The 49,321-nt window shown below is 58.9% G+C and carries 42 protein-coding genes, 2 tRNA genes, 1 pseudogene and 1 riboswitch; of the genes and pseudogenes, 12 read left to right on the forward strand and 33 right to left on the reverse strand.

Annotated elements, in window-relative coordinates; genetic code table 11:
- The coding region (locus ACQZ48_RS22755; RefSeq protein ID WP_448729512.1) for a tyrosine-type recombinase/integrase at window positions 1–708 on the forward strand (708 nt) is incomplete at its 5' end.
- Window positions 709–750: 42 nt separating this feature from the next.
- Here the strand turns inward: ACQZ48_RS22755 and ACQZ48_RS22760 are convergent.
- Window positions 751–824 (reverse strand) — tRNA-Gly (locus ACQZ48_RS22760).
- Between the two features lie 56 nt (window positions 825–880).
- Entirely contained in the window at window positions 881–1,978 is a 1,098-nt protein-coding gene (locus ACQZ48_RS22765) for a 2'-deoxycytidine 5'-triphosphate deaminase (protein ID WP_191217392.1), read from the reverse strand.
- A gap of 73 nt (window positions 1,979–2,051) precedes the next feature.
- Window positions 2,052–2,130: riboswitch (SAM riboswitch) on the forward strand.
- Between the two features lie 43 nt (window positions 2,131–2,173).
- Between ACQZ48_RS22765 and ACQZ48_RS22770 the strand changes: the two genes are divergently transcribed.
- Window positions 2,174–3,358, forward strand: a complete 1,185-nt coding sequence (locus tag ACQZ48_RS22770; RefSeq protein WP_077985373.1) for an O-succinylhomoserine sulfhydrylase — start codon at window positions 2,174–2,176, stop codon at window positions 3,356–3,358.
- A gap of 232 nt (window positions 3,359–3,590) precedes the next feature.
- Window positions 3,591–3,983 carry a Co2+/Mg2+ efflux protein ApaG gene (gene apaG / locus ACQZ48_RS22775; RefSeq protein ID WP_003503545.1) on the forward strand — a complete coding sequence of 131 codons (393 nt, stop codon included), beginning with the start codon at window positions 3,591–3,593 and terminating at the stop codon, window positions 3,981–3,983.
- 54 nt (window positions 3,984–4,037) lie between these two features.
- On the opposite strand, the gene ACQZ48_RS22780 is transcribed toward apaG, so the two are convergent.
- From ACQZ48_RS22780 to ACQZ48_RS22790, 3 genes are all read right to left on the reverse strand, one after another.
- A complete protein-coding gene (locus ACQZ48_RS22780; RefSeq protein WP_191217391.1) occupies window positions 4,038–5,027 on the reverse strand; it encodes an Hsp33 family molecular chaperone in 990 nt (329 codons plus the stop codon).
- A 242-nt stretch (window positions 5,028–5,269) separates the two neighbouring features.
- The gene (argF, locus tag ACQZ48_RS22785) at window positions 5,270–6,187 is read right to left on the reverse strand and encodes an ornithine carbamoyltransferase (protein WP_003519982.1); all 918 of its coding nucleotides are present in this window, start codon (window positions 6,185–6,187) and stop codon (window positions 5,270–5,272) included.
- A 57-nt stretch (window positions 6,188–6,244) separates the two neighbouring features.
- Window positions 6,245–7,444: an aspartate aminotransferase family protein gene (locus tag ACQZ48_RS22790; RefSeq protein ID WP_191217390.1), complete on the reverse strand. Its 1,200-nt coding sequence runs from the start codon at window positions 7,442–7,444 to the stop codon at window positions 6,245–6,247.
- Window positions 7,445–7,875: 431 nt separating this feature from the next.
- On the opposite strand from ACQZ48_RS22790, the gene ACQZ48_RS22795 reads away from it, so the two are divergent.
- Window positions 7,876–8,409 carry a GcrA family cell cycle regulator gene (locus ACQZ48_RS22795; protein ID WP_077985369.1) on the forward strand — a complete coding sequence of 178 codons (534 nt, stop codon included), beginning with the start codon at window positions 7,876–7,878 and terminating at the stop codon, window positions 8,407–8,409.
- Between the two features lie 379 nt (window positions 8,410–8,788).
- On the opposite strand, the gene phoB is transcribed toward ACQZ48_RS22795, so the two are convergent.
- The 7 genes from phoB to phoR all read right to left on the reverse strand — a co-directional run bounded on the left by phoB (window position 8,789) and on the right by phoR (window position 16,723).
- Entirely contained in the window at window positions 8,789–9,472 is a 684-nt protein-coding gene (gene phoB, locus ACQZ48_RS22800) for a phosphate regulon transcriptional regulator PhoB (RefSeq protein WP_003493692.1), read from the reverse strand.
- Window positions 9,473–9,502: 30 nt separating this feature from the next.
- On the reverse strand, window positions 9,503–10,228 hold the full coding sequence (gene phoU / locus ACQZ48_RS22805) for a phosphate signaling complex protein PhoU (protein WP_077985368.1): 726 nt from the start codon (window positions 10,226–10,228) through the stop codon (window positions 9,503–9,505).
- A 96-nt stretch (window positions 10,229–10,324) separates the two neighbouring features.
- Window positions 10,325–11,140, reverse strand: coding sequence for a phosphate ABC transporter ATP-binding protein PstB (pstB, locus tag ACQZ48_RS22810; RefSeq protein ID WP_077985367.1), 816 nt, complete (start codon window positions 11,138–11,140; stop codon window positions 10,325–10,327).
- A gap of 14 nt (window positions 11,141–11,154) precedes the next feature.
- Window positions 11,155–12,477 carry a phosphate ABC transporter permease PstA gene (pstA, locus tag ACQZ48_RS22815; protein WP_077985366.1) on the reverse strand — a complete coding sequence of 441 codons (1,323 nt, stop codon included), beginning with the start codon at window positions 12,475–12,477 and terminating at the stop codon, window positions 11,155–11,157.
- Window positions 12,474–13,958 (reverse strand): phosphate ABC transporter permease subunit PstC, encoded by a 1,485-nt coding sequence (gene pstC, locus ACQZ48_RS22820; protein ID WP_077985365.1) that lies wholly within the window; start codon window positions 13,956–13,958, stop codon window positions 12,474–12,476. The genes pstA and pstC overlap by 4 nt, the downstream gene beginning before the upstream one ends.
- Window positions 13,959–14,221: 263 nt before the next feature.
- A complete protein-coding gene (locus tag ACQZ48_RS22825; protein ID WP_448729513.1) occupies window positions 14,222–15,256 on the reverse strand; it encodes a substrate-binding domain-containing protein in 1,035 nt (344 codons plus the stop codon).
- A gap of 195 nt (window positions 15,257–15,451) precedes the next feature.
- On the reverse strand, window positions 15,452–16,723 hold the full coding sequence (gene phoR / locus ACQZ48_RS22830; RefSeq protein ID WP_077985363.1) for a phosphate regulon sensor histidine kinase PhoR: 1,272 nt from the start codon (window positions 16,721–16,723) through the stop codon (window positions 15,452–15,454).
- 233 nt (window positions 16,724–16,956) lie between these two features.
- Between phoR and ppk2 the strand changes: the two genes are divergently transcribed.
- On the forward strand, window positions 16,957–17,838 hold the full coding sequence (gene ppk2 / locus ACQZ48_RS22835) for a polyphosphate kinase 2 (protein ID WP_173988031.1): 882 nt from the start codon (window positions 16,957–16,959) through the stop codon (window positions 17,836–17,838).
- A gap of 48 nt (window positions 17,839–17,886) precedes the next feature.
- Here ppk2 and ACQZ48_RS22840 read toward each other — a convergent pair whose 3' ends face one another.
- Entirely contained in the window at window positions 17,887–19,032 is a 1,146-nt protein-coding gene (locus ACQZ48_RS22840; protein WP_162520450.1) for a hypothetical protein, read from the reverse strand.
- A gap of 254 nt (window positions 19,033–19,286) precedes the next feature.
- Here ACQZ48_RS22840 and ACQZ48_RS22845 point away from each other — a divergent pair, with 254 nt between their 5' ends.
- The 4 genes from ACQZ48_RS22845 (at window position 19,287) to ACQZ48_RS22860 (ending at window position 21,336) form a co-directional block, all read left to right on the forward strand.
- Window positions 19,287–20,249, forward strand: a complete 963-nt coding sequence (locus ACQZ48_RS22845) for an NAD(P)H-dependent flavin oxidoreductase (RefSeq protein ID WP_137409728.1) — start codon at window positions 19,287–19,289, stop codon at window positions 20,247–20,249.
- Window positions 20,250–20,385: 136 nt separating this feature from the next.
- Window positions 20,386–20,461: transfer RNA gene (locus ACQZ48_RS22850), tRNA-Thr, on the forward strand.
- 156 nt (window positions 20,462–20,617) lie between these two features.
- Window positions 20,618–20,776 (forward strand): YqaE/Pmp3 family membrane protein, encoded by a 159-nt coding sequence (locus ACQZ48_RS22855; protein ID WP_077224834.1) that lies wholly within the window; start codon window positions 20,618–20,620, stop codon window positions 20,774–20,776.
- A gap of 317 nt (window positions 20,777–21,093) precedes the next feature.
- A complete protein-coding gene (locus ACQZ48_RS22860) occupies window positions 21,094–21,336 on the forward strand; it encodes a DUF982 domain-containing protein (protein ID WP_137409720.1) in 243 nt (80 codons plus the stop codon).
- Between the two features lie 95 nt (window positions 21,337–21,431).
- Here the strand turns inward: ACQZ48_RS22860 and ACQZ48_RS22865 are convergent, their stop codons facing one another.
- The 6 genes from ACQZ48_RS22865 to ACQZ48_RS22890 form a co-directional block, all read right to left on the reverse strand.
- Window positions 21,432–21,824, reverse strand: coding sequence for a PRC-barrel domain-containing protein (locus tag ACQZ48_RS22865; RefSeq protein ID WP_170985438.1), 393 nt, complete (start codon window positions 21,822–21,824; stop codon window positions 21,432–21,434).
- A gap of 128 nt (window positions 21,825–21,952) precedes the next feature.
- The gene (locus ACQZ48_RS22870) at window positions 21,953–22,834 is read right to left on the reverse strand and encodes a helix-turn-helix transcriptional regulator (RefSeq protein WP_448729514.1); all 882 of its coding nucleotides are present in this window, start codon (window positions 22,832–22,834) and stop codon (window positions 21,953–21,955) included.
- 109 nt (window positions 22,835–22,943) lie between these two features.
- Window positions 22,944–25,133 carry a TonB-dependent siderophore receptor gene (locus tag ACQZ48_RS22875; RefSeq protein ID WP_448729515.1) on the reverse strand — a complete coding sequence of 730 codons (2,190 nt, stop codon included), beginning with the start codon at window positions 25,131–25,133 and terminating at the stop codon, window positions 22,944–22,946.
- A gap of 178 nt (window positions 25,134–25,311) precedes the next feature.
- Window positions 25,312–26,988 carry an ABC transporter permease gene (locus ACQZ48_RS22880; protein WP_448729516.1) on the reverse strand — a complete coding sequence of 559 codons (1,677 nt, stop codon included), beginning with the start codon at window positions 26,986–26,988 and terminating at the stop codon, window positions 25,312–25,314.
- Between the two features lie 72 nt (window positions 26,989–27,060).
- Window positions 27,061–28,077 (reverse strand): extracellular solute-binding protein, encoded by a 1,017-nt coding sequence (locus ACQZ48_RS22885; protein WP_443387408.1) that lies wholly within the window; start codon window positions 28,075–28,077, stop codon window positions 27,061–27,063.
- A gap of 148 nt (window positions 28,078–28,225) precedes the next feature.
- On the reverse strand, window positions 28,226–29,281 hold the full coding sequence (locus tag ACQZ48_RS22890) for an ABC transporter ATP-binding protein (protein ID WP_448729517.1): 1,056 nt from the start codon (window positions 29,279–29,281) through the stop codon (window positions 28,226–28,228).
- 358 nt (window positions 29,282–29,639) lie between these two features.
- Between ACQZ48_RS22890 and ACQZ48_RS22895 the strand changes: the two genes are divergently transcribed.
- Together ACQZ48_RS22895 and pgi are read left to right on the forward strand one after the other, a co-directional pair.
- Window positions 29,640–31,352 (forward strand): long-chain fatty acid--CoA ligase, encoded by a 1,713-nt coding sequence (locus ACQZ48_RS22895; RefSeq protein WP_191217385.1) that lies wholly within the window; start codon window positions 29,640–29,642, stop codon window positions 31,350–31,352.
- A 139-nt stretch (window positions 31,353–31,491) separates the two neighbouring features.
- Complete coding sequence (gene pgi, locus ACQZ48_RS22900; protein ID WP_137409713.1) at window positions 31,492–33,117, forward strand: glucose-6-phosphate isomerase; 1,626 nt, start codon at window positions 31,492–31,494, stop codon at window positions 33,115–33,117.
- A gap of 62 nt (window positions 33,118–33,179) precedes the next feature.
- Here the strand turns inward: pgi and ACQZ48_RS22905 are convergent, their stop codons facing one another.
- The 13 genes from ACQZ48_RS22905 to ACQZ48_RS22965 all read right to left on the reverse strand — a co-directional run bounded on the left by ACQZ48_RS22905 (window position 33,180) and on the right by ACQZ48_RS22965 (window position 47,569).
- Window positions 33,180–33,908: an esterase family protein gene (locus ACQZ48_RS22905; protein ID WP_191217384.1), complete on the reverse strand. Its 729-nt coding sequence runs from the start codon at window positions 33,906–33,908 to the stop codon at window positions 33,180–33,182.
- On the reverse strand, window positions 33,905–34,870 hold the full coding sequence (locus tag ACQZ48_RS22910) for an acetylxylan esterase (protein WP_077984479.1): 966 nt from the start codon (window positions 34,868–34,870) through the stop codon (window positions 33,905–33,907). Before ACQZ48_RS22910 ends, ACQZ48_RS22905 begins: the two co-directional genes overlap by 4 nt.
- 124 nt (window positions 34,871–34,994) lie before the next feature.
- Window positions 34,995–35,921 carry a carbohydrate kinase family protein gene (locus ACQZ48_RS22915; RefSeq protein ID WP_137409710.1) on the reverse strand — a complete coding sequence of 309 codons (927 nt, stop codon included), beginning with the start codon at window positions 35,919–35,921 and terminating at the stop codon, window positions 34,995–34,997.
- A gap of 99 nt (window positions 35,922–36,020) precedes the next feature.
- A complete protein-coding gene (locus ACQZ48_RS22920) occupies window positions 36,021–36,719 on the reverse strand; it encodes an orotate phosphoribosyltransferase (RefSeq protein WP_077984455.1) in 699 nt (232 codons plus the stop codon).
- A 146-nt stretch (window positions 36,720–36,865) separates the two neighbouring features.
- Complete coding sequence (gene pyrC, locus ACQZ48_RS22925; RefSeq protein ID WP_137409709.1) at window positions 36,866–37,903, reverse strand: dihydroorotase; 1,038 nt, start codon at window positions 37,901–37,903, stop codon at window positions 36,866–36,868.
- 113 nt (window positions 37,904–38,016) lie between these two features.
- Entirely contained in the window at window positions 38,017–39,054 is a 1,038-nt protein-coding gene (locus ACQZ48_RS22930) for a 4-hydroxyproline epimerase (protein ID WP_191217383.1), read from the reverse strand.
- 127 nt (window positions 39,055–39,181) lie between these two features.
- Window positions 39,182–40,504, reverse strand: a complete 1,323-nt coding sequence (locus ACQZ48_RS22935; RefSeq protein WP_077984452.1) for an alpha/beta hydrolase — start codon at window positions 40,502–40,504, stop codon at window positions 39,182–39,184.
- A gap of 183 nt (window positions 40,505–40,687) precedes the next feature.
- Window positions 40,688–42,184: an acetyl-CoA hydrolase/transferase family protein gene (locus tag ACQZ48_RS22940; RefSeq protein ID WP_173988015.1), complete on the reverse strand. Its 1,497-nt coding sequence runs from the start codon at window positions 42,182–42,184 to the stop codon at window positions 40,688–40,690.
- Window positions 42,185–42,477: 293 nt separating this feature from the next.
- Window positions 42,478–43,278, reverse strand: coding sequence for a phosphodiesterase (locus ACQZ48_RS22945; protein ID WP_191217382.1), 801 nt, complete (start codon window positions 43,276–43,278; stop codon window positions 42,478–42,480).
- A 66-nt stretch (window positions 43,279–43,344) separates the two neighbouring features.
- Window positions 43,345–44,637 (reverse strand): ABC transporter substrate-binding protein, encoded by a 1,293-nt coding sequence (locus ACQZ48_RS22950; protein WP_077984449.1) that lies wholly within the window; start codon window positions 44,635–44,637, stop codon window positions 43,345–43,347.
- A 42-nt stretch (window positions 44,638–44,679) separates the two neighbouring features.
- The gene (locus ACQZ48_RS22955) at window positions 44,680–45,501 is read right to left on the reverse strand and encodes a carbohydrate ABC transporter permease (protein ID WP_077984448.1); all 822 of its coding nucleotides are present in this window, start codon (window positions 45,499–45,501) and stop codon (window positions 44,680–44,682) included.
- On the reverse strand, window positions 45,501–46,427 hold the full coding sequence (locus tag ACQZ48_RS22960) for a carbohydrate ABC transporter permease (protein WP_191217381.1): 927 nt from the start codon (window positions 46,425–46,427) through the stop codon (window positions 45,501–45,503). Before ACQZ48_RS22960 ends, ACQZ48_RS22955 begins: the two co-directional genes overlap by 1 nt.
- Window positions 46,424–47,569, reverse strand: a complete 1,146-nt coding sequence (locus tag ACQZ48_RS22965) for an ABC transporter ATP-binding protein (protein ID WP_191217380.1) — start codon at window positions 47,567–47,569, stop codon at window positions 46,424–46,426. Before ACQZ48_RS22965 ends, ACQZ48_RS22960 begins: the two co-directional genes overlap by 4 nt.
- 623 nt (window positions 47,570–48,192) lie before the next feature.
- Between ACQZ48_RS22965 and ACQZ48_RS22970 the strand changes: the two genes are divergently transcribed.
- Complete coding sequence (locus ACQZ48_RS22970; RefSeq protein WP_191217379.1) at window positions 48,193–48,792, forward strand: hypothetical protein; 600 nt, start codon at window positions 48,193–48,195, stop codon at window positions 48,790–48,792.
- A 446-nt stretch (window positions 48,793–49,238) separates the two neighbouring features.
- Here ACQZ48_RS22970 and ACQZ48_RS22975 read toward each other — a convergent pair.
- Window positions 49,239–49,321: pseudogene (locus ACQZ48_RS22975) on the reverse strand (IS5/IS1182 family transposase); the annotation flags it as partial.

Below are 49,321 nucleotides of genomic sequence, written 5' to 3' on the forward strand. Positions count from 1 at the left end.
CGGGCGCGGACTTCAGGGGAGAATTTGTTCGTCGTCTTGCTTGTCATAGACCCTACTTCTCACGAGTTGGGGTCTCCGGTAAATCCGGTGCGGTTCAAGGGCATCAAGAGCCTGTACAAGAACAACCGCAGCGCCATTATCTGGACTGAGGCCGATTTAAAGACTTTCAGGGAAGCACGAGACGATAAAGGCAAACTTGCCTGCTCCACAGACATGGCCTTTGCTATCGACCTAGCCATTCATACCGGCCTGCGTGTAGGCGATCTGGTCAAGGTGTGCTGGTCGCATGTCGGCACGGATGCAATCGTTATTGCTACAGGCAAGAGCAACGGCAAGCGCGAGGCGTTTATACCGCTGTATGATGGCTTGCGTGAATTACTTGACCGCATACCCCATCGCAACAAAACTATCCTAACGAACAGCCGAGGTGCAGTGTGGACAAAGGACGGCCTTGCATCGTCATTCCATACAGCCAAAAAGCTAGCCGGATTGAGCGACCGAAACCTACATTTTCACGACCTACGAGGAACAGCAGCCACCAAGTTCTACACGCTTGGACTGCCGAACCGCGTCATTGCTGAGATCATGGGATGGTCTGAGAACGAGGTCGAAAACATCATCCGCAGGTACGTTGACAGGACCGCAGCGACGCGTGCCATCATCGATCAAATCAACGGTGGTGTAAAACTGGCTGTAAAACCGGAGTAAAATCCGCTCGACAAACGCCTACTAACTGCTTGAAAACGTTGATGGAGCGGGTGACGGGGATCGAACCCGCTTCTTTAGCTTGGGAAGCTGCTGCTCTACCATTGAGCTACACCCGCACCGCGCATAAGACATCGGATAGTTCGCAGCGGGTGTCAAGCACCCGCCGGGTTCGTTATTCGGCGCGGAAATGCTTGGAGAGCTTCAGTCCTTGGGCCTGATAGTTGGAGCCGAGGCCGGCTCCGTAGAGGCCTTCCGGTTTTTCCAGCATATGCTCGTAAACAAGCCGACCGACGATCTGCCCGTGTTCGAGGATGAAGGGCACTTCGTGGCTGCGCACTTCGAGCACGGCGCGGCTGCCGGTGCCGCCCGCCTGCGCATGGCCGAAGCCCGGATCGAAGAAGCCGGCGTAGTGCACACGGAATTCGCCTACCAGCGGGTCGAAGGGCGTCATTTCAGCCGCATAGAGCGGCGGAACGTGGACAGCTTCGCGCGAGACGAGGATATAGAATTCATCCGGGTCGAGGATCAGTTCGGCGCGGCCGCGCGCGTAGAGCGGCTCCCAGAAATCGAGAACGTCATGCTGGGCCTTCTTGTCGACATCCACCACCGCCGTGTGATGTTTGCCGCGATAACCGATCAGTCCGTTTTCGCCGAAACCCTTGAGGTCGATCGAAAGCGCGATGCCGCCGCCGGTCACATTGGGCGTGTCGCTGGCGACCAGCATTTCCGTCTCGTGCAGCTTCAGCAGTTCACTTTCGTTGAGCAGCGAATGGCCGATGCGGAAGCGGATCTGTGACAGGCGCGAGCCGCGTCGCACGACGATCGGGAAGGTGCGCGGGCTGATTTCCAGATAGAGCGGGCCGGCATAACCCGCCGGTATCTTGTCGAATTCCTGCGCGCCGTCAGTCATGACGCGGGTGAAGATATCGAGGCGGCCGGTCGAGCTTTTCGGATTGGCCGACGCCGACATGTCCGCCGGCAGCGCGAGGCTTTCCATCAAGGGGACGATATAAACGCAGCCGGTTTCCAGCACCGCGCCCTGGGTGAGATCGATCTCGTGCAGGCTCAGACGATTGAGCTTGTCGATCACCTGGGTTCCCGGACCGGGCATGAAGCTGGCGCGCACGCGATAGGCCTTCGAGCCGAGCCTGAGATCGAGGCTGGCGGGCTGGACCTGATCAGCATCGAGATCGGCCTCGCTCTTCAGCTTGCCGCCCGCAAACAGCGCCCGGATTGCGCCATCCGCCAAAATGCCCGTGGTTCTGGTCATGGTTGTCATTCCTTTTTACGGCGACAAAACCAAAAGGAAAGCATTGACGCAAGCCGATAACAGCAGTATGGCAAGCTTATCCCGTGGTGATTTGGCCGGTCGGCTTGCAGCCACGTTAAACAAGTGGCTAAAAAGACCGGGTGCTAGGAACCGGTCTGCTTGTGCGGCCGGTTTTTTTGTTTTGAAGGGGATCACATGAGCAATAAATGGCGCCCGGCAACCCAGCTGGTTCACGGCGGTACGCTACGCTCACCGTATGGTGAAACGTCGGAAGCAATCTATCTGACCCAGGGTTTCGTCTACGAAAACTCCGAGGCCGCCGAAGCGCGCTTCAAGGGCGAAACAGACGGTTTCATTTACGCCCGCTATGCGAGCCCCACCAATGACATGTTCGAAAAGCGCATGTGCCTGCTGGAAGGCGCTGAAGACGCCCGCGCGCTTGCCTCGGGCATGGCCGCCGTCACCGCCGCCATCATGTGCCAGCTACGCGCCGGCGATCACATCGTTGCCGCACGCGCCCTCTTCGGCTCCTGCCGCTGGGTGGTCGAGACGCTTGCGCCGAAATACGGCATCGAATGCACACTGATCGACGGACGCGATCTCGGCAACTGGGAAAAGGCGATCCAGCCGAACACCAAGCTGTTCTTCCTCGAAAGCCCAACCAACCCGACGCTCGAAGTGGTTGATATTGCCGGTGTGGCGAAACTCGCCAACCAGATCGGCGCGAAAGTGGTGGTCGACAACGTCTTTGCGACGCCGCTTTTCCAGAAGCCGCTCGAACTCGGCGCGCATATCGTCGTGTATTCGGCAACCAAGCATATTGACGGTCAGGGTCGCTGCCTTGGCGGCGTGATCCTTTCCGACAAGAAATGGATCGAGGAAGAACTGCAGGATTATTTCCGCCATACCGGCCCGGCCATGTCGCCTTTCAATGCCTGGACGCTTCTGAAAGGTATCGAGACGCTGCCGCTGCGCGTCAAACAGCAGACGGCCAATGCTGGCAAAATCGCCGATTTTCTCGCGGAGAACGACAAGGTCGCCAAGGTCATCTATCCCGGCCGCGCCGATCACCCGCAGGCGGACATTATTGCCCGGCAGATGTCGGGCGGTTCGACGCTTGTGGCTTTCGAACTGAAGGGCGGCAAGGAAGCGGCCTTCAAGCTGCAGAACGCGCTTGAGATCGTGAAGATTTCAAACAATCTCGGCGACGCCAAGAGCCTCATCACCCACCCCGGCACGACGACGCACAAGAACCTCACTGACGAGGCGCGCGCCGAGCTCGGCATTTCCGGCGGCACCCTGCGCCTTTCCTGCGGCATCGAGGATACCGACGATCTGCTGGAGGATCTGGCAAAGGGTCTTGCGGCCGTTTCGGCCTGAGAATTCAATCGGCAAGTCGCCATGGCCTGACCGCGTGTCGGGCCATGGTTCGCCTGTCCAGCCCGAAAGACCGCATCAGGCAACCAATATTTACCTTTACCGTTATCCCTAACGGTGGAAAAAAGCGCATCAGGAGACGCCTCCTGCCCGTCAAGTCATTCATTTTCTTGACGATAGCCAGAGCCTATAGTGTAGGATACGGCGGCAGGCATAATATCGAGGTGTGGCGCGTATGTATCGTGCTCTGACAAGGGATATCGAGGTAACGGTCGATCCGTATTATCTCGAGGAACAATCCGACCCGGATGACGATCGTTACGTCTGGGGCTACAAAGTCGTGATCGCGAACAATTCCGATATTCCGGTCACCCTCGTCAATCGCTACTGGCACATCACCGATCAGAACGGTCAGGTGGATGAGGTCTATGGACCGGGCGTCGTGGGTGAGAAGCCGCATCTGAAACCGGGCGACAGCTACGAATATTCCTCCGGCTGCCCGCTGGATACACCTTCCGGCCTCATGTTCGGCCATTATGAAATGGAAACGGAAAATGGCGAGGTGTTCAACGTCACCATACCCGCCTTTTCGCTGGATTCACCGGGTCTGATGCGGGTTCTGAACTGACCACGCGCCCGGCAAATGAAAAAGCCGCACTCTTTATAGGGCGCGGCTTTCTATTCAGGCATTTTCAAATTCGCTGACATCGTAGCGATAGGTGGTGGAGCAGAACTCGCAGGTCACGGCGATAGCGCCGTCTTCCTCGCTTGCCTTGATCTCCTCGGCGGTGAAGCCTGACAGCACACCCTTGATCTTGTCCCGCGAGCAGCTGCAACGGTCGAAAACCGCCTGCGGATCATAGATGCGCACGCCGCTCTCATGGAAAAGCCTGTAAAGCAGGCGTTCCACCGGCACCTGCGGATCGGTCAGTTCGTCGGTATCCACCGTGTTCAACAGCGTGACGGCTTCCGTCCAGGCATCGTCCTCCTGCACCTCGTGACCGCTTTCATCGCCGTCACCGCCATGCAGGTCACGCATACGCAGCCGTTCGGGCGCCTGCGGCAGGAACTGCGCGATAACGCCGCCCGCACGCCAGCCATGACGCGGCTTGCCTTCGCCATCACGGTCGAAAAACTCGGCAACGCCCAGCCGCACGCGGGTGGGAAGCTGTTCCGACTGGCGGAAATAGACGCCGGCAATGTCTTCCAGCGAGGAGCCATCGAGCGGCACAATGCCCTGATAGGGCTGCATGCCCGCACCCTGATCGATCGTGAAGGCCAGAATGCCGTTGCCGAGCAATTGCTCCGGCGAGGTTGCACCTTCCGCAACCGCCGCCGCCAGCCGTTCCTCATCGAAACGGGCATAAGCGCGCATGCTTTCCGGCGCGGTGAAATCCGCGACCAGAAGATCAACCGGACCATCGCCCTTGGTCTGAAGCGTGAGCTTGCCGGAAAATTTGAGCGAGGTGCCGATCAGCGCCGTCAGAACGGTCGCTTCCGCCAGCAGGCGGGCGACCGTCGGGGGATAGTCATGCCGCTCGAGAATGGCGTTCAACAGCGGACCCACCTGCACGGCGCGACCGCGCACATCCAGACCTTCGACCTGAAAGGGCACTACCTTATCGTCGCCAGCAAAATCGAGATCTTCCAGTTCAACCGTTACATCTGCCATGTCATACTCCTTGGCGCAGCCGTGGCGCCGCTACCGTCCAAAAGTCCGGCTTTCGAAATGTGCTTTTTTCGCTTGTCGCACAGAGACCCGGGAAGAGAAACCGCTTCCGGGGAAAAACGTGCAAATCGTGATGATGGCCCGCCAGCAAAACCGACGAGCCTCTTCGAAGTCCCACAGATGGTAATCTATACGGTCAAGTTCAAGCACCCGGCGTGACGCGTGTCAGACCGGGCGACTGCTCATCAAATGACGCCCATGCACCATGCGATGATGGACTTCTGCGCGTGGAGGCGGTTTTCCGCCTCGTCGAAGACGACGGATTGCGGACCGTCGATCACGGCATCCGTTACTTCCTCTCCGCGATGGGCCGGCAGGCAATGCATGAACAGCGCATCTTTTTCCGCCTTGGCCATCAGAGCTTCATTGACTTGATAGGGCTGGAAAATGTTGTGGCCGCGCGCCTTGTGTTCCTGGTTCATGGACACCCAGGTATCGGTGACGACACAGTCCGCACCCGCAACGGCCTTGTCGGCGTCGTGGCACAGCATGATCTCGCCGCCATTATTGCGCGCCCAGTTCAGGAACTTGTCATGCGGTTCGGAGCCCATCGGTACGGCCATCGTCATGCGGTAACCGAAACGGGCCGAGCCTTCCACAAAGGAATGCAGGACGTTGTTGCCGTCACCTGTCCAGGCAATGGTCTTGCCTTTGACTGGGCCGCGATGTTCTTCGAAGGTCATGATATCCGCCATGATCTGACAGGGGTGCGTGTCATCCGTCAGGGCGTTGATGACCGGCACCGTCGCATGTTCGGCAAGCTCCAGCAGGCGCGAATGATCCGTCGTGCGGATCATGATGGCGTCGACGTAGCGCGACAGCACCTTGGCCGTGTCACCGATCGTTTCGGCGCGACCGAGCTGCATTTCCGTACCAGAGAGGAAAAGCGTCTCGCCGCCGAGCTGGCGCATACCGACATCGAAGGAGACGCGCGTGCGGGTGGACGGCTTTTCGAAGATCATTGCCAGCATCTTGCCAGCTAGCGGCTTTTCCGCCGTTCCGGCCTTGGTGGCGGCCTTGCGTGCGCGGGCATCGTCAAGAATTGCCCGCAGATCCTGCGAGCTGACGGCCGACAGGTCGAGAAAATGTTTAGGTGAAGCCATTTCAAACTGTCCCATGCTCGCGAGCCTCGGGGAAGAGGCCCGCTATTTATTGTTTCCTCAGGCGATCTTTGCCTGTTTCACTGTCAGTGAAGCGGCGGCCGCTTCCACGCGCGCCAAGCCCTCGCGGGCCTCTTCCGCCGTGGTGACGAGCGGCGGCAAAAGACGGATGACGTTGTCGCCCGCCGGCACACCCAGCAGATGCTCGGCGCGCATGGCCTGCAACAGCTCACCCGAGGGAACCTTCGCCTTGATGCCGAGAAGCAGGCCTTCGCCGCGAATCTCCTCGATGACATCGGGATAACGATCTTTCAGCGAAGCAAGGCCCTGACGGAAAACCAGCGCGACATCACGAACCTTTTCCAGGAAGCCCTCGGAGAGGACGACATCAAGTACGGCGTTACCAACAGCCATGGCCAGCGGGTTGCCGCCATAGGTGGTGCCATGCACGCCTGCCGTCATGCCGGAAGCGGCATCCGCCGTCGCAAGGCAGGCGCCGAGCGGGAAGCCGCCGCCGATACCCTTGGCAACCGCCATAATATCCGGCGCAACACCTGTCTGCTCATAGGCAAAGAGCTTGCCCGTGCGGCCGACACCAGTCTGGACCTCGTCGAAAATCAGCAGCATGCCATGCTCATCGCAGAGCGACCGCAGCAGCTGCAGGAATTCCTTGGCTGGTGCGCGAATACCCCCCTCGCCCTGAATGGGTTCGATCAGCAGCGCGGCCGTCTCGTCCGTGATAGCGGCTTTCAGCGCATCAACGTCACCGAAGGGCACCTGGTCGAAACCCTCGACCTTGGGACCGAAACCTTCGAGATATTTCTGCTGGCCGCCGGCGGCGATCGTTGCGAGCGTGCGGCCGTGGAAGGCGCCTTCGAAGGTGATGATGCGGAATTTTTCCGGATGCCCCTTGGAATAATGATAACGGCGCGCCGTCTTGATCGCGCATTCCAGCGCTTCCGCGCCGGAATTGGTGAAGAAGACCTTGTCTGCGAATGTCGCTTCCGTCAGGCGCTTTGCAAGCTTTTCCTGGCCCGGCACTTCATAAAGATTAGAGACGTGCCAGACCTTCTCGGCCTGGGTCTTGATCGCCTCCACGAGGTGCGGGTGGGCGTGACCCAGTGAATTGACCGCAACGCCGGCCGCAAAATCCAGATATCGTTCGCCGCTTTCCGTGAACAGCCAGACGCCCTCGCCTCGCTCGAAGCGCAGGGGGGCTCTTGCAAACGTATCGAACAATGGCGCGGCGGCTTCGGCCATGGCTGTATCACTCCTTGCGCGGTTGCGCTGTCAGACAGTTGTCAATAGGCTTTCGGGGTTATCCCTCGCCTGAAAATCAAAAATGCCGCCTCGCGGCGGCAGGGGCACTATTGTCACTTCGCCTGCCGATGTCAACAAAAGTCCGCGTTTCTCGGGCTTCTCAAGCCCTAGTAGGTGGCGGCGGATGAGGCCCAAGGTGTTGCCTTTCAGACTCAACTCGCCAGCAAGTTGGGGAAAACCGGAAAATCGATTCGAGATGATTCCCACGACTCTTGCCACGGAGTCTGCGTGGCACTAGGTTAATCGCTAATTACTAGACTGCATTGCGGCGGAACTAGTCACCGAAAATCAGGCAGAAACCACGCTCGCGGCACGCCCGCGAGGCGGAGATGGATTCTGCCGACATTATACGCGACGAGCGGAGAAGCGGCATGAACTGGACAGACGAACGGGTCGAAAAACTCAAGAAATTGTGGTCCGAGGGACTTAGCGCCAGCCAGATAGCAGCGCAGCTGGGCGGTGTCAGCCGTAATGCCGTCATCGGCAAGGTCCACCGCCTCAACCTGCCGGGTCGCGTCAAGGCCGGCGGCCCGGTCACTTCGGCGCGTTCCGCGCCCAAGCGCGCCGCCGCTCCTGCCCCGCGCGCGACGAATTTCGCGGGCCGTGTCGGCACAGCGCCTGCTCGGGTTCTGACCCGTTCCAACGCAGCAACGGCTCTTCAGGAAGAGATCGGCATCGAGACCGCGGAAGTCCTCGATTACGTTCCTTCCAGAAACGTCGTCACCCCGATTTCCCGTCGCCTGACGTTGACGGAACTGACGGAGCGCACCTGCAAATGGCCGGTCGGCGATCCCTTGAAAGACGATTTCCATTTCTGCGGTTGTGAAGCGCTGGAATCTTCACCCTATTGCAAGTTCCATGCGAAACTCGCCTACCAGCCGGTAAGCGAACGTCGCAAAGCTTGAGTGTTGCGGCACGCATTCGACACTCAAAAACTACGGGCCTTCGGGCCCGTTTTTTTATGGCAAAACTCAAGGCGGTCCCGGAATGGGCGCACGCTGTTTGAGAGGCGCTCCCAATTCCTCTTCTTCCGCCTTCTGCGGATGTAAAATCGCGACGCGCCCTTGCGGCAAATACTTTGAGTTCGTCGGCGACGTGCCGCGCCATCCCTCCTGTCTGGTTTCACCGCGCAATCCGACTCTTAGCAGACCGTCTGTTGCCTTCAAAAACAACAAGGACACGCGTTGGGCAAGGTTCGAATTCAGAAGGCCCGCCACCATCCCGGCTGCGGGCCTTCTGAATTTTGGGAATTTTTCCCGAGTGAAACCATCGGTTTCGGTTTCCTCAGGCTTCCATTGAATATCCGGCGCCGCGCACGGTGCGGATGACATCTTGCATATGCGAAAAATTGAGCGCCTTGCGCAGACGTCCGACATGCACGTCGACGGTGCGTTCGTCCACATAGATATCGTGACCCCAGACGCCATCCAGCAATTGTGAGCGGGAAAACACCCGGCCGGGAGAAGTCATCAGGAATTCCAGCAGGCGGAACTCCGTTGGGCCGAGGCGCACTTCGCGGCTCTTGCGGTGAACGCGATGGGTCTCGCGATCCAGTTCGATATCGCCGCATTTCAGCACCGAAGACAGAACCTCGGGGCGAGCCCGGCGCAGCATGGCCTTGACCCGGGCCATGAGTTCCGGTGTCGAGAACGGCTTGACGACATAATCGTCGGCGCCGGTGGCGAGGCCGCGAACCCTTTCGCTTTCCTCACCGCGCGCCGTCAGCATGATGATGGGCAGGCGTTCGGTTTCCGGCCGCATTCTGAGCCGACGGCACAGTTCGATACCGGAAACGCCGGGAAGCATCCAATCCAGGATAAGAAGGTCTGGAATACGTTCCTGCAGCCGAATTTCGGCCTCGTCTCCACGGGGTATCGTGTCGACGTCATATCCCTCAGCCTCGAGATTGTAACGAAGCAGCACGCTCAGCGCTTCCTCATCTTCCACAACTGCAATCTTGGGCACCATATACTAACTCCGCAAGCCGCTGCCTGTCTGTTACTCGGTCACCGAACCGAGCGTGTTGGAACTGTCATCCTTAGGACGCTCGCCTTCCGGCTGGCTGCCGGTGGTCATGTAATAGATCGTCTCGGCGATATTGGTGGCGTGGTCGCCGATACGCTCGATGTTCTTGGCGCAGAACAGAAGATGCGTGCAGGTAGTGATGTTGCGCGGATCTTCCATCATGTAGGTCAAAAGCTCACGGAAGAGCGACGTGTACATGGCGTCGATTTCTTCGTCGCGCTCGCGGATGGCATTTGCCTTCTCCGCCGAACGTGTCGAATAGACGTCGAGGACTTCCTTGAGCTGTACCAGCGCCAGTTCCGAGAGGTGTTCGATGCCACGGGCGAGCTTGCGCGGCACGCCGGTGCCGGCAACCGCGATGACACGCTTGGCAGTATTCTTACCGAGGTCGCCAACACGTTCGAGGTCCGCTGCAATACGTAGCGTGCCGATGATCTCGCGAAGGTCTGCCGCCATCGGCTGGCGCCTGGCGATGGTGACGATGGCCTTGTCGCCGATCTCACGCTCGGAATGATCGAGGATCGCGTCGTCGGAAATGACCTTCTGGGCGAGTGCGGCGTCGGAGTTGACGAGCGCACGCACGGCATCGGCGCACATCTGTTCCGCCAGACCGCCCATTTCGGCGATACGGCGCGTCAGGAATTTCAGTTCGTCGTCATATGCCGACAGAATATGCGAATGGGTCGTTGTCTGCGTCATGGTCTAGTCCTCCGGCTTGGCCTGCATGCGCGTGCCCGGAAGCGGGCACGGCAGAGGCACCAGTCTTGTTCGGTTTCGATAAAGCGCCGGCCGGGATCAGCCGAAGCGGCCCATGATGTAATCCTGCGTGCGCTGGTCGTCCGGATTGGTGAACATCTTGTCGGTTTCGTTTTCCTCGACAAGGTGACCAAGGTGGAACATGGCCGTGCGCTGGGAAACACGCGCCGCCTGCTGCATGGAGTGCGTGACGATGACGATGGTGTAATTGGTGCGCAGCTCGTGGATCAGTTCCTCGACCTTTGCGGTCGCGATAGGGTCGAGCGCCGAGCAGGGTTCGTCCATCAGGATCACTTCCGGGCTGACGGCAACCGCGCGGGCGATGCACAGGCGCTGTTGCTGACCGCCGGAAAGACCCGTGCCGGATTCCTGCAGGCGATCCTTCACTTCGTTCCAGAGGCCGGCCTTCTGCAGGCTCTGCTCGACGATCTGGTCCATATCCGCCTTGTTGCGGGCGAGACCATGGATGCGCGGACCGTAGGAAATGTTTTCGTAGATCGACTTCGGGAAAGGGTTCGGCTTCTGGAACACCATGCCGACGCGGGCGCGCAATTCCACGACATCGATTGCCTGATCGTAGATATCGTCGGTGTCGAGCGTGATTTTTCCGGTCACCCGGCAACCGTCGATCGTGTCGTTCATGCGGTTCAGGGTGCGCAGGAAGGTGGATTTACCGCAGCCAGACGGGCCGATCAGCGCCGTCACCGTATTTTCGCGAACATTCAGGTTCACGTCGTAGAGCGCACGCTTTTCGCCGTAATAAACCGAAACGTCCTTGCCGATCATCTTGTATGAGACTTCATTCATTTTCTTGTCCAGCGCCTTTTCAACTGCTGCTTCCGACAACATGTTCATTGCTCAATCTCCCTCTACCAGCGCCGTTCGAAGCGGCGACGCAACAGGATTGCGCCAACATTCATGACAATGAGGAACAAAAGCAGGATGATGATAGCGCCGGATGTCCTTTCGACAAAGGCACGCTCGGCTTCGTTCGCCCACATGTAAATCTGCACCGGCAGGGCCGTGGACGGATCCATCGGCGTTGTCGGGTAATTCGCGACGAATGCCACCATGCCGATCAGGAGCAGCGGCGCCGTTTCCCCCAGCGCGTGGGCGAGACCGATGATGGTGCCGGTGAGGATGCCGGGCATGGCGAGCGGCAGCACATGGTGGAAGATCGTCTGCATCTTGGAAGCGCCGAGGCCGAGGGCGGCGGCGCGGATAGACGGCGGCACGGCCTTCAGGGCAGCGCGCGTCGCGATGATGATCGTCGGCAGGGTCATCAGCGTCAGGACGAGGCCGCCGACCAGCGAGGCCGAGCGCGGAAAGCCCATGAAGTTGATGAAGACCGAGAGGCCGAGCAGACCGTAAACAATCGAAGGAACGGCCGCGAGATTGTTGATATTCACCTCGATAAGATCCGTCAGACGGTTCTTCGGGGCGAATTCCTCGAGATAGATGGAGGCCGCGACGCCGATCGGCAATGACAGCACCAGCACGATCAGCATCATGTAGAAGGAGCCGATCAGCGCCACACCCACACCCGCCGCTTCCGGACGGCTCGACGCGCCGTTGAAGAAGATGCCGGTATTGAAATGTTTGCCGAGCTGGCCGCTTTCGGCGAGCTGGTTCATCCAGCCGAGCTGCTGGTTAGAGATGCGGCGATTGGCTTCATCCGCCGTCAGATCGACCTGGCCCTTGAAGGCGCTGTCGACATCCCCCGAAGCGAGAAGCGTGACGGTGCGCGTGGTGCCGATAACGGCGGGATCGGCAACGACGATGTCGCGAAGCTGCGTGCGCACGCTGTCGGAAATCAGCAGGCTGACGGCGCGTAGGCCGGCGCGGTCCGTCGGTGCAACACCAAGAACCTTGGCGACCGCATCGCGGGCGACGACGGGATAATTGGCCGTCATCAGCTTTGTCGGGTTTGTGGCGCGTTCATTCTTCGGATCGATGATCTGTTCGGAAAACTCAACCGGAACGGTGATCATCGTCTGCTGGAAAGCGGTGTAACCCTTGGAGAAAACCGACCAGAGCAGCAGGAAGAGGAAGATGAGGCCGAAGGAGATCGCCGCGATGCCGTAGGCGCGGAAGCGGCGTTCGGCGGCATAACGGCGCTTGATGCCGATATCACGGCGCGTGGCCCTGTTGACGGCGCTCGCGCCGGCTGCGGGAGAAACGATGTCGGTCATTCATATTGCTCCCGGTATTTGCGCACGATGTAAAGCGCGTAGATATTCAGGCAAAGCGTGATGGCGAAAAGCGTGATGCCGAGCGCGAAGGCGACCAGCGTCTGCGGCGAGGTGAATTCGAGGTCGCCGGTGAGCTGGCTGACAATCTTGACGGTGACGGTGGTCATCGGCTCGAAGGGGTTGAGCTGAAGACGGGCCGCCACGCCGGCGGCCAGAACCACGATCATGGTTTCGCCGATGGCGCGCGAAGCCGTCATCAGCACGGCGCCGACGATGCCGGGAAGAGCGGCCGGAATAATGACCCTCTTGATCGTTTCGGAACGCGTGGCGCCAAGACCGAGCGAACCGTCACGCAGCGAGCGCGGCACGGCGGTGATGATATCGTCCGACAGCGACGACACATACGGGATCAGCATGATACCCATGACGAAGCCGGCGGTGATGACGCTCTGCGCCTGGATGAAATTGGCGTAGTCGCCCGTCGCCAGACCATTGATCTGCGTGGAGATGTCTCTGAGGAAAGGACCGACCGTCGTCAGCGCGAAGAAACCGTAGACGATGGTGGGAATGCCGGCGAGCACTTCAAGCAGCGGCTTTGCCATGGAGCGGAAACGCGGCGAGGCATATTCCGCCATGTAGATCGCCGAGAAGAGACCGACCGGAACCGCAACCAGCATGGCGACGAAACCGATATAAAGCGTGCCGGCGAGCAGCGGGATTAGGCCGAACTGGCCGGCGGAGTCTGTGGCACCCGCCGCAGCAAAACGCGGATCCCAGACCGTTCCAAAAAAGAACTGGTGCGCCGGCACCATGGTAAAGAACTGGATCGCCTCGGTCAGCATCGAAAAGACGATGCCGATGGTCGTGAGAATGGCGATGGACGAAGCGACGAGCAGGGCCGCGAGAATGACTTTCTCGACCTTGTTGCGCGCCCGGAAACGCGGCGCGATCGAACGCAGCGCATAGGCGGCGCCACCGAATGCGGCCAGCAGGACGATGGCGATCATCGCGATGCGGCTGGTGGCGGTCATGCTGTTGAGCGTGTGGGCGGCATCGATCATGAAACGCTCGGGATCACCGGCGATTGCAACACCCTTGGAAGCCAGAAGCGGCCGGACCGCAGCCGTATCCGCCTCGACCTGCGCGGTTTCCTCCGGCGTCAGTCGCTGCAGGCCACGGGCGATGGAGGTCACCATGCCGTAGGTCAGGCTCTGCTGCGCTTCGGACTGCGCGCGCACATCCTCGGGAAAATCGCCGCGCACCGCCGAAGTGACGAGCAACGGGCTGACAATGAGCCAGGCGCAGAGAATGAACGCCGCGGGCAGCACCGCCCAGACGACCGCGTAAGAGCCGTGATAACCGGCACGGGAATGCATGTTGGACGGGCGACCGCCAGACAGGGCGACGGCGCGCCGGCTGCCGAGCAGATAGCTGGCGATGCCGATGAGCGCCAGTAGCAGCAAAAGGATCGATGTGTTCATTAGAGTTCCCTCGGCGTGCCTCAAGGGCACGGTGCGATATCGGGCAAATCAAAAAGTCATCAAAACGAGACCGCTGGACCATGCCGTGATGCCTGCCGCCTGACTGTATCATCGTCTGGCAAGCGTCAAGGTTGATACATCCTATCCATCTGAAATCCATCGACAATCATGTGGATGGCGATGAATGGGAACTGTCAACCGCGGACGACGGCCCCAGCGAGGCTGAATGAGGGGCACAGCAAAGCCGCGCCCCTCCTTCTTCATTACATCGTGGAGCCGGCCGAGAACTTCGAGCGGATTTCTTCACGCTCTGCGTCGGGGGCAGCAACCAGGCCGTAGTTGGCGAGCGGGGAATCCGGGCCGATCATCTCGTCGGACGTGAAGAACTCGACATATTCCTTAAGACCCGGGATAACGCCCAGGTGAGCCTTCTTCACGTAGAAGAACAGCGGGCGCGAAACCGGGTACTTGCCGCTGGCAACGGTTTCGGTGGACGGAACGACGCCCGAAACGGTCGCAACCTTCAGACGGTCAGCATTGTTTTCATAGAAAGCGAGGCCGAAAACGCCGAGGCCGGTCTTGTTGGCGTCGATACGAGCGAGCGTTTCGGTGTAGTCGCCGTCGATATCGACAGCTGCGCCGTCCTTGCGAACTGCAACGCACTTTGCAGCGGCCTGCTTGGCGTCGGTGATGAGCGTCTTGATGACGTCGATGGCGCCGGCTTCCTTGCAGCCGTCAGCCATGATCTTCTCTTCGAAGACTTCGCGCGTGCCGTGCTTGGAGCCCGGGATGTAAGCGGCGATAGCGACGTCAGGCAGTTCCTTGTTGATTTCCGACCACTTCTTGTAGGGGTTGGCAACGAGCTTGCCGTCCTTGACGACTTCAGCGGCGAGAGCAAGGTAAAGATCCTTCGGCTCCAGCTTGATGTCCTTGTTGGAAGAGTCCATCGCAAAGACGATACCGTCGTAACCGATCTTCACTTCCTGAACGTCGGTAACACCAGCAGCCTTACAGGCGGCCAGTTCGTCGCTCTTGATCGCGCGCGAAGCGTTTGCAATGTCGATGGTGCCTTCGCCGACGCCGGAGCAGAACGCCTTCAGACCGCCGCCCGTGCCGCCGGACTCAACAACCGGAGCCTTGAAGTTCGGGAAGGTTTCGGCAAAGGTCTCGGCAACAATCTTGGCGTAGGGCAGAACCGTGGAGGAACCGGCAACCTGGATCTGGTCGCGAGCAGCAGCGGCGCCAGCGAAGGCGACAGAAGCCACCAGAGCTGCTGCGGAAAATTTAACGATGTTCATTTGTCTCTCCCGTCGTGGGCTTTGTTGTGGACGCAGCCGATAGCGACACTCGCTCTTAGCTTGCGCTCGGCGACCTTTTCTTAACCACCGTAGCCACTTCCTTTTATGTCACTTTGACGAAAGATTTGTGACAATTTAAACTATTGATTTTATTTATAAATATTTACCACATCAAAAACAGGTGCATATTTTATGTCAAAATCTGACCGTGAAGTCCGTGCCGCTGCCCAATTCCGATTTAATGATGAGGCGGGCGCGATGGCGGGTGAGGATGTGCTTGACGATGGCAAGGCCGAGACCCGTGCCCTTTTTCGACCGGCTGTCGGCGACGCTGACACGGTAAAAACGCTCTGTCAGGCGGGGCACGTGTTCGGCGGGAATGCCCGGCCCCTTGTCGATGACGCTCACCTCCACAGGTTTGCCGGGTTCGGCCCGCAACCAGACATCCACGACCTTGCCTTCCTGGCCGTATTTGCAAGCATTTTCAACGAGATTCTGGAACACCTGCACCAGTTCGTCGCGATCTCCCTGCACTTCCGCCGGCCGGTCCGGTAGGTGCAGCGTGATGGTCACCTCAAGCTCGTCGGCAAGCGGCAGCAGCGTATCGCGCACATGGCCGATGACGGGAACGAGATCGACCCTCTGGTCCGGCGCGATATTTGCACGCAGTTCCAGCCGCGAAAGGGACATGAGATCGTCCACCAGCCGGCTCATGCGGGTTGCCTGATCCAGCATGATGGCGAGGAAACGTTCCTGCGCCTTGGGGTCGTTGCGCGCCGGCCCCTGCATGGTTTCAATGAAGCCACGGAGCGAGGCGAGTGGCGTTCGCAGCTCATGGCTTGCATTGGCGACAAAGTCGCTGCGCATGCGGTCGATGCGTCTGAGCTCTGAGACGTCGCGGAACGACAGGATGTAGAATGGCGGACCCGCCCCCTCTCCCACATCCGCACGGGCAATACGGACGATGAAGACCCGTTCGGAAGGGAAGCGCTCCGAATGTTCGACCTGATTGGGCTGGCCGGTGGTGATGGTTTCGCGAATCACATCCAAAAGGCCGGGAGAGCGCAACCGGGCGGAAATATGCGCGCCGGCAGGCAACTGGCCGAAGGCGCGCTCGGCCGCGCCGTTCTGGAACAGCACGCTGGCGTTCCTGTCGAGCATGAAAACGGGCGTGTCCAGAACCGCGAGCCCCGCCCTTACGCCGGAAATGACGTTTTCGCCGGGCACTTCTTGTTCATCCGTCTCGGCAGCCGGACTTCCGTCCTTTGCGGAATCTGGCACCGGGCCCTCCCGGCCGGTGAGGATGGCAATGACGGCGCAAAGCCACAGGGCGGCGGGCATATAGGGCGTGTTAAGCTCGGCAACGGCCACGATGGCGAGCATACTGACGATGAGAAGGGGCAACCAGTTCCGGCCGAGCTTCTTTCCCAAACGCCTTAATCCACCATCGCCTTCCATGACTGCCATTTAAGCCTGCTCTTTCCACTTTCATCTGACAGCGCATCGAAATCTCATAGGCCAGCTTCATGACAGAGATTCATCACCGCGCATTTTCCACAACGTATATGCGCAAAATCGACCCCGCAATTGCCCTCGCCGCCGCGGGCCGGTCAAGCGGTTCTGTTTCACTTGAATTCTGGCAACGGATGTGAACTCATTGGCGTTGAGTTGCCTTTACACAACAACGGCCGGAGGAAACCATGGGCGAAGAAACGAAGAAGCGGACGGTCGATATCACCGTAGACGGCAAACTGCGCAGCTTCGACATCGACGATCCGGTTCTTCCTGACTGGGTTGAGGAAAAGAAACTTTCCGCCGGCAACTTTCCCTACGACAAGAAGATGAAGAGGGAGGACTACGACACCACTCTCGAGGCGCTGCAGGTGGAGCTTGTCAAGGTGCAGTTCTGGCTGCAGACCACCGGCAAAAGGGTGATGGCGGTTTTCGAGGGCCGTGATGCGGCGGGAAAGGGCGGCGCGATCTTCGCGGCGAGGGCCTATCTCAATCCCCGCTATGCGCGCGTGGTGGCGCTGACCAAGCCGACGGAAACCGAACGCGGCCAATGGTATTTCCAGCGCTATATCTCGCATTTTCCGACCGCCGGCGAATTCGTTCTCTTTGACCGCTCCTGGTATAACCGCGCCGGGGTCGAGCCGGTCATGGGGTTCTGCACGCCGGAGGAACACAAACGCTTCCTCAAGGAAACGCCGCGCCTGGAAAAAATGCTGGTCCACGACGATGTTCATCTGTTCAAATTCTGGCTCGATATCGGCCGCGAAACGCAGATCGAGCGTTTTCATGACCGCCGCCACAGCCCGCTGAAATGCTGGAAGCTTTCGGATATGGATATAGCGGCGCTGACGAAATGGGACGACTACACGCAAAAACGCGACGAAATGCTGGCAAATACCCACACCGACGACGCCCCCTGGACGGTGGTGCGCGCCAATGACAAGCGCCGCGCACGGGTGAACCTCATCCGCCACATCCTTCTGGCGCTCGATTATGAGGGGAAGGACAAAAAGGCGATCGGCGAAATCGACGACAAGATTGTGGGATCGGGGCCGGATTTTATCAAATAGGACCCAAAACGCTGACAGGCGCCTCCTTTCGAGACGCCTGTTTTTCTCTTACTGGCCCGGCAGAATGCGCACGGAATAAAGATTAACCGGGCGGCCGCTGCCATCGATATCGCTGTTGATGAAGATCTTGCCCGGCGCATTGGGGGCGAGAGATCGTTCGAATGTCGTATTTAGCAGCATGTCCGCGCGCTCGGCCGTGGCGGTGAAGCGGTGGCGGGAGCAATCGCCCAATGTCGCGAAATCACAGGCGACGGAAACCTGGGTCTGCCGGTCGCTGGAGGATTGCAGCGTGATCGAAATGGTCGAGGACTTGCCCGCCATATCCCGCATCACCTCCACCGGAACCTCGACGCTGACGGCGCCATCCTGCGAGACACTCCTCGAGGTCAGCTTTATCGCCTTGCCGGCGGGTGTGGCGATGTTTTCCACATTGGCGCGCGGGCCGGCCGAAACACCGGAACCGCCACGCTCCGCGTTGAAGATTTCCACCCAGTCATCGGAAAAACCACGGCCGGCGGAAAGGCGCGGCGCGGGCTCCGTCCCGTTGAAATCCTCCGCCTGCACCTGCGCCGGCGGATTGGGCACGCTGGTATCGCGCTGCTCCGGCGAGAGCAGGAGGCCAGAGGAATAAACCCACCAGGCGCCGAAACCGATGAAGGCCAGAAGCGTCACGTAGATGAAAAGCCGGGCGAAAAGCCCCCGGCGCTTGCGGCGGCCCACCGCGCCTTCCGGGCGGAAGGCAAGCGAAGAATCGCTGGCGCGCGAGCCTCTCTTCGGCGGCTTTCCATTGCGCTGTCCCGCATTCAACGGCGCCGGAGCGACGGCAGCACCCGGTCGAACATCTCGCGTTTCACCACGCAGTTCCGGCTCAACACCCAAATCGCCGTGGTGAGGCGTCTGCGAAACGGGATCGACCGCGTGATCATCCTGTGCCGGACTTTCCGCTACTGGCGGACGCAATTGCTGTTCCACCATATCCAGAAGCCGGTTGCGCTCTTCATTCTCGATCTGGTGGATCAGCCCTTCAAGCCGCTGGCGCTGCTGGGCGACAAGCTGCGGATCGTCTATGCCCTGCTTGCGCAGGCCCGCTTCCAGCGCCTGGCGGGAAGATTGATAAATCCGCGCACGAACTTCGGCGTTCGATCTGTCCGATTTTTCCAGAGCATTTCTGATTGCCGTTTCCAGTCCGCTCACAACCGATCCTTGTTCTATTGCGCTTTGCAAAAGTATGCGGCGCTGCGCCATGGGTTCACGATTCGGTAACGGCTATACCGCCCCTCCGCAAGCTTCGTTTATGATAAAGACCGGATTGATTTCAGGAAAATCGATCCATTGTGGCGCTACGAACGCAGATTCGAGAGGCGAATGCCGTGCTGTTTTCGCTTTCAATCTGCTGCTGAACGCGATATTGACTTACGTGCGCGTAAACGTAATTCATGGGAGGAGACATGCTACCGTCCGTGCTGAAAGACAATCTGCGTCTTCCGGTCATAGCATCACCGCTATTCATCATTTCACATCCGCAACTGACGCTGGCGCAATGCAAGGCCGGCGTCATCGGCGCTTTCCCGGCACTCAATGCGCGGCCTGAAAGCCAGCTTGACGAATGGCTGGCGATGATTACCGAGGAGCTTGAGGCTCATAACCGGGCCAATCCCGAGCGCCCGGCAGCACCCTTCGCGGTCAACCAGATCGTGCACATGTCCAATCGCCGGCTGGAACATGACCTCAGCCTTTGCGTGAAATACAAGGTGCCGGTGGTGATTTCCTCACTTGGCGCGGTGCCGGAGGTCAATGCGGCGGTGCATTCCTATGGCGGCATCGTGCTCCATGACGTCATCAACGACCGCCATGCCCGCTCCGCCATTCGCAAGGGTGCGGATGGGCTTATCGCGGTGGCGACGGGTGCCGGCGGACATGCGGGCACGCTTTCACCCTTCGCCCTCGTTCAGGAAATCCGCGAATGGTTCGACGGCCCGCTGCTGCTGGCCGGCGCCATCGCCAATGGCGGCTCCATTCTCGCGGCGCAGGCCATGGGCGCGGATATGGCCTATATCGGCTCCCCTTTCATCGCCACCGAGGAAGCGCGCGCATCCGAAGGCTACAAGCAGGCGATTGTGGAAGCGCAGGCCAAGGATATCGTCTATTCGAACTATTTCACGGGTGTGCATGGCAACTACCTGAAAAGCTCGATCGTCGCCTCCGGCATGGACCCCGACAATCTGCCCGAAGCCGATCCTTCAAAAATGGACTTCGAAACAGTCTCCGGCGGCGCCAAGGCCTGGAAAGATATCTGGGGCGCGGGGCAAGGAATCGGCGCCGTCAAGGCGGTGGAACCGGTGGCGGTGCTCGTCGATCGCTTGGCAAATGAATATGAAACGGCCAAAAAGCGCATCTGCGGGAAAGGCTGAAGTCTCGGGCAGACAATGGACAGGCAAAGCTTTTTGCGGAAATTTCAAAACCAGCACATTCAAGGCTTGAAATCCGTGAACATTGCCTGTATCAGCCCGCCATGAAGCTGATCCGCAACAAGCGGGTCAAAATCGGGCCGCTTTAGCTCAGTTGGTAGAGCACGTCATTCGTAATGACGGGGTCACGTGTTCGAGTCACGTAAGCGGCACCATTTCTTCCTCCCCAGTTGTGATCATTACTCGATCAACGCGTCCATGCGATTGATCTTTGCATTGCAACGACCTTGCCGGTCAGAGCGAGATTTGAAACCAAATTGCGGTTATACACGTTGACTGGCCAGTGATCACAAACTGGAAAGCCAATCCTCGTGGACGTCATTCGTATTCTCATCGCCATCCTCCTCCCGCCCGTCGGCGTATTTCTTCAGGTCGGGCTCGGCCTGCATTTCTGGCTGAATATTCTTCTGACGCTTTGCGGTTATGTTCCCGGCATCATCCACGCGATCTGGGTGATCCTGCGGAGATGACACCCGCGCTCATCGGCGATCGGACGTCCGCAACATTTTAGTACGTGATTAAATTCTTATTGGATGTTGGAACTTCGTCTTCTCCTTCACGTTATGGTGATGACACCAGCCAAGGAGAAAATCATGAACCAGATCATCTACATCGTCGGCCTCGTCGTCATCGTTCTGGCGATCCTTTCGTTTTTCGGCTTCCGCTGATCCCCGTTGTCAATTCGCTTGCTTGCGCATATCCTAAGTGACAGTGACACACGGCTGCGTTCATGGGTTGCTTTGCTGTCGGGTGTATTTCGGGATCGCGTTGCTCTGGGAGGTGCACGATGAAGAACGAGAGATGGACAGAACCTGTCGAGGTCAACCTTGAGGCGAAGGGCAAGAGTGTCATCGCCGGCCCCTTCGAAGCGCTGACATTGTTGACGGAAGGCTGGCCCAGGATTGGCGGATTGAGCTTCGTGAAAGCCAGAAGCGCCTGCCGTGCCGCCCTTGACGGGCGAAAATCGCCCGAAGAAGCGCGCAAATGCTTCACCGATGCGGTTTCCGAGATGCAGAAAAACCCGCATTGATGCACCCAAAAGAAAACGGCTCCTGAAAAGGAGCCGTTCTTTTGTTTGCGACGCTTTCGATGATTAAACAGTCGGAAGCGCATTCTCCTTGGACCTTACATCCAATACGGTGCGACGCCATAATAGTCATAGACCTTACGGTCCCTGGCGTTTAGCAGGTCGTTATCATCGAGATTGGCGAAGTGAGGCGCATTTTCGATCTTTTCCTTGGTGAGGTCGATACGATAGCCGTCGAGTTCTTCGTCGTAATGCAGCTTTTCCCACGGCAGCGGATAATAATCGTCGCCGATGCCGAGGAAGCCGCCGAAGCTCAACACCGCATAGGCGACGCGCCCGCCGCGCTTTTCGAGAATGATGCGCTGTATCGAGCCGATATGCTTGCTGTCGGCTCCATAGACACGGGTGCCTTCCACCTTGTCGCTGGCGATCAGGCTCGGCGTATCCTTGACATAGGGGTCCTGTCCGACGCGGGGTTCCTGATGCAACATGATAGTTTCCTCCATCGATTTCTTCGTTGGTGTCACGCCTGGTAAACCCCGGCACCCGGCAAATCGTTCCGAAGAGTTTCCGGCTTCGTGACCGGATTTTTTTGAAGGAGGAGGGAACGAAACGGCGCCTATTGGCGGATTTTCTGCCAGACGGAAGGGGAAACGCCGACCATCTTGCGGAAGACGCGGGAAAAATGCGCCTGATCCGAAAAACCGGCGGCAATGGCGATATCGGTCAGCGCCATGTCCGACCGCGTCATCAGTTCTTTGACGCGATCGATGCGTGCCTGCATCTGCCATTGGTGCGGCGGCACACCGGTTGACGCCTTGAAGGCGTGGCTGAAATGGGATTGCGACAGGTTGGTGAGTTCCGCCAGTTCCTCCAGCCGGATCGACCGCAGGCAATGTTCACGGATATAATCGGTCGCCGCCCGCAATTGCCAGGCGGCAAGCTTGCTGCGTTTCCTGACCGGCTCCCTTTTCACCTTGAGGAAATCCGTCAAGAGCGCCAGCACGAGGCTTTCGCCGTAGAGGTCATGCAGCGGATCGGGATTATCGCATTCCGCAGCAATCAGCCGCGCGAGCGCCAGCAGCCGTTCATCCTCGAACATCAGATGCGGATCGAGAAGCGCGTGGGGATCGAAGCCCTGCGCCAGCCTCGCACCCAGCAATCCCGCATCGAAGTGCAGATCGAGATGGCGCACGAAGGAGACATTGCTGAGTTCGGCATGTACATCGATATCGGCGGGCACGAAGGAAATCCGGTTCGCCCTGGACGAGCCGTAAGCGTCGCGGCGGCAGCGGTTCATCATGAAACGGCCGTCATCCTTCCCATCCATATCGAGCAGGAAAACGAAACGCGGATCCTTGCCGACATAACGGCCACCCGCCTTGGGAGCGCAGCGCACATCCCAGAGATCGGCGACGATGCCGTTCCACACCCTTGAGCGCGGGCCGCCGATGACGGCAAAGCCCTCGATCTCATTTTCCATCCGCACGCGGAAAGCCATGGCCTCTCGATCCCGCAGGGCGCCATGGCGCCACTATAAACATGATAAATCTATTCATGTTTATAGTGGCAAACTGCTTACCCCGCAACTGCCGGCCTTCGGCCAAGCATTACCACTTCTTGGAAAGCTTGAAGGTGACGGTGCGGCTATCGCCCCAGCCGCAAACGGAGACGCCGGCGCAGCTTTTCACATATTCCTTGTCGAAGACATTGGCGACGTTGATCGATGCGGTCCAGTCGTTCTTCTCGTAGCGGATTGCGGCGTCGAAGACGGCGGCATCCGGAACGCGCAGCGTATTTGCCTCATCCGCCCAGGATTTACCCTGATACCGTACGCCGCCGCCTAGGCTCAGCCCATCGAGTGCATCATTGGTGAAGGTATAGTCCAGCCACAGCGAGGCGGTTTGGGTGGGCACGATCCAGGGCGATTTGCCGATAAGGTTCGGGTTGGCATCGCGGGTAATCTCCAGATCCGTATAGGAATAGGAGGCGAGCGCCTTCCAGTTCTCGCTGAGATTGGCTTTGGCCTCCAGCTCGAAGCCGGTGGATTCCACCTGCCCGAACTGGCCGCTCGTGGTCACGCCGCCGGCGGTATAGGAAACGATGGCATTGTCCTTGACCAGCTTGAAGACGGAGGCCGTGATGCTGCCGTCGAAGAAGCTCGGCTCGTATTTGATGCCGGCTTCGAACTGATGCCCTTCCTCCGGGGAAGCCGGGGTGCCGTCGGCAAGCGTATCGATCAGCGGATTGAAGAAGGTGGCGGCCGAGATATAAGGGGTCAGGCCATTGTCGAATTCATAGGCCAGACCGGCACGGCCGCTCAGCGCGTCGTCATTGGAGCGGCGGGAAACACCCGCCGGCAGCCTGTTGTTCAGTTCCGTATCGACGTAGTCATAACGGCCATTCAGCGTGACCAGCCAGCCATCGCCAAACCGCAACTGATCCTGGGCATAGATGCCGATCTGCTGCTGGGTGACGATATTGTCGGCATAAACGAAGTTCGTTCCCTGTGTCGAGCCATAGACCGGCTTCAGCGCGCCGATCGCATTCGATCCACAGCAGGCCTGCACCTGATCCAGCCGGTAATATTTATAATCAAGGCCGAACAGCAGCGAATGGCTGACCGCGCCGGTATCGAACTGGCCTTCGACGCGGTTGTCGATGCCGAAGCTGTCGACCTTCGACAAACCGTCATAACCGAAGCGGGTCAGCATATAGTCGTTAGTGGTGGGATCGAGGATCGGCTGACCGTTGGCATCGGCATTGGCCCAGCCGCCCGGATAGGGCCCTTTCTCATGCTTGTAGAGGTGGCCATAGCGGGCGTTCTGGCTGATCTTCCAGCCGTTGTCGAATTCATGGCTGACCTCGTAACCCACCATGGACTGGTAGACGCGGCCATTATCGATATCCGGCTCGCCATAAAAGGCCTTGCGGTCAAGCTTGCCGAAGGGTGCGTCGACCACGGTGCCGACATAGGGCAGGAAACCGTTGCCGATATGAACCTGATCAAGCGCCGAGAAATAGCCGTAGAGCGTGGCGCTTGTCTGTGCGTCCGGCTCGAAGGTGATCTGCGGCATGATGAAACCGCGCAGATCCTCGGAATAGTCAGTGTAATTGTCGCCGCCCGAGACCTTGCCGGTGACGCGGTATTTCCACACGCCTTCACCATCGACCTTGTCGCCGAGATCGAAACCGAAGAAGGCATTGCCGAAATTATTGATGCCGATTTCCGTTTCGCGCACCGGCTCATCCTGCGGGCGCTTACGGACCATCTGCACGATACCACCGGGATTGGCGCCACCGTAAAGCACAGAGGCGGGGCCCTTTAGAACTTCCACGCGCTCCAGACCGTAGGCATCCATCTGGAAACCGCCGAAACCGTAGCTGAACAGGTTCAGACCATCCAGAAACACGCCCGTCTGGGTGGCCTGGAAGCCACGAATGTAAAACCAGTCCGTGTCGGGGTCGGCGCCGAAAGGCTCCGCCGTCACACCGGGGGTATAACGCAGCACCTCGTCGATTTTCGTCACCGCGCCGCGGTCATCCATTTCCTGGCGGCCGACGACAGATACGGATTGCGGAATATCCTTGGTTTCCGTCTCGGTTTTCGAACCGCTGGCGCTTTTCGTCGCGACATAACCCCGGACCGGGCCAGTCGCGTTTTCCGCGCCCTGCCCTTCAACGGTAATCTGCTGCAGAACGGTCGTTTCCTGCGCGTGGCCCATCACGGGCCCCATCAGAACAACGGCAGCCGTTCCCAACAGCAGACGGCTCAAAAACATCCCATGCAAATTTTTCAAAGATATGCCCCGAAACAGATCGCAGCCGGTATCATATCCGACAGGCCGCAGCGCCTCAATTAAGATGAGTGTTTACATCAGGATTAAGGCGGGATGCTTGTCGTTTTCGGGGCTGATTTGAAGCTTATTGGCTTCTCACACAGTTTCAGACCCGCCATTTGTGAGGGCGGACATGGAATCAGCCCTTGCGTCGGCCGATCCTCGCAAGCAGCACCACAGGGAGCATGCCGATGACGACAATCGCCAGAGCTGCGATAGACGCCTCCTCATAGGTGCCGCGTGCCGCTTCACCATAAAGATGGGTGGCGAAGGTTTCGAAATTGAGCGGGCGAAGGAGAAGCGTGGCGGGAAGTTCCTTGACGCAATCGACGAAGATCAGCAGTGCCGCCGCCGCCAGCGAGGCCCTGGAAAGCGGCAGATGAATCTGGCGGAAGGTCTGGGTCGCGGAACGCCCAAGCGTGCGCGAGGCGTGATCGAAGGATTGCGGGATGCGGCTGAGCCCCGCATCGACACCACCAGCGGCAATGGTAAGGAAACGGGCGCAATAGGCATAGATGAGGGCGGCGCCGCTGCCAATGAAGATGAGGCCGGTGGAAATGCCGAACCAGTCACGCATGGTCTGGTCGACAAAACGGTCGAAACCGCCAAGCGCGATCAGCACGCCGATGGCGATGACCGTGCCCGGGGCCGCATATCCAACCGTCGAAAGGCGATAGGACCAGCGCGCGAGACGTCCCGGTGCAAGCCGCATTGCGTAAGCAACCGCGAGCCCGAGGATAAGGGTGATCGCCGTCGCCAGCCCGGCAAAGAGGATGGTGTTCGCGGCCTCCTCGGCAAAGCGCGCCGACAGGCCGCTGAAGCGGAACCGCTTCCATGCCTCGATGACGAGATAGCTCGCCGGCGCCACGAAGCCGATCAGGACCGGCAGGCTGCCAAGCGCAAAGGCCGCCCAGCCCTTCGGGCCGGTCAACCGCAGCGGCTCCAGTTCCCTGTTTTTCTGCGCCGAAACCGAATAACGCTGCCTGCGCCGCGCCCAGCGCTCCAGCGCCACGAGGGCAACAACGATGAACAACATGGATAGCGCGATCTGCGCCGCACCCGGCAGGTCCGATTTCGTGACCCAGGTGGTGTAGACGGAAACGGTGAGAGTGCGGACGCCAAGGAACTCCGAAGCGCCTATATCATTCAGCGCTTCCATCAGCGCAAGACTGATGCCGACCGCAATCGCTGGTCGCGCCAGCGGCACTGCCACCTTGAAGAAGGCCGCGCGTCTGGAAACGCCGAGCGTTCGCGCCGCTTCCAGCAGGTTTCCCGCCTGCGTCAGGAACATGGCGCGCACGGGAATATAGACATAGGGAAACAGCACGAAGCCGAGAAGGACGATGCAGCCCGTCATGGACCTTATGTCCGGCAGACGGAGCTCACGCGGGCTGGAATAACCGAGCAGCCAGCGGATCGCACCCTGCACCGGTCCTATCGGATGCAGAATATCCAGATAGGCGTAAGCGACGATATAGGTGGGCATGGCCAGCGGCAGCAGCAGCGCCCATTCCAATATTTTGCGGCCGGGAAAATCATAAGCGGTGACCAGCCAGGCGGCATAGGTTCCGACGACACCGGCCAGCAGCCCGACCCCGGCGAGAAGGATCGCCGTATCCGGAAGCGCCGTCCAGAGCACGGTCGAGCCGAGATGCGCCCACAGGCCGTCCGAGCCCTGCACCGCCTGCGAAACAAGCGCCAGAACCGGCACCATGGCGCCACAAACCGCGAGCAAAGAAAGGCCCAGCCACCAGAAGGTGGAGGAAAACCTGGCTCTCGCCGGGGGGGGCAATGGCTGGATGGCGTCTGGATTCATGTGCTTCTGGAAAATACGCGGAAAGGCGTCCGCGGGTGCGAACGCCTTCCACATTGTTATCGTCGACTGGCCTTACTTGTCGAAACCGACCTTGTCGACCAGCTCGCTCGCCTGCTTGCGATGCGAGACGATTTCCGTGAGCGGCTTGTTGTCGATCTTCAGCGTGCCGAAGGAAGCGATGATCTCGTTGAGAGCCGCGCCCTGCTTGACCGGATATTCGTAGTTGGCTTCAGCATAAATCTTCTGGGCTTCGTCGGAGACGAGATATTCCAGAAGCTTGACGGCTTCCGCCTTGTTCGGAGCGTTCTTGGCCACGGCTGCGCCGCTGATATTGACCTGCGTGCCGCCATTTTTGAAGGTCGGCAGAACCACCTTGATGGCATCGCCCCACTTCACCTGCTCCTCGCCGCCCTTGCCCGAGCGCATCAGGCCGACATAATAGGAGTTGGCAATGCCGATATCGCAAATGCCGCCGAGGATGTCCTTGGCAACGTCACGGTCGCCGCCGCCGGCCTTGCGGGCCAGGTTGTCCTTGACGCCGGCGAGCCACTTCTCGGTGTCCGCAGCGCCGTAGTGGGCAATGTAATCGGCAAACAGCGCCGTGTTATAGGGATGCTGGCCGGCGCGAATGCAGACCTTGCCCTTCCACTTCGCATCCGCCAGATCTTCATAGTTGAAGGCGGCGAGATCGAGATCCTTCGCTGCGTAGAGAACACGGGCGCGCATGGACAGCGCGAACCAGTGACCCTTGGCATCGCGAAGCTCAGCGGGAACAGCCTTGGTCAGGGTCTCGGATTCGACCGCCTGGGTGACACCCTTTTCGGCGAGATCAACGAGATTACCGGCATCCACCGTCATCAGAACGTCGGCAGGCGAGCTTGCGCCCTCGCTCAGAACGCGCTCGGCAAGACCATCCTTCAGGAACACGGTATTGACCTTGACGCCGCTCGAGGCAGTGAAAGAGTCGAGCAGCGGCTGGATCAGGCCCGGTTCGCGGGTGGTATAAATGTTGAGTTCAGCAGCGCCGGCCGTTCCGGTCGCAAAGGCAACCGTGCTGGCAAGCAGGGCAAATCTCGTAAATTTCGTCATGTTTTGTCTCCCTCTGCGATAGCGGCAATATGGAGGAGCAGACATCATACATGACGCACCAAATCAAGTTTTATTTCTCTGTTTTCAAGGCGGAGTCGATCACCAAGAGTTGAAAATGGAGCGAGAATAAGCATGCAAATCCGCTCACTCAACCTACAGTAAATATCAACACTCCCTTGGGATCGATACCGAAGCGCACCGTCTTGGTCCGGGTGGGTGTGCGCTGCATCGTCCTCACACGCAGATCTGCCGAAAGTCCGGGCACGGCTATGCCAAGCTGCTCGATCTCCCCGAGGAAGACACGGCTCGATATTTCGCCGGCAATTCCTTCTTTCGCCGCACCGTCCTCGATGATCGAAATCGCATTTGGGCGAACATAGGCAACGGCGGCGAGACCGTCAGGCAGATCGGACGCATCGCCCAGAAGCCCGAGCGGCGTTTCGACGCGGCCCTGTCTCATCCGGCCCTCGATCTTGTTGAAGGCGCAGAAAAAATCGGCGGCATAACGGGTTTTGGGATGATCGTGGATTTCGTAACCCGTGCCGCTCTGCACGATGCGACCTTGCTGCATCAGAACCACACGGTCGCCTGCGGAAAGCGCTTCTTCCGGATCATGGGTGACCATGATCGCCGTGGTGCCCAGCTGCCGCAGGAGCCCGAGCGTTTCCTCACGCACACTGTCTCGCAGTCCCCTGTCCAGATTGGAAAAGGGTTCGTCCATCAGAAGTAATCCCGGCTGCGGGGCAAGCGCGCGGGCAAGAGCCACACGCTGCTGCTCCCCGCCCGACAGCGTATGCGGATAACGTTTCGCCAGTTCCTGCAGGTGAACATGTTCGATCATTTCCGCAGCACGACGACGCGCCTCCGCCTTCGGCAGCGACCGTAGACCGAACATGACATTCTGTTCCACGGTCAGATGCGGGAACAACGCATAGTCCTGAAAGACGAAACCGATATTGCGCTTTTCCGGCTCCACGAAAACAGCGGGACCGGCAACGACAGCGCCGTTCAGGGAAACGCTGCCATGGTCTGATGTCTCCACACCCGCCACGATGCGCAGCAAGGTCGATTTTCCACAGCCGGAGCGCCCCACCAGGCAAATGATTTCGCCGCGTTCGACGGAAAGATCGATATCGGACAGCACATCCGTATCGCCGAATCTCTTCCCGACCGATTTCAGTTCCAGCGCTACTCTGCCTGCCATTTCCAATCCTGCCCTGCTTTGCGAATTATGTTGATCGCTCAAATCAGGATTAAAGTCAAAAAAGCCTGGCGAAATGCGTTTCTCCTCACGGATTGGCGCAATGTGCGGCAGCAATATTGACGTTTACGTTAGAGTTAAATAAGCTTTGCCAACAAGATGGACGTTAAGGGATTACGCGTCTATCATTCGTCACCGGGGAGCGAGAGGAGCGGTCGATCCGGTGACGCCACACGGGGTTCCCTCAATCAGGCTGATTGGGCCGCCTGAATGCGGGCGCTTCGTGAATGTCAGGCAGCACAAAGCGCCTCTTCGCGGTTCATCGAACGCGCGGCGCGACAAAGACTCTGGGAGGAGCAGCATGAGTGAATTGTCCCTGGGACATCCGGAAAATGTCGGTGTTACCAAACGCTGGCTGGCATCCTATCCGCCGGGCGTGCCTTCAGAGATCCCCACCTCGACAAATGCCTCGCTCGTCGACCTTCTCGAAAAGAGTTGCAAGCAATTTGCCGATCGCAAGGCCTTTTCCAGCATGGGAAAGTCCCTGACCTATCGGGAACTGGACGCCGAGACCCGCGCGGTCGCTGCCTGGCTGCAGTCCAGAGGGTTGGAAAAAGGAGACCGGGTTGCAGTGATGATGCCGAATATCCTGCAAAATCCCGTCGCGGTTTATGGAATTCTACGGGCGGGCATGGTCGTGGTCAATGTCAACCCGCTCTATACCCCGCGCGAACTGGAACACCAGCTGAAAGATTCCGGCGCGAAAGCCCTGTTCGTGCTGGAAAACTTCGCCCATGTGGCGCAGCAGGCGGTACCAAAAACCGCGGTGCGGCATGTGGTCGTCGCCGCGATGGGTGATCTTCTCGGCCTCAAGGGTCATATCGTCAACCTGGTGGTTCGCAAGGTCAAGAAGCTGGTGCCGGCCTACGCCATCCCCGGCTCGATCAGCTTCAAGGCCATGCTGAAGGAAGGCCAGGGATTTTCCTTGAAGCCGGTCAGCCTCACGGCACAGGACATCGCCTTCCTGCAATATACCGGTGGAACGACGGGCGTCTCAAAGGGTGCGGTTCTCACCCATGCCAACCTTCTGGCCAACAAGCTTCAGATCAGCCTGTGGCTGGACGCCGCCTTCAACGGCCGAAAGGACCGCCCTGATGTTCTGAACTTCATCTGCGCGCTGCCGCTCTGCCACATCTTCGCATTGACGGTGAATTCGCTGATGGGCATTGCGCTCGGCGGCCACAATCTGCTGATCGCCAATCCACGCGACATTCCCGGCTTCGTGAAGGAACTGACGCATTATCAGCCGCATATTTTCCCCGGCATCAACACGCTTTTCAACGCGCTGATGAACAATGAGGATTTCCGCAAACTCGATCTGTCATCGCTCATTCTGGTTCTCGGTGGCGGCATGGCCGTGCAGAGGCCTGTCGCGGAACGCTGGCTTTCCATCGTCGGCTGCCCGATTGCCGAGGGTTACGGCCTCTCCGAGACATCACCCGTTGCAACGGTCAATCGTCTCGATTCCACGGAATTCAGCGGCACCATCGGCCTGCCCATCTCCTCTACGGAAATCGATATTCGCGACGAGGACGGCAAGAGCCTGCCAACAGGTGAAGTCGGCGAGATCTGCATTCGCGGCCCACAGGTCATGGCCGGCTATTGGCAAAGGCCGGATGAAACCGCGAAAGCCATGACGGCGGACGGCTTCTTCCGTTCCGGCGACATGGGCTTCATGGACGAGCGCGGTTACACCAAGATCGTCGACCGCAAGAAGGACATGATCCTCGTTTCCGGTTTCAACGTCTATCCAAACGAAGTAGAGGAAGTGGCCGCCAGCCATCCGGGCGTGCTGGAATGCGCCGCAATCGGTGTTCCGGATGAACATTCCGGCGAAACCGTTAAGCTTTTCGTTGTCAAGAAGGACCAGTCGCTCACGGAAGCGGAACTCAAGGCCTTCTGCGCCAAGAGCCTGACCAACTACAAAAGGCCGAAAATCATCGAGTTCCGCACCGAGTTGCCGAAATCGAATGTCGGCAAAATCTTGCGGCGCGAATTGCGCAATCTGAACTGATTGTCACGCGCAATGGGGAGAGCCGGACGACCGGCTCTTTCTTTCGTCCCGGCCCTTTTCTTTTATCAAAGTCGCCTTGATTTGGCCGCCTGAAAAAGAATAGTTTCCTCATCCTTCCACGGAAGCCGAGGAGCACAAGATGCAGGCCACCATCGAAAAACTGAAAGCAACGGCGAGCAGCACAGCCGCAACCGATCTGCGCGCCGCCTTTGCGGCAGACGACAAGAGATTCAGCCGTTTCAGCGCCAAATTCGATGACCTGTTGATGGACTACTCCAAATGCGCCGTGAATGAGGAGATCATCACACTTCTCGAACAGCTCGCGCGCGAAGGCGGCGTCGAGGCCAAGCGCGAAGAAATGTTCTCCGGCAAGGCGATCAACTTCACCGAAGACCGCGCCGTGCTGCATACGGCGCTACGCAATCGCTCCAACACGCCGGTTCTCGTGGACGGCAAGGACGTGATGCCCGATGTGAACGCCGTTCTGGCGGCCATGGGCAAGTTTGCCGATGCGATCCGTTCCGGCTCCCTCAAGGGTGCGACCGGCAAAAAGATCACCGACGTCATCAATATCGGCATCGGCGGCTCCGATCTCGGCCCGGTCATGGCGACGCTGGCGCTCGCACCGTTCCATGATGGCCCGCGCGCGCATTTCGTTTCCAACATCGATGGCGCGCATATTGCCGATACGCTGAAGCTCATCGACCCCGAGACCTCGCTCTTCATCGTGGCGTCGAAGACCTTCACCACCATCGAGACGATGACGAACGCCGCCACCGCGCGCCGCTTCATCGCCGAGAAGCTCGGTGAGGCTGCCGTCAAGCATCACTTCGCCGCCGTTTCCACCGCGCTGGAAAAAGTTGCCGCCTTCGGCATCGAAAGCGACCGCATCTTCGGTTTCTGGGACTGGGTGGGCGGACGTTATTCGATCTGGTCGGCCATTGGCCTGCCGCTGATGATCGCCATCGGCCCGGATAATTTCGGCAAGTTCCTGGATGGTGCACATGCCATGGACAGGCACTTCCGCGAGGCACCGATCCGAGAAAACCTGCCGATGCTGCTCGGTCTCATCGGTTTTTATAACCGTAACGTGCTGAATTATCCGACACGCGCAATCCTGCCTTATGACCAGCGGCTGTCGCGTTTCCCCGCCTATCTGCAGCAGCTCGACATGGAGTCGAACGGCAAGGGTGTGACCATCGACGGCACGCCCGTCGAAGGCCAGTCCGGCCCGGTCGTCTGGGGTGAGCCCGGCACCAACGGTCAGCACGCCTTTTACCAGCTCATCCATCAGGGCACGAGCGTCATTCCGGCGGAATTCATGATTGCCGCCAATGGTTTTGAGCCAGAACTGCGCCACCAGCACCAGCTTCTCATCGCCAATTGCCTGGCGCAATCGGAAGCGCTGATGAAGGGCCGTACGCTTGCAGAAGCGAAAGCCCAGCTCACCTCCAAGGGCATGGAAGACAGCCAAGCCGATTTCATCGCGCCGCACCGCGTCTTCACCGGCAACCGCCCGTCCATCACCTTCGTCTACGACAAGCTGACGCCTTTTGCGCTTGGCCGCCTCATCGCGCTTTACGAACACCGCGTTTTCGTCGAAGGCGTGCTGTTCCGTATCAACTCCTTCGACCAATGGGGCGTGGAGCTTGGCAAGGAATTGGCAACCGGCCTGCTTCCCGTCGTCGAAGGCAAGGAAAGTGCGGCGGGCCATGACAGCTCGACGCAGGGACTGGTGAAGGCGCTAGCGGGTCTGGCGGGCTGAGGTTCGTTACGACCAAGATCCAAAAAAGCCGGAGACACCTCCGGCTTTTTTAATGGGGCGGCTCAAATATAAAGCGCGGCCATCTTGCGCCACGCACCCGCACGGTGGGCGCGGCCGTCCCAGACGTGCATCCGATGCCCCACCTGCTTATCCGACAGGACACGGCTCAGATGATGATTGTTGTCCAGAAACGGGTCGGCATCGCCGATGGTGAAGACTATGTCGATACGCCGCAGGTGATCAAGCCGCCATGGGCAGTCAAGGCCCGGAAGAAAGTGGCTGGGTGTATGGAAATAGACGTCGTCGTCGTAATAACCGTCTAACAGATCGCCGAAGGATTCCACCTTCATCGTCAGATCATAACGACCGGAAAAGGCGACGAGCTTGCGAAAAAGATGCGGGTGGCGAAAGACGAGGCTGGCGGCCTGAAATGCACCGAGACTGCAACCCTGCACAATGGTGCTGCCGTGAGGATTTTTCTCTGACATCAGCGGCAGCACTTCGTTCAGAATATACTCTTCGAAAGCGGCATGGCGGCGAATGCGATCGGCGGGATGATGCCATGCCGCATAGAAGGTCTCTCTGGCCAGCCCCTCTATGCAATAAAGCTGAAGGTGGCCCGCCTCCAGCTTGTCAGCGAGACTGCCGACAAGGCCCAGTTCCTCATATTCGAAAAATCGCCCGTCGCGTGTCGGAAACATCAGCACCTTCGCACCGGCATGACCGAATATCAGGAGCTCCATGTCACGATGGAGCCTGTGACTATACCAACGGAAATATTCGCGTTTCATGGCACCTTGAAAAACCGTCTGACCTTGTCCTTATGGACCGCATCTTGCGATGCGCTGTCAGGGTAATCGAAATGTCCGGCGTCGAGGATGAAGATTTCATTAAATTTCGATTCTGGCAAAGCATTGGCCACGGCGAACTGGCAAGGTGGCGCCACTGCCGGATCGAAAAGCGCAGGCGCGACCAGCATCGGGACTTTTATGCGGGCGGCAGCACAGGCGGCATCGAACAGGCGCAGCGTTTCGAGCACATGGGCGTGGGTCTTGGAATAGGCCTGGACGGCATCCGCGCTGCCAACGGTCGGTAACGTCAACCAGAACGGCCTGTGGCCGAATGTCGGCACGACAAGGTGGCCACGATCAATGCGCTTGTCGAAAGGAATGGCCAGGGCACCGATGCCGCCGCCGAAACTGATGCCGCTGTAACCCACCTGCCCGTCCAGCCAGGGATAAAGGCTTATGAGCGTGGAAACGGCAACCCACAGATCGTCAACGCAGCCGCCGATGACGTAATCGTCCTTCCTGTCGATATTATAGAGGACATGTAGGGCCGGATCGGACGAGATCGGCGGACAGGTGCTGAGCGAAAGCCCACGAAAACAGGGAAACAACACGGCCGTCTCTTCCACGGGCACGTCAAAATCAGGAGCCTCGCGACCGCCATAACCATGGCCAACAACGAGGCCGCGACGCACCTGTCCCTCGCGCGGCAAAAGCAGCCATCCGCCGATGCGAAAACCGTCGGTGGATGTGTAGGTCAAATCTAGGACATGCCAGCGGGGGTCGCTGAGCCTGCTCTTGCGCAGCACCGGCCGGGGATCCGTGGCGAGCGCGCGGCGATAGCGCTTTTTCCAGAAATCATCGAAGCCGGGTGGCGCCTCGGGCGGGGTGATGGCCAGCAGCTGTTCACGCTGCATGCCATAGGTCGGGTCGAAATCAAAAGGATGGGACTTGGGAACGCTCATGCGACGCTTGTTTCGTGAAAAAACAGCGGACACAAGCTTCATAATATCGAAATAACGGTTTTTTACGGCTTTAGCGCCGGGAAGAGTGTTGAACCACTCGTTCAAAATGGTTCAACCGCGCCCATCACAAACCGATTTCATGCGCAAAGGGCGGATTTGCCCCGGCCCGCGAAACGGTGACTGCCGCAGCCTTTGCCCCCAGCGCAAGCGCCTTTCTGATCTGCTCTTCCGTCAGGGAGGCAACCTGCGCCTTGGTGAGAAGACCCTGCATTTTCAGCGAAGCCAGAATGCCGGCATCGAAGGTGTCACCAGCACCAACGGTATCCACGACCTCGACGCGTTCAGAGGCGACTTCAACCTTCAAGCCGGAGGTGTAGCCCACCGCGCCCTTGGCGCCACGGGTGACGACGACCAGCTTTGCACCGTGATGCAGCCAATGGCGGGCAAGCGTGTCCTCATCCCCTTCAAGACCGAACCAGGCGAGGTCCTCATCCGAGAACTTGACGATGTCAGACATGGCGGCCATGCGGCGGATGCGGGCCATATGCGACTGCTTGTCCTTGATGAAACCGGGGCGGATATTGGGATCGAGCGAAATGACACGGCTTTCATGCTCGCGTGTCATCAGCGCCTCATAGGTGCTGCCGCAGGGCTCCGGGATAAGGCTGATCGCGCCGAAATGCAGCGCCTCGCAATCCGCGCCCAGTGCCGGAAGCTCCTTCTCGGTAATCATCCGGCCAGCGGTGTTCTCGTCGTAGAACGCATAGGTCGCATGACCTTCCACCAGCTTCACGAAGGCGATGGTGGTCGGGCGCGAAAGGGTGGCGCAATAGCTGAAATCGACATTGCTGGCGCGCAGGGTTTCCCGCAGGATATCACCCATCATGTCATCGGAAAGACCCGTGAAGAAGGCGGAAGGAACGCCGAGACGCCCCAGCGCAATCGCCGTGTTGAAGACCGCTCCGCCTGCATAGGGGGCAAAACCCGCCTCGCCCAGCGTCGTCTGCCGGGGCAGCATGTCAATCAGGGCTTCACCACAACACAGGATCATTACGGTCCTCCTCAAAACAGCAAATCAAATGAACTTAAATCGATTTAGACGAAGATCGATCGGAAGGCCAGCCACAAGCTGGGCTGGCCACATCCGAAATCACGATTGCGGCAATTCGCTGACGCCGCCGTGCTTTGCCGACCAAGGCAGTGGGTTGTCGAGGAAGGCTTCAACCTCTGACAGGGTCTTTTCGTCGAACAGTTTTTCAGCGCGGGCAACAGCCAGAACATCGCGCCAGGTCGTCAGATAATGCAGTTTGACATTGCCGTTGGAAAAGCGCGCTTCAGCCTCTTCGAAGATGCCGTAATAGAACAGCGCGATGCCATGATCGACAATGCCGCCAGCCGCCCGGATAGCATCGATGAAGGTGAACATCGACCCGCCGGCCGTCGTCAGATCCTCGATGACCAAAACGCGAGCGCCTTCCGGCATATGGCCTTCGATCTGGGCATTGCGGCCGTGGCCTTTCGGCTTCTTGCGGCAATAGATCATCGGCAGGCCGAGGCGCTCGGCAAGGAAAGCAGCAAAGGGAATGCCTGCCGTTTCACCGCCGGCGACACAGTCGAACTTCTCGAAACCCGCCTCGCGCATCACCGCCGCCGCCGCAAAATCCATGGCTGCGGAGCGAATGCGCGGGAAAGAGATCAGCTTGCGCATGTCGATATAGACAGGGCTCTTCATGCCCGAGGCAAAGGTATAAGGGCTTTCGGAATTGAAATGGACAGCCTTGATTTCCCACAACATTTTCGCAACCAGTTCCGCAACGACGGTGCGATCGGTGAATGTGAAGTGGTTCATAGGCGTTCTCCTTTTAGGCCTTGGTTTCTCGCTCCGAAAACCCGGATGGGTGTTCGGAAAGCACGCGTTTTTGTTCGGTATGCCGTCGCCCGCCGAGGTACTGGCAGACCATAACAAAACCGCCGGCAGTGCCGGCGGTTATAAAATCAGTCTACATCCCAATGGAGCGGGAACATCGGGTCAAATACGGTGACCGGCCCCGCGCCCGTCTCGATCTTGGCCGGGAATGATACCGGCTCGTCGCGCTTGACCAGCGTGATGGTCTCCTCGTTTGGCGCAAGACCATACCAGGCCGGGCCGTTGAGCGAGGCGAAGGCCTCCAGCTTGTCGAGGGCGTTTTCATCCTCGAAGACATGGGCAAGGCAGCTCATGGTGTTGATCGAGGTATAGATGCCGGCGCAGCCGCAGGCGCATTCCTTCAGCGGGTCCACATGCGGAGCGGAGTCCGTGCCGAGGAAGAAGCGCGCGTCGCCCGACGTCGCAGCAGCCCGCAGCGCAAGCCTGTGCTCCTCGCGCTTGGCGACGGGCAGGCAATAATAATGTGGCTTGATGCCGCCAACCAGAATGGCGTTGCGGTTGATGATGAGATGATGGGTGGTGATTGAGCCGGCGATGTTGGCCTTGGAAGACTTGATGTAATCCACGCCGTCGCGGGTGGTGATGTGCTCCATCGTCACCTTGAGCTCCGGCAGGCGCTGGCGCAGCGGTTCCAGAACCGTATCGATGAAGGCCTTTTCGCGGTCGAAAATATCGACCTCCGGCGTCGTTACCTCACCGTGCACGCAAAGCGGCAAGCCGATCTTCGCCATGCGTTCCAGAACCGGCATGGCCTTGTTGAAATCGCGCACCCCGCCGTGGGAATTGGTGGTCGCACCCGCCGGATAGAGCTTGACGGCAGTGATGAGGCCGCTTTTTTTGCCCTCTTCCACATCGTCGGCCTGCGTGTCCTCGGTCAGATAGAGGGTCATCAACGGCTCGAAACGGTCACCCGCCGGAATTGCCTTGACGATGCGTTCGCGATAGGCGCGGGCGTCGGCCGTGGTAACAACCGGCGGCACCAGGTTTGGCATAATGATGGCGCGGGCGAAATGGCGGCTCGTATCCCCGATCACCCCTTCCAGCATGGCGCCATCACGAAGATGCAGGTGCCAGTCATCAGGGCGGCGCAGGGTGAGCGACTTCATCGGGATACCTCGGAGCATGACGGAATTGGCGCCCGCTTAGCATCTTTTGCCGCGGGAAAACAGCCGCCAAAGTTCATCGGGCGGCTGTAAATGTCATTTTTTTAAAGCATACCTCAGATGTTGCCCGCTTCCGGACCCCAGACATCGGTCATGGCAAAACCATCGGCCAGCGGGTCGAAGGGATCAAGGCCGACCTGATGCAGACCGAAGGTGAAGCCACGCCCGGCAATGGTGGGAATGACGGCCGGACGGCCCGCCACTTCGGTGACGGCGGAAAGGCCGACATCGAATTCCGACCCGATGATCGAGCGGGATTTATATTCGTCGCCCACCTTCACCTTGCCGCGCGCATAAAGCGTGGCGAGATTGGCGGAATTGCCGGTGCCACAGGGCGAGCGATCCGCGCGGCCTGGCCACATGGTGGTGCAGGTGCGGATGGAACCATCGGCATCCACATCACGGAACATGACGTAAGCGACGCCTGATATGGCCGGGATTTCCGGATGCACGACGGTCATTTCACGGTTGACCAGGTCCTTCAGGATCATGCCGGCCGAGACCAGCTTGGCGGCATTGGCCTTTTCGATCGTGAGCCCGATCTGGCGGACATCCACCAGCGCATAAAAAATGCCACCGTAGGAAATATCCATCGTCACCCTGCCCCATTCGGGCGTGTCGATGCTGATATCCAGCTCATGCAGGAAGGATGGCACCATGGTCAGCTTGACCTTTTCGCAGCGCCCGTCGCGGCAGGTGGCCGTCGCTTTGACGAGACCAGCGGCCGTTTCGAGGATGATGACCGTTTCCGGCTCCTGCATTTCCACCATGCCGCTTTCCAGAAGCGCCGTCGTCGCGCAGATGGAATTCGAACCCGAACTGGCATGCGCCTGATCCGGCTGGAGAATGACGAAGGCGGCGTGCGCATCGGGATGTTTCGGCGGCAGGAGCAGGTTGACCGACCCCATGGGCGTACCGCGCGGCTCCAGCGTCAGGAAGCGGCGCAAAGCTTCCCCTTGCGGATCGGTGTTCATCCAGTGCAGCTGTTCGGCCACGGTGTTGCCGGGAATTTTCGGCGCGCCGCCAGTGACGACACGGCCGATTTCGCCTTCGCAATGAACATCGAGAAGCTGGAGGGTGCGTTTCCAACGCATGGGGTCTACTCCGGAAGTTGGGTTGTTGGCCCGACCATACAGATAAAAATACAAGCTGTATACAAATCTGCGGGAGTGTGGTGACAAAAACGCCTGACGTTTCCGCCCCCCCCGGTCGTATCGTGGCTTAGCGACTACGGCATTCCGCCCGGTTTCGATTTGCGGCGGCATCGCAGTTGACCCTTGACGACTGAAGCGCCTGATCATCCACCACGGATCCGGCCGTATCACCCACCGACCCGACGGTGTTTTCGACGGAACGGCCAAGCCGCTCCACCTGCCTGCCATAATTTTCCCGCGTGCGCGGATCGAAGACCGCGATCGGCGCACTGACCACCACGCTCGCCGCCGTTCCGACGGTTTGCGCAGCACCGATACTGACGGCACCCAACGCTTCGCCCAGGCCGACATCGGAATCCGTCACCGTCTGGCCGGCAATGAGACGGTCGCCGATCAGGCGGACGACCTCGGGACTCTCGGCAAATTTTCCGTGATTCAGACGATCACCGGATTGCAGCTTGGTGAGATCGAGAACGGTGATGCCAGCTTTTTCCAGCTGGCTGCGATAGGGCTCCACGGAAGGATCGATCTGGCCGAGGCGATCGACATTGCCGGAAATGCGACGCGACAGGCTGAGCGCGCGGTCATCCTGCGACACGAAGAGGGTGAATTTCGGCGGCGTTTTACCGAGGCTGCTGAATTGCCGGCTGAACACGTCGACATCGAGATCCGGAGCAGCCAGAATGACATTGCTTATCTTGGGATCAACGCGGCCGTTGCGGATGGCCATCTGGCGCAGCGCCTCCACCGCAAGCCAAGTGCCCATGGAATGGGCCATGACGGTGACTTCGCGTATGGATTTATCTTTCGCCAGCCGCGTCAGCATCTCCTCCAGCGAATCGCGGGAATAGTTGGTGCTTTCCTTATCGTAATTATAGTCGAAAATGCTCGCGCGCGACGGCCAGGTGAAGACCACTGGAACGACATCCGTGCCGGAATCATGGACGATCTGGGCGAAGCGATAGACGGATTCCTCGTAACGATTGTTGAAACCATGCACGAAGACCAGCACACGGCGGTCCTTTGCGATATGCTTACTGATCCAACTTCTGGTTTCTGCTTCGGAGAGAATGGGCTCAACCGCAACCGTGGTGAAATCCTTCAGCGGATTGGGTGGCAGTTTTTTCGGCCATTGCACCTGACCAACCTTGCGGTTGGCAGCAGGCGGAATGGAGACCGTGACCGCATCGACCTTCAGCCCCGTTCCCCGCTCGCCGCCGAAAAGAACCGCGGGATTTTCGGACGGGGCGCGCGTTGTCGCAACGAGGAGATTGACCGGCGTCGTACCGACCACAGTTTGTCCCGTCGGTGTCATGACCCCGATGGGCCGCCCGCCGCAGCTTGCAAGCAGGGCGACAATCGCGATCATGGCGACGAAGCGAAGGGGCATCACATCACTCTCCTACAACCCTGAGGCAGCTCGATAGCGGCCGGGTGGAGAAGATTTTCTACCGGAGGCGGAACAGTCGCGCCAGCAACCTAAGCGGAGTGGCGGGCACTTTCCCCAGCGGTGTGTCCAAACGGACCCAATTGCCGGTCGAAAAACCGGCAAGAGGACCACCTGTTTCAACGCCTATTGCTGGGGTCGCATCGTGCCCTTTTCCCGCAACGCCTGATGCCAGGACAACGCCTCTTCGATGAGATGCGGCGTATGCCCGCCCCGCGCTGTCGCCCGGTGATAATAGTCAGCCAGCGCATCGCGATAATCGGGATGGACGCAATTGGCGATGATGACAGCCGCACGCTCGCGAGGTGCCAGCCCGCGCAGATCGGCAAGCCCGATTTCGGTGACGAGGATATCGACATCGTGTTCGGTATGGTCGACATGGCTGACCATGGGCACGACGCTTGAGATCGCGCCACCCTTGGCGATCGACTTGGTAACGAAGATCGACATATAGGCGTTGCGGGCGAAATCGCCCGAGCCGCCGATGCCGTTCATCATGTGCGTTCCGCCGACATGGGTGGAATTGACGTTTCCGTAGATATCGAATTCCAACGCGGTGTTGATGCCGATGATACCGAGGCGGCGGATGACTTCCGGATGGTTGCTCACCTCCTGCGGACGCAGGATCAGCCTGCTTTTGTAATCGGCCAGTCGCGGCATGACCTGCTCGTTCATGGCAGAAGAAAGCGTGATCGATGAACCGGAAGCAAAGGTCAGCTTGTCAGCATCGAACAGTTCGAAGGTCGAATCCTGCAGGACTTCCGAATACATTTTCAGATCATGAAACGGCGTATCGATGAAACCATGCATGACAGCATTGGCAATGGTGCCGATACCGGCCTGAAGCGGCTGGAGTTCGTGGGTCATGCGGCCATGACGCACCTCGTTCAACAGAAAGTCGGTGAGATGGCCGGCAATCGCCTTGGTCTCGTCATCCGGCGGCAGCACCGTGGAGAAACTGTCGCTTTTGTCGCTCAGCACGATGGCGGCGATCTTTTCCGGCGGCACCGGAATGAAAGGCAGGCCGACACGGCTATCCGTCGCCACGACGGGGATGGGCATACGGGTCGGGCGCTTGGCGGGAATGAAGATATCATGAAGCCCTTCCAACACCTCGGGCTGTGACAGGTTGATCTCGACGATGACCTTATCGGCAAGGATGGCGAAACTCGCGGAATTACCTACGGAGGTGGTGGGAATGATGCCACCTTCCGCAGTGATTGCTACGGCCTCGATAATGGCGACATCGACGCCGTGGATCTGGCCGCCGCGCAATTGCTCGACCGTTTCGGAAAGGTGTTGATCGATGAACATCACCTTGCCGTCATTGATCGCTTTTCGCAAAGCCGGATCGGACTGGAACGGCATGCGGCGCGCCAGCATGCCGGCCTCGACCATTGTCTTGTCGAGATCGTTGCCGAGGGAGGCGCCGGTCATCAGAGTGATTTTCATGGGGTTCGTCTTGGCGCGCTCGGCCAGCGCCAGCGGCACTGCCTTGGCTTCACCGGCGCGCGTAAAGCCGCTCATGCCCACCGTCATGCCATCCTGAATGAGACTGGCGGCCTCTTCGGCGCTGACGATCCTGTTCAAGAGGGACACGTTGCGGATACGCTTTTCAAGCATGCAATTCTCCATGATCTGTCATCACGATGGCACGGCATTGGTCGGCCACCTTTCGGCGACTATGTATGGCGTGCCGTTTCATCGATGAAACTGACATAGATCAAGGGTGCGCACGGAACCATGGTTCCGATGCATCACATCCCGTTCAACAAACCAGAAGTGGCGCATCCCCGCGACAAGCAACGGGGTCTTCTCACCACCGCAACCCTGTAATCGGCAAAAAACCTCGCACCCTACACCGGGAACAGGCACGAGGCGAAGGTCATCCCCGTATAACACGGAAACGGCCGGTGTCAGGGACCTTCGCAGACAGGCGCCTGACCGAGCACGAGCTGCCCAACTTCCGCGTCATAGGCACGCAGGCCGAATGCACCAAGGCTTATGATCCGGTAACAGGGATTGCCGCCCGTCCACAGCGGATCGACAACATCGATATCGGTGATGAAACGATGCGCGCAGGCCTGACCGGAACTATAGGCGATGCCTTCGGCGGTCGTCCCTGCCATCGGCACATGTATATGGCCGAAAATGATGTGACGTATTCCGGCCGGATGAGCGGCGAGCCGGCGCATGACAGCGCCCTCATCATGCATACCGATATGTTCGAAGTGGCGGATGCCGCAATCCATCGGCGGGTGATGAATGAACACCGTCACCGGCAGGTCGTCCGCGCTTTCCAGCGCATTCTCCAGCCATGCCAGACGATCCGCGCCATACATGCCGCCGATGACATCGGCCTCGTGGCTGTCGAGAAACAGCAGCCGACCGAATTCCGTGTCGATGAAGGACTGGATATAGCCGTTGTCGTCACGCGGCTGCTCGGGAAAGGCAGCCACGAACTCCGGGCGACGGTCGTGATTGCCGAGCATCAGCCGCACAGGCACGGAGACCGGCGCGAGGATGTCTCGCAGCAGTTCATAGGCTTCCGGCTCGCCGTAATTGCAAAGATCACCCGTCATCACAAGAAGATCGGCGTCGGCGTGTTTTTCGACAATGTCGGCCACCGCCGCGCGCAGCTGCTTTTCCGGATCGACGCCGTTTACAGCAATGCCGGGGGGTACGAGATGAGTGTCGGTGATCTGGATGATCTTCATAACAGGGCTTTCTGCGCAAAATAGCTGCGGGAACGGATTTCCCCGCAGCCTTTTCAATGGTTTTGCTTATTTCAGCAGGGCGTTGGTCTGCTCGACGATCTGCTTGAGACCGTCTTCCGGCGTCACCTCACCGCGCATGACGGTGCCGATGATGTCGCGCTGAGTGCGCCAGATGCGGACGGAGTCGCCACCCGGATAACCGGCCCAAGGCAGAGAACGATCAGCCTGAAGCGAAGCGGTCTTCACATTCGGGTTCTCGACATAATAAGGAGCGAGGAAGTCCGGGCCGGTGGCCAGCTTGTTGGTCGGCAGGTAACCGGTGATGCGAACGATGGTGTTCTGTGCTTCTGGACCGGTGATCCACTTCAGGTACTTCCACGCCGCGTCCTGCTTGGCCTTTTCCTGGGTCAGGATAACGGCAGAGTTGCCGCCGGTCGGCACGCCGCCCTTTTCCTTGTTGTCGAGCGGGAAGGTTGCGGTCTTCAGCTTGAAGCGGTCGCCGACCAGACCCTGGATCGTCTGAACGTGGGCGGGCGTTGAGAAGATAAAGCCGGTGAGGCCTGCACCGAACTGCTGGCGAGACTGATCCCAGTCGAGCAGGTTCTGACCACCTTCGGTGACGAACTGACGGGTCATCTTCAGGGCGTTGAGGCCGATCTCGTTGTCGAAGCCAACGGTCTTGGCCTTCTCGTCAACGAGCTTTCCGCCCTGTTCGACGATGAGCGCCTGCCACAACCAGTCGTCCGGCCAGCCGTTGATGTCGTAGCTCATGCCGGCGAACTTCGGGTCGAGCGCCTTGATCTTCTTGGCGAGAGCAATGAGCTCAGCAAAGGTCGTCGGCATCTTGTCCGGGTCGCCGCCAGCCTTGGTCACGAGGTCGGAGTTGATGTAGATGATCGGCGAGGACGCATTGACCGGCAGGCCGTACTGCTTGCCGTCGATCTGGCCGAGGGCGGCCATCTTGGGGCTGTAGTTCTTGTCGAGGAAAGCCTGACCGCCTTCAGCCTCAATGAACGGGCCGAGATCGGTGATCTGGTTGCGCGGTGCGAGCGTGTGAACGAGTTCAGCCGTCAGGTTGTAACCCGAGAAATAAACATCCGGCAGATTGCCTGTGACGGCGGAGCGCAGAACCTGCTGCTGGCCTTCATTGTAACCGGCGGCCGGAGCGAGGAAGTTGATCTTCACATCAGGGTTCTTCTTCATGAATTCATCGGCCAGCGGCTGATGGAATTTGGTGAAGCCCGGCAGATTGTAAAGAACATTGAGCGTGATTTCGTTGGCCAGAACCGGCTGTGCGAGGCCAGCAAAAGCCATGCCAAGAGCCAGACCGCCCATCACAGCGCGTCGGTTGAGTTTCATATCAGTCTCCAGAAAGGTTGTGAGGAGGAAATCTGAACGGCGTCACTTGACGCCGGTCATGGTAATACCGGCGATGAAATGCCGCCGTGCGAGGAGGAAGCACAGCACCATCGGCGCGGTAATCAGTGTTGCGCCCGCCATCAGCGCACCGTAATTGGCGCCGGATTCGACATCCGCGAAAAGCATCATGCCAAGCGGCGGCGGGGCGAGATTGGTGTCGGAGACCACGATCATCGGCCAATAAAGGTCGTTCCAGTGGGCAACGAGCGAAAAGATCGAAAAAGCGGCAAGCGAAGGCAGAGAACCGCGAAGGACCAGCCCCCAGCAAATCTCCATTTCCGAGAACCCGTCCATGCGGGCGGCCTCGATGATTTCATTCGGATAGCTGCGGAAGGACTGGTTGAACAGGAAGATGGCGAAGACCGACAGGAAGAACGGCATCATCATCGCGAAATAGGTATTCAGCAACTCTGTCTTGGCCAGACCGACAAAGAGCGGCAATGCCAGGGCCTGAATGGGAACGCAGAGCGCGGCAATAACAAGGCCCAGCAGCAGCTTGCGGCCCGGAAACCTGAGCTTCGCCAACGCATAGGCGGCCGGAACCGATGTCAGGACCTGTACGACGAGAATACCGACGCAGACGATGACGCCGTTCAGCATGAAACGCGCCATCGGCACCTGACCCGCCGCCCGTGCATAATTGTCGGCCGCGTCAAATTTCTGCGGGATGGGCCAGAGCGACACATCGAAAATCTCTGCCGGCGAGCGGATAGAGGTCAGCACCATCCAGTAGAATGGCAGGAGCATCACGAAAGCGCCGAGAGCCAGTACGAGATGCGGGAAATATTTGCGGAGTGCGGCCATCAGTAATGCACCTTCCGGTCCATATGCAGCGTCTGGCCGATCGACAGGACCAGCACGATCACAAGGAAGATAATCGTCAGCGCGGCGGCGTAACCTGTGTTGGAATATTCGAAACCTTCGAGATAGAGGTCGAACAGCAGGGTTTCCGATCCGAAGCGGCCCTTGGTGAGCACAGCCACCGTCTCGAACACCTTGAAGGCCGAGATGGAGGTGGTGACCACCACGAACATGGTCGTCGGCCCGAGCATCGGCCAAGTCACGGTCAGGAAGCGATCAACCGGGTTCTTCGCGCCATCCAGCCGCGCCGCCTCGTGCAGATCCTTCGAAATGGCGGTGAGGCCGGCGAGGAACAGCACCATGTTGAAACCCAGGATCTGCCAGACGCCCATCAGCGCCATGGTGGGAATGAGGAGCACGGGATTGGAGAGAAAAGCGACGGGCTCGAAACCCAGCCATTTGATCGCCGCGTTCACTGGCCCAAGCGAAGGGTGCAGCAGGAACTGCCACACGGTCGCCATGGCGACGAGGGTTGCGGTGACGGGAAGGAAATAGGCCACCTCCCAGAAAGCGCGGCTGCGCTTGCGATTATACACGAGCAAAGCGACGCCGAGCGCCAGAAACACACCGAAGGGAATGACGATGAGCGCATAGATGGCGGTATTGGCCAGAGAGCGCAGGAAAACCGGGTCCTGAAACGCCTTGACGAAGTTTCCAAGGCCGACAAAGCGGGTGGAAAGCGAACCGAGCTGATAATCGGTGACGGCAAAACCGGCCAGAACGAACATCGGAACGATATAGATCGCCAGCAGCAGCAGGCTTGCGGGAGCAGCGAACATCAGGCCGCGCCAGATCATCCGCCGGTCCGCCTTTGACAGCCGCGGGCGAGCCTTCGCGCGCGCGGCCGTGGAAAAATCGACCGCCGTCATGCCGGCACCCGCTCGCGCACCGTCACCTTGCGGCGCAGACCGTCGGCCGCAAAAAGATGCGCGCGTTCCGGCGCAAAGCCGAGATTCATCACGCCATTCATATCCGCGCCCACAGCATCGCCGGCGCCCTGACGCAGGGTGATGGCGACCGTCTCGTCGCTCAGCAGGCGGCAGCTCACAAAGCGGTCGGCGCCATGGGTTTCGCTGCGCACCACGCGCACGGCAAAACCTTCTTCGCCCGGACGCAAATCCTCGGCGCGAAGGCCGAGCGTCGCCGGGCCGGCATCACGGCCAGCACCTTCAATGCCGAGATCGCGTCCAAAAGCGGCGATCTTGCCTTGCGCATCGATTTCGACCGGCAGCAGGTTGATCGAGGGCGTGCCGATAAAACGCGCGACCGTCAGGGTCGCGGGCTTGCGGTAAAGCTCGTCCGGCGTACCAAGCTGCTCGATACGGCCTTCCGACATCAGCGCGATGCGGTCGGACATGGTCATGGCTTCGATCTGGTCATGGGTGACATAGATGAATGTTGCGCCGAGCCGGCGGTGCAGGCCCGCCAGTTCCTCACGCATATGGGCGCGAAGCTTCGCATCGAGGTTGGAAAGCGGCTCGTCCATGAGGAAGGCTGCAGGTGAACGCACCAGCGCCCTTGCGAGCGCCACGCGCTGGCGCTGGCCGCCGGAAAGCTGCGCCGGCTTTCGATCCAGCAGATGCGCGATCTGTAGCGTCTCGGCCGCCTGCTCGACGGCGGCATCGATCTGCTTCAATGTTTCCGCAGGGGCCGCAAAACGTCCGATCAGCGGCAGGCGCGCGGCAAAAGGCAGGCGCCGCATCCTGAGCGGTGTGGCAATGTTCTGGCGCACGCTCATATGTGGATAAAGGGCGTAGGACTGGAAAACCATCGCCAGATTGCGATCGCTCGGATCAACCTCCGTCACATCCTGTTCACCGATGGACACCGAACCGCGATCCGGCGTTTCCAGCCCCGCAATGATACGCAGAAGCGTGGACTTGCCGCAGCCCGACATGCCGACGAGAGACAAAAACTCTCCAGGGCGGATGGAAAGATCGATCTCTTTCAGAACATCGTCGGCCCCGAAGCCCTTGCCGATTCCTGAAAGTTCAAGTGATTGTGGCATCATTCTGCGCTCCTTTTCTGGAGCGCATATGCTTTTATTGTATGACAATATGACGAAGGTTTGAGGAAGGTTCGATGACACTCGAAAGCCCGACAATCTCGGACTATCGGAAAACCCTTTGGTACAGGCCCTCACCCAAAACCACTAATATTTAGGGGGTATTGCTCAAATATTCCCCACTGGCATTTATAGACTGAGAACCGGGTCGGCAGTGCCGGTTTAAACGGCGGCGAGAATCACATGCGGTCGTAATTTTCCGGAATCGAATCCGCAAACACCTTGTCCGTTTCCAACGCGGCTTTCACCCCGGGGGCAGCTGATGAAGGGGTGATTTTAGCACATATTCGGAACGTTCGGAATTCGCGCGGCCCTACGGAGCCTCGAAGCATCCGTCTGAAGGAGTTGCCAATACCAGCGATATCGCGCGTGAGAGCGATTGTTTCAGGACTTCATTTTATCGGAAGAGAAATGGCGCACCCGAAGAGATTCGAATTCACCCGCTTAGGGAAAACAAAAACAGTCCTGACGTACATCGGCTGATAACGGAACGACTGAATCCGAACAGAAAGGGAGAGATGCATTTTCTAAGCTGGGGCAGACATACGGCTACAAACGAGTTTGCCCATGTGAAACATGTATTCCTGATTAGCATCTTACAATACAACGAGGCTCAATACGAGGCCATCGGAAGGGGTGCCAAGAAGTCGAGCTTTGATGAACCGTTTCTTGATGCCGATTATGAGAGCGTCAGGTTCGGAGAAATAGCCCATAACATCCTACAGGCCGCATGTCGTGGTACTGTCAGACGGTCTTTCGAGGGAGATTGCCCGCCGGGATGTAACCTCTACGTCATCTTTCCGACGAACAAGAAAGGCTTCTCCAGAGAGGGGCTGTCTCGGATATTTCCGGGTGCGACGATAAAGGACTGGGCGTCGTCTAAGAACGAGGAAACCAAGCTGACCGGCAACGCTCTGAAAGTCTATGACGCTGTCATGCAGACGGCTACAGGGGCGGAAAGCATAGCAGTATCGGATATCATGGACGTATCCGGTATCCGAGATAAAACGAACTTCTCCAAGATCGTGCAACGCCCTGACGTACAGGAGGGATTGAGGATAGAGGGTATCGAGTATCAGAAGGGTGTCGGACGGTCTGCCCCGATGTTTAGGAATAAACGGTATCTGCCATTCACAGCCACAGTAGCTAGGCAGAAGCTCCCCTTCTAGAGAGCATCTTAGCTAGTCAGGCGGGGGCGTAGAGTTAGTACAAAAGGAAACTGAGGAAGGTAATAAGAATTTAGCTAGTCAAACGTCCATATAGAAGAAACTCCTTATGGAGACATTACTAGCCAAAATTTCTGGCTATAATAAATCAAATGGCATACTTCAGCATGCTATAGTTACCATCACTTTTCCCTTGAACTAGCTTGACGCCCCCGCCCCGTCGTTCACGATCTGGCCATGACAGACATCACGACAGCCCCGATTGCAGATAAGAAGCTAATCATTACCCCCCAGTCTTGATCGATGTAGCCTTCTCTCAAGCAGAGGGTCAGAACGAAGTATAAGACAGCAACCAGCCCCCATCCGTAGCTAGCCCGTGCGTTTGCTTTTCGCCGATGGAGAGATTCGAGCTTGTGTCCCTCTGCACGTTCTCTTTCTAGGCCGTCGACTCATAAACTCTGACACCAGATTCTTGCGGCGACGAGTTTGACAGCTGCGAGATAGTTTTCCGGGCGCTTGTCGTAGCGCGTGG

Source organism: Agrobacterium sp. 22-209-1 (assembly GCF_053522485.1).

What these genes read in the sequence shown, in the direction of transcription:
- ACQZ48_RS22765 (WP_191217392.1), bottom strand. Translation starts at nt 1,978, where the DNA reads ATGACCAGAACCACGGGCATTTTGGCGGATGGCGCAATCCGGGCGCTG.
- ACQZ48_RS22770 (WP_077985373.1), top strand. Translation starts at nt 2,174, where the DNA reads ATGAGCAATAAATGGCGCCCGGCAACCCAGCTGGTTCACGGCGGTACG.
- apaG (WP_003503545.1), top strand. Translation starts at nt 3,591, where the DNA reads ATGTATCGTGCTCTGACAAGGGATATCGAGGTAACGGTCGATCCGTAT.
- ACQZ48_RS22780 (WP_191217391.1), bottom strand. Translation starts at nt 5,027, where the DNA reads ATGGCAGATGTAACGGTTGAACTGGAAGATCTCGATTTTGCTGGCGAC.
- argF (WP_003519982.1), bottom strand. Translation starts at nt 6,187, where the DNA reads ATGGCTTCACCTAAACATTTTCTCGACCTGTCGGCCGTCAGCTCGCAG.
- ACQZ48_RS22790 (WP_191217390.1), bottom strand. Translation starts at nt 7,444, where the DNA reads ATGGCCGAAGCCGCCGCGCCATTGTTCGATACGTTTGCAAGAGCCCCC.
- ACQZ48_RS22795 (WP_077985369.1), top strand. Translation starts at nt 7,876, where the DNA reads ATGAACTGGACAGACGAACGGGTCGAAAAACTCAAGAAATTGTGGTCC.
- phoB (WP_003493692.1), bottom strand. Translation starts at nt 9,472, where the DNA reads ATGGTGCCCAAGATTGCAGTTGTGGAAGATGAGGAAGCGCTGAGCGTG.
- phoU (WP_077985368.1), bottom strand. Translation starts at nt 10,228, where the DNA reads ATGACGCAGACAACGACCCATTCGCATATTCTGTCGGCATATGACGAC.
- pstB (WP_077985367.1), bottom strand. Translation starts at nt 11,140, where the DNA reads ATGAACATGTTGTCGGAAGCAGCAGTTGAAAAGGCGCTGGACAAGAAA.
- pstA (WP_077985366.1), bottom strand. Translation starts at nt 12,477, where the DNA reads ATGACCGACATCGTTTCTCCCGCAGCCGGCGCGAGCGCCGTCAACAGG.
- pstC (WP_077985365.1), bottom strand. Translation starts at nt 13,958, where the DNA reads ATGAACACATCGATCCTTTTGCTGCTACTGGCGCTCATCGGCATCGCC.
- ACQZ48_RS22825 (WP_448729513.1), bottom strand. Translation starts at nt 15,256, where the DNA reads ATGAACATCGTTAAATTTTCCGCAGCAGCTCTGGTGGCTTCTGTCGCC.
- phoR (WP_077985363.1), bottom strand. Translation starts at nt 16,723, where the DNA reads ATGGCAGTCATGGAAGGCGATGGTGGATTAAGGCGTTTGGGAAAGAAG.
- ppk2 (WP_173988031.1), top strand. Translation starts at nt 16,957, where the DNA reads ATGGGCGAAGAAACGAAGAAGCGGACGGTCGATATCACCGTAGACGGC.
- ACQZ48_RS22845 (WP_137409728.1), top strand. Translation starts at nt 19,287, where the DNA reads ATGCTACCGTCCGTGCTGAAAGACAATCTGCGTCTTCCGGTCATAGCA.
- ACQZ48_RS22860 (WP_137409720.1), top strand. Translation starts at nt 21,094, where the DNA reads ATGAAGAACGAGAGATGGACAGAACCTGTCGAGGTCAACCTTGAGGCG.
- ACQZ48_RS22865 (WP_170985438.1), bottom strand. Translation starts at nt 21,824, where the DNA reads ATGTTGCATCAGGAACCCCGCGTCGGACAGGACCCCTATGTCAAGGAT.
- ACQZ48_RS22870 (WP_448729514.1), bottom strand. Translation starts at nt 22,834, where the DNA reads ATGGCTTTCCGCGTGCGGATGGAAAATGAGATCGAGGGCTTTGCCGTC.
- ACQZ48_RS22880 (WP_448729516.1), bottom strand. Translation starts at nt 26,988, where the DNA reads ATGAATCCAGACGCCATCCAGCCATTGCCCCCCCCGGCGAGAGCCAGG.
- ACQZ48_RS22885 (WP_443387408.1), bottom strand. Translation starts at nt 28,077, where the DNA reads ATGACGAAATTTACGAGATTTGCCCTGCTTGCCAGCACGGTTGCCTTT.
- ACQZ48_RS22890 (WP_448729517.1), bottom strand. Translation starts at nt 29,281, where the DNA reads ATGGCAGGCAGAGTAGCGCTGGAACTGAAATCGGTCGGGAAGAGATTC.
- ACQZ48_RS22895 (WP_191217385.1), top strand. Translation starts at nt 29,640, where the DNA reads ATGAGTGAATTGTCCCTGGGACATCCGGAAAATGTCGGTGTTACCAAA.
- pgi (WP_137409713.1), top strand. Translation starts at nt 31,492, where the DNA reads ATGCAGGCCACCATCGAAAAACTGAAAGCAACGGCGAGCAGCACAGCC.
- ACQZ48_RS22905 (WP_191217384.1), bottom strand. Translation starts at nt 33,908, where the DNA reads ATGAAACGCGAATATTTCCGTTGGTATAGTCACAGGCTCCATCGTGAC.
- ACQZ48_RS22910 (WP_077984479.1), bottom strand. Translation starts at nt 34,870, where the DNA reads ATGAGCGTTCCCAAGTCCCATCCTTTTGATTTCGACCCGACCTATGGC.
- ACQZ48_RS22915 (WP_137409710.1), bottom strand. Translation starts at nt 35,921, where the DNA reads ATGATCCTGTGTTGTGGTGAAGCCCTGATTGACATGCTGCCCCGGCAG.
- ACQZ48_RS22920 (WP_077984455.1), bottom strand. Translation starts at nt 36,719, where the DNA reads ATGAACCACTTCACATTCACCGATCGCACCGTCGTTGCGGAACTGGTT.
- pyrC (WP_137409709.1), bottom strand. Translation starts at nt 37,903, where the DNA reads ATGAAGTCGCTCACCCTGCGCCGCCCTGATGACTGGCACCTGCATCTT.
- ACQZ48_RS22930 (WP_191217383.1), bottom strand. Translation starts at nt 39,054, where the DNA reads ATGCGTTGGAAACGCACCCTCCAGCTTCTCGATGTTCATTGCGAAGGC.
- ACQZ48_RS22935 (WP_077984452.1), bottom strand. Translation starts at nt 40,504, where the DNA reads ATGCCCCTTCGCTTCGTCGCCATGATCGCGATTGTCGCCCTGCTTGCA.
- ACQZ48_RS22940 (WP_173988015.1), bottom strand. Translation starts at nt 42,184, where the DNA reads ATGCTTGAAAAGCGTATCCGCAACGTGTCCCTCTTGAACAGGATCGTC.
- ACQZ48_RS22945 (WP_191217382.1), bottom strand. Translation starts at nt 43,278, where the DNA reads ATGAAGATCATCCAGATCACCGACACTCATCTCGTACCCCCCGGCATT.
- ACQZ48_RS22950 (WP_077984449.1), bottom strand. Translation starts at nt 44,637, where the DNA reads ATGAAACTCAACCGACGCGCTGTGATGGGCGGTCTGGCTCTTGGCATG.
- ACQZ48_RS22955 (WP_077984448.1), bottom strand. Translation starts at nt 45,501, where the DNA reads ATGGCCGCACTCCGCAAATATTTCCCGCATCTCGTACTGGCTCTCGGC.
- ACQZ48_RS22960 (WP_191217381.1), bottom strand. Translation starts at nt 46,427, where the DNA reads ATGACGGCGGTCGATTTTTCCACGGCCGCGCGCGCGAAGGCTCGCCCG.
- ACQZ48_RS22965 (WP_191217380.1), bottom strand. Translation starts at nt 47,569, where the DNA reads ATGATGCCACAATCACTTGAACTTTCAGGAATCGGCAAGGGCTTCGGG.